This is a genomic window from Streptomyces sp. NPDC088733, from assembly GCF_044751185.1.
GTDB lineage: Bacteria > Actinomycetota > Actinomycetes > Streptomycetales > Streptomycetaceae > Actinacidiphila.
On sequence record NZ_JBIVLH010000002.1, the window covers coordinates 453,861 to 510,452 of the forward strand.

At 73.2% G+C, this 56,592-nt stretch carries 51 protein-coding genes (2 of these 51 running past the window's edge); 33 read left to right on the forward strand and 18 right to left on the reverse strand.

Going from position 1 to position 56,592, the window contains the following annotated elements; translation table 11 throughout:
- Positions 1 to 641, reverse strand: the 5' end (the start) of a protein-coding gene (locus tag ACIP64_RS05385; RefSeq protein WP_401582123.1) for an MFS transporter. 679 nt of this gene lie to the left of the window's left edge; 641 of the gene's 1,320 nt are visible here — the first part of the coding sequence; it begins with the start codon at positions 639 to 641; its stop codon lies off the left edge, out of view.
- A 455-nt stretch (positions 642 to 1,096) separates the two neighbouring features.
- On the opposite strand from ACIP64_RS05385, the gene ACIP64_RS05390 reads away from it, so the two are divergent.
- From ACIP64_RS05390 to lexA, 6 genes are all read left to right on the forward strand, one after another.
- Positions 1,097 to 1,705, forward strand: a complete 609-nt coding sequence (locus ACIP64_RS05390; protein WP_401582124.1) for a DinB family protein — start codon at positions 1,097 to 1,099, stop codon at positions 1,703 to 1,705.
- A gap of 146 nt (positions 1,706 to 1,851) precedes the next feature.
- Positions 1,852 to 6,369, forward strand: a complete 4,518-nt coding sequence (locus ACIP64_RS05395) for a S8 family serine peptidase (protein WP_401582127.1) — start codon at positions 1,852 to 1,854, stop codon at positions 6,367 to 6,369.
- A 359-nt stretch (positions 6,370 to 6,728) separates the two neighbouring features.
- Positions 6,729 to 7,163 carry a DUF2267 domain-containing protein gene (locus ACIP64_RS05400; RefSeq protein ID WP_401582129.1) on the forward strand — a complete coding sequence of 145 codons (435 nt, stop codon included), beginning with the start codon at positions 6,729 to 6,731 and terminating at the stop codon, positions 7,161 to 7,163.
- 51 nt (positions 7,164 to 7,214) lie between these two features.
- Positions 7,215 to 8,444 carry an MFS transporter gene (locus ACIP64_RS05405; RefSeq protein WP_401582131.1) on the forward strand — a complete coding sequence of 410 codons (1,230 nt, stop codon included), beginning with the start codon at positions 7,215 to 7,217 and terminating at the stop codon, positions 8,442 to 8,444.
- Positions 8,445 to 8,492: 48 nt separating this feature from the next.
- A complete protein-coding gene (locus ACIP64_RS05410) occupies positions 8,493 to 9,506 on the forward strand; it encodes a questin oxidase family protein (RefSeq protein WP_401582134.1) in 1,014 nt (337 codons plus the stop codon).
- Between the two features lie 110 nt (positions 9,507 to 9,616).
- Entirely contained in the window at positions 9,617 to 10,300 is a 684-nt protein-coding gene (gene lexA / locus ACIP64_RS05415) for a transcriptional repressor LexA (RefSeq protein WP_401582137.1), read from the forward strand.
- A 13-nt stretch (positions 10,301 to 10,313) separates the two neighbouring features.
- Here lexA and ACIP64_RS05420 read toward each other — a convergent pair whose 3' ends face one another.
- Both ACIP64_RS05420 and ACIP64_RS05425 read right to left on the reverse strand, forming a co-directional pair.
- Complete coding sequence (locus tag ACIP64_RS05420; protein WP_401582139.1) at positions 10,314 to 11,117, reverse strand: DUF427 domain-containing protein; 804 nt, start codon at positions 11,115 to 11,117, stop codon at positions 10,314 to 10,316.
- 110 nt (positions 11,118 to 11,227) lie between these two features.
- Positions 11,228 to 12,496, reverse strand: a complete 1,269-nt coding sequence (locus tag ACIP64_RS05425) for a PP2C family protein-serine/threonine phosphatase (RefSeq protein ID WP_401582397.1) — start codon at positions 12,494 to 12,496, stop codon at positions 11,228 to 11,230.
- 259 nt (positions 12,497 to 12,755) lie between these two features.
- On the opposite strand from ACIP64_RS05425, the gene ACIP64_RS05430 reads away from it, so the two are divergent.
- On the forward strand, positions 12,756 to 14,300 hold the full coding sequence (locus tag ACIP64_RS05430) for a GMC family oxidoreductase (protein WP_401582141.1): 1,545 nt from the start codon (positions 12,756 to 12,758) through the stop codon (positions 14,298 to 14,300).
- Between the two features lie 45 nt (positions 14,301 to 14,345).
- Here the strand turns inward: ACIP64_RS05430 and ACIP64_RS05435 are convergent, their stop codons facing one another.
- On the reverse strand, positions 14,346 to 14,927 hold the full coding sequence (locus tag ACIP64_RS05435; protein ID WP_360903933.1) for a TetR/AcrR family transcriptional regulator: 582 nt from the start codon (positions 14,925 to 14,927) through the stop codon (positions 14,346 to 14,348).
- 79 nt (positions 14,928 to 15,006) lie between these two features.
- Entirely contained in the window at positions 15,007 to 15,477 is a 471-nt protein-coding gene (locus ACIP64_RS05440) for a lipocalin-like domain-containing protein (protein WP_401582143.1), read from the reverse strand.
- A 184-nt stretch (positions 15,478 to 15,661) separates the two neighbouring features.
- Between ACIP64_RS05440 and ACIP64_RS05445 the strand changes: the two genes are divergently transcribed.
- The 4 genes from ACIP64_RS05445 to ACIP64_RS05460 all read left to right on the forward strand — a co-directional run bounded on the left by ACIP64_RS05445 (position 15,662) and on the right by ACIP64_RS05460 (position 19,544).
- A complete protein-coding gene (locus ACIP64_RS05445) occupies positions 15,662 to 16,300 on the forward strand; it encodes an isochorismatase family cysteine hydrolase (RefSeq protein WP_401582145.1) in 639 nt (212 codons plus the stop codon).
- Positions 16,293 to 17,879, forward strand: a complete 1,587-nt coding sequence (locus ACIP64_RS05450; protein ID WP_401582148.1) for an aldehyde dehydrogenase (NADP(+)) — start codon at positions 16,293 to 16,295, stop codon at positions 17,877 to 17,879. The genes ACIP64_RS05445 and ACIP64_RS05450 overlap by 8 nt, the downstream gene beginning before the upstream one ends.
- 86 nt (positions 17,880 to 17,965) lie before the next feature.
- Positions 17,966 to 18,730 carry a MerR family transcriptional regulator gene (locus ACIP64_RS05455; RefSeq protein ID WP_401582151.1) on the forward strand — a complete coding sequence of 255 codons (765 nt, stop codon included), beginning with the start codon at positions 17,966 to 17,968 and terminating at the stop codon, positions 18,728 to 18,730.
- 70 nt (positions 18,731 to 18,800) lie between these two features.
- Complete coding sequence (locus ACIP64_RS05460) at positions 18,801 to 19,544, forward strand: hypothetical protein (RefSeq protein WP_401582153.1); 744 nt, start codon at positions 18,801 to 18,803, stop codon at positions 19,542 to 19,544.
- On the opposite strand, the gene ACIP64_RS05465 is transcribed toward ACIP64_RS05460, so the two are convergent.
- From ACIP64_RS05465 to ACIP64_RS05475, 3 genes are all read right to left on the reverse strand, one after another.
- Positions 19,534 to 20,160: a hypothetical protein gene (locus tag ACIP64_RS05465; RefSeq protein ID WP_401582155.1), complete on the reverse strand. Its 627-nt coding sequence runs from the start codon at positions 20,158 to 20,160 to the stop codon at positions 19,534 to 19,536. The genes ACIP64_RS05460 and ACIP64_RS05465 overlap by 11 nt on opposite strands.
- A gap of 99 nt (positions 20,161 to 20,259) precedes the next feature.
- On the reverse strand, positions 20,260 to 21,054 hold the full coding sequence (locus ACIP64_RS05470) for a HEAT repeat domain-containing protein (RefSeq protein WP_401582398.1): 795 nt from the start codon (positions 21,052 to 21,054) through the stop codon (positions 20,260 to 20,262).
- 91 nt (positions 21,055 to 21,145) lie between these two features.
- On the reverse strand, positions 21,146 to 21,976 hold the full coding sequence (locus ACIP64_RS05475) for a helix-turn-helix transcriptional regulator (protein WP_401582158.1): 831 nt from the start codon (positions 21,974 to 21,976) through the stop codon (positions 21,146 to 21,148).
- Positions 21,977 to 22,264: 288 nt separating this feature from the next.
- Between ACIP64_RS05475 and ACIP64_RS05480 the strand changes: the two genes are divergently transcribed.
- Both ACIP64_RS05480 and ACIP64_RS05485 read left to right on the forward strand, forming a co-directional pair.
- On the forward strand, positions 22,265 to 22,501 hold the full coding sequence (locus ACIP64_RS05480; protein WP_401582161.1) for a hypothetical protein: 237 nt from the start codon (positions 22,265 to 22,267) through the stop codon (positions 22,499 to 22,501).
- Between the two features lie 131 nt (positions 22,502 to 22,632).
- Positions 22,633 to 23,379 (forward strand): SDR family oxidoreductase, encoded by a 747-nt coding sequence (locus tag ACIP64_RS05485; protein ID WP_401582163.1) that lies wholly within the window; start codon positions 22,633 to 22,635, stop codon positions 23,377 to 23,379.
- Between the two features lie 7 nt (positions 23,380 to 23,386).
- Here ACIP64_RS05485 and ACIP64_RS05490 read toward each other — a convergent pair whose 3' ends face one another.
- The gene (locus ACIP64_RS05490; protein WP_401582164.1) at positions 23,387 to 23,995 is read right to left on the reverse strand and encodes an HD domain-containing protein; all 609 of its coding nucleotides are present in this window, start codon (positions 23,993 to 23,995) and stop codon (positions 23,387 to 23,389) included.
- A 215-nt stretch (positions 23,996 to 24,210) separates the two neighbouring features.
- Here ACIP64_RS05490 and ACIP64_RS05495 point away from each other — a divergent pair, with 215 nt between their 5' ends.
- Positions 24,211 to 25,935, forward strand: coding sequence for a SpoIIE family protein phosphatase (locus tag ACIP64_RS05495; RefSeq protein WP_401582166.1), 1,725 nt, complete (start codon positions 24,211 to 24,213; stop codon positions 25,933 to 25,935).
- Between the two features lie 63 nt (positions 25,936 to 25,998).
- Here the strand turns inward: ACIP64_RS05495 and ACIP64_RS05500 are convergent, their stop codons facing one another.
- Positions 25,999 to 27,621: a flavin monoamine oxidase family protein gene (locus tag ACIP64_RS05500; protein ID WP_401582169.1), complete on the reverse strand. Its 1,623-nt coding sequence runs from the start codon at positions 27,619 to 27,621 to the stop codon at positions 25,999 to 26,001.
- 246 nt (positions 27,622 to 27,867) lie between these two features.
- Here ACIP64_RS05500 and ACIP64_RS05505 point away from each other — a divergent pair, with 246 nt between their 5' ends.
- Positions 27,868 to 28,512: a dihydrofolate reductase family protein gene (locus ACIP64_RS05505; protein ID WP_401582171.1), complete on the forward strand. Its 645-nt coding sequence runs from the start codon at positions 27,868 to 27,870 to the stop codon at positions 28,510 to 28,512.
- Between the two features lie 29 nt (positions 28,513 to 28,541).
- Here ACIP64_RS05505 and ACIP64_RS05510 read toward each other — a convergent pair whose 3' ends face one another.
- A complete protein-coding gene (locus ACIP64_RS05510) occupies positions 28,542 to 28,817 on the reverse strand; it encodes a hypothetical protein (protein WP_401582174.1) in 276 nt (91 codons plus the stop codon).
- Between the two features lie 432 nt (positions 28,818 to 29,249).
- Here ACIP64_RS05510 and ACIP64_RS05515 point away from each other — a divergent pair, with 432 nt between their 5' ends.
- The 5 genes from ACIP64_RS05515 (at position 29,250) to ACIP64_RS05535 (ending at position 33,567) form a co-directional block, all read left to right on the forward strand.
- The gene (locus tag ACIP64_RS05515) at positions 29,250 to 30,743 is read left to right on the forward strand and encodes an IMP dehydrogenase (RefSeq protein WP_401582177.1); all 1,494 of its coding nucleotides are present in this window, start codon (positions 29,250 to 29,252) and stop codon (positions 30,741 to 30,743) included.
- A 94-nt stretch (positions 30,744 to 30,837) separates the two neighbouring features.
- Positions 30,838 to 31,518 (forward strand): TetR/AcrR family transcriptional regulator, encoded by a 681-nt coding sequence (locus ACIP64_RS05520; RefSeq protein WP_401582179.1) that lies wholly within the window; start codon positions 30,838 to 30,840, stop codon positions 31,516 to 31,518.
- A gap of 49 nt (positions 31,519 to 31,567) precedes the next feature.
- On the forward strand, positions 31,568 to 32,779 hold the full coding sequence (locus tag ACIP64_RS05525; protein ID WP_401582181.1) for a cytochrome P450: 1,212 nt from the start codon (positions 31,568 to 31,570) through the stop codon (positions 32,777 to 32,779).
- A gap of 44 nt (positions 32,780 to 32,823) precedes the next feature.
- Positions 32,824 to 33,045 (forward strand): ferredoxin, encoded by a 222-nt coding sequence (locus ACIP64_RS05530; RefSeq protein ID WP_401582184.1) that lies wholly within the window; start codon positions 32,824 to 32,826, stop codon positions 33,043 to 33,045.
- Positions 33,046 to 33,111: 66 nt separating this feature from the next.
- Complete coding sequence (locus tag ACIP64_RS05535) at positions 33,112 to 33,567, forward strand: hypothetical protein (protein WP_401582186.1); 456 nt, start codon at positions 33,112 to 33,114, stop codon at positions 33,565 to 33,567.
- 12 nt (positions 33,568 to 33,579) lie between these two features.
- On the opposite strand, the gene ACIP64_RS05540 is transcribed toward ACIP64_RS05535, so the two are convergent.
- From ACIP64_RS05540 to ACIP64_RS05565, 6 genes are all read right to left on the reverse strand, one after another.
- Positions 33,580 to 34,098 carry a hypothetical protein gene (locus ACIP64_RS05540; protein WP_401582189.1) on the reverse strand — a complete coding sequence of 173 codons (519 nt, stop codon included), beginning with the start codon at positions 34,096 to 34,098 and terminating at the stop codon, positions 33,580 to 33,582.
- A gap of 29 nt (positions 34,099 to 34,127) precedes the next feature.
- Positions 34,128 to 34,574: a hypothetical protein gene (locus tag ACIP64_RS05545; RefSeq protein ID WP_401582191.1), complete on the reverse strand. Its 447-nt coding sequence runs from the start codon at positions 34,572 to 34,574 to the stop codon at positions 34,128 to 34,130.
- 195 nt (positions 34,575 to 34,769) lie between these two features.
- The gene (locus ACIP64_RS05550; RefSeq protein ID WP_401582194.1) at positions 34,770 to 35,066 is read right to left on the reverse strand and encodes a hypothetical protein; all 297 of its coding nucleotides are present in this window, start codon (positions 35,064 to 35,066) and stop codon (positions 34,770 to 34,772) included.
- A 136-nt stretch (positions 35,067 to 35,202) separates the two neighbouring features.
- Positions 35,203 to 37,602, reverse strand: a complete 2,400-nt coding sequence (locus tag ACIP64_RS05555; RefSeq protein ID WP_401582196.1) for a SpoIIE family protein phosphatase — start codon at positions 37,600 to 37,602, stop codon at positions 35,203 to 35,205.
- Between the two features lie 37 nt (positions 37,603 to 37,639).
- Positions 37,640 to 41,674 (reverse strand): HAMP domain-containing protein, encoded by a 4,035-nt coding sequence (locus ACIP64_RS05560; RefSeq protein WP_401582199.1) that lies wholly within the window; start codon positions 41,672 to 41,674, stop codon positions 37,640 to 37,642.
- A 264-nt stretch (positions 41,675 to 41,938) separates the two neighbouring features.
- Positions 41,939 to 42,412, reverse strand: coding sequence for an SPW repeat protein (locus ACIP64_RS05565; protein WP_360903859.1), 474 nt, complete (start codon positions 42,410 to 42,412; stop codon positions 41,939 to 41,941).
- A gap of 346 nt (positions 42,413 to 42,758) precedes the next feature.
- Here ACIP64_RS05565 and ACIP64_RS05570 point away from each other — a divergent pair, with 346 nt between their 5' ends.
- The 13 genes from ACIP64_RS05570 (at position 42,759) to ACIP64_RS05630 (ending at position 56,574) form a co-directional block, all read left to right on the forward strand.
- The gene (locus ACIP64_RS05570) at positions 42,759 to 43,331 is read left to right on the forward strand and encodes a type 1 glutamine amidotransferase domain-containing protein (protein WP_401582203.1); all 573 of its coding nucleotides are present in this window, start codon (positions 42,759 to 42,761) and stop codon (positions 43,329 to 43,331) included.
- A 100-nt stretch (positions 43,332 to 43,431) separates the two neighbouring features.
- Complete coding sequence (locus tag ACIP64_RS05575) at positions 43,432 to 44,115, forward strand: 1,4-alpha-glucan branching protein (RefSeq protein ID WP_401582205.1); 684 nt, start codon at positions 43,432 to 43,434, stop codon at positions 44,113 to 44,115.
- Positions 44,116 to 44,243: 128 nt separating this feature from the next.
- Positions 44,244 to 45,410 carry a glycogen synthase gene (gene glgA, locus ACIP64_RS05580; protein WP_401582207.1) on the forward strand — a complete coding sequence of 389 codons (1,167 nt, stop codon included), beginning with the start codon at positions 44,244 to 44,246 and terminating at the stop codon, positions 45,408 to 45,410.
- 49 nt (positions 45,411 to 45,459) lie between these two features.
- The gene (glgC, locus tag ACIP64_RS05585) at positions 45,460 to 46,677 is read left to right on the forward strand and encodes a glucose-1-phosphate adenylyltransferase (RefSeq protein ID WP_401582210.1); all 1,218 of its coding nucleotides are present in this window, start codon (positions 45,460 to 45,462) and stop codon (positions 46,675 to 46,677) included.
- Between the two features lie 117 nt (positions 46,678 to 46,794).
- Positions 46,795 to 47,736: a DMT family transporter gene (locus ACIP64_RS05590; RefSeq protein ID WP_401582212.1), complete on the forward strand. Its 942-nt coding sequence runs from the start codon at positions 46,795 to 46,797 to the stop codon at positions 47,734 to 47,736.
- A 96-nt stretch (positions 47,737 to 47,832) separates the two neighbouring features.
- A complete protein-coding gene (locus ACIP64_RS05595) occupies positions 47,833 to 48,342 on the forward strand; it encodes a hypothetical protein (RefSeq protein ID WP_401582214.1) in 510 nt (169 codons plus the stop codon).
- A 105-nt stretch (positions 48,343 to 48,447) separates the two neighbouring features.
- Positions 48,448 to 48,921 carry an ATP-binding protein gene (locus ACIP64_RS05600; protein WP_401582216.1) on the forward strand — a complete coding sequence of 158 codons (474 nt, stop codon included), beginning with the start codon at positions 48,448 to 48,450 and terminating at the stop codon, positions 48,919 to 48,921.
- A 398-nt stretch (positions 48,922 to 49,319) separates the two neighbouring features.
- Complete coding sequence (locus ACIP64_RS05605; RefSeq protein WP_401582219.1) at positions 49,320 to 51,425, forward strand: SpoIIE family protein phosphatase; 2,106 nt, start codon at positions 49,320 to 49,322, stop codon at positions 51,423 to 51,425.
- A gap of 142 nt (positions 51,426 to 51,567) precedes the next feature.
- Entirely contained in the window at positions 51,568 to 51,933 is a 366-nt protein-coding gene (locus ACIP64_RS05610; RefSeq protein ID WP_401582221.1) for a hypothetical protein, read from the forward strand.
- A 451-nt stretch (positions 51,934 to 52,384) separates the two neighbouring features.
- Positions 52,385 to 52,723 carry an STAS domain-containing protein gene (locus ACIP64_RS05615; protein ID WP_401582223.1) on the forward strand — a complete coding sequence of 113 codons (339 nt, stop codon included), beginning with the start codon at positions 52,385 to 52,387 and terminating at the stop codon, positions 52,721 to 52,723.
- A 310-nt stretch (positions 52,724 to 53,033) separates the two neighbouring features.
- On the forward strand, positions 53,034 to 53,558 hold the full coding sequence (locus tag ACIP64_RS05620; RefSeq protein ID WP_401582225.1) for an HAD-IIIA family hydrolase: 525 nt from the start codon (positions 53,034 to 53,036) through the stop codon (positions 53,556 to 53,558).
- 25 nt (positions 53,559 to 53,583) lie between these two features.
- Positions 53,584 to 54,831: a glycosyltransferase gene (locus ACIP64_RS05625; RefSeq protein WP_401582226.1), complete on the forward strand. Its 1,248-nt coding sequence runs from the start codon at positions 53,584 to 53,586 to the stop codon at positions 54,829 to 54,831.
- A 183-nt stretch (positions 54,832 to 55,014) separates the two neighbouring features.
- Positions 55,015 to 56,574, forward strand: coding sequence for a 4-hydroxyphenylacetate 3-hydroxylase family protein (locus tag ACIP64_RS05630; RefSeq protein WP_401582229.1), 1,560 nt, complete (start codon positions 55,015 to 55,017; stop codon positions 56,572 to 56,574).
- Between the two features lie 10 nt (positions 56,575 to 56,584).
- On the opposite strand, the gene ACIP64_RS05635 is transcribed toward ACIP64_RS05630, so the two are convergent.
- Positions 56,585 to 56,592, reverse strand: partial view of an NAD-dependent epimerase/dehydratase family protein gene (locus ACIP64_RS05635; RefSeq protein ID WP_401582232.1) — the end only. 865 nt of this gene lie beyond the right edge of the window; only the last 8 of its 873 coding nucleotides appear in the window; its start codon lies off the right edge, out of view; its stop codon occupies positions 56,585 to 56,587.

Here is a 56,592-nt window from a genome sequence, read left to right on the forward strand (position 1 = left end):
GCGAAGACCGCGACCAGGACCAGGTAGACCAGGTGCGTGGGCGCCGGGAGGTACTGGACGAGGAAAGCGGAGATCAAGGAACCGCTGGCGGTGCCGAGACCGGGGGCGAAGGAGTTGGCGACGGTCCCCCGCCGCTTGTCGACGTCCAGCATTCCGGCGCCGACGGCGCCCAGCGCGGCACCCGTGGACACACCCTGGACCACTCGGCCGATCATCAGCTCCGGCACGCCGTGAGCGGTCGCGAACACGACCATCGCGGCCGCCTGGGCGGCGAGCGCCACCAGCAGGACCGGGCGCCGGCCGAGGTGGTCCGACAGCCGTCCCAGGGTGAGGAGGGACACGAGCACGGCGATCGCGTACACCCCGAACACCAGGGTGGTCGTGACCGGGCTGAATCCCCATTCCTGCTGGTAGACGGCGTAGAGCGGGGTCGGCGCACTGGATGCCGCAAGGAACGACACGATGATCGAGGCCAGCAGGTAGAGCGCCGCCCCCTGGGGCAGTACCCCCTTCGCGGACCGGTGCCGACCCGCGGAGGGGACGACGGGAGCGCCCGTCCGGCGGGCGTCTTCCACGAGGTCGGCCTCCGCCGTCAGCGTGGCGGTGCCGCCGTGGTCGTGTGAGGTGCGCTGCTCGGGCATGCCACCGTCCTGTGGTGAGTAGATCGGTCTCTCCGTATTGAGTAGACAGGTCTGTCTAACCACGGCGGAACGGGATTCCTTCCCACTACACGAAAAAAGTGGAAGACGATCGTCCGGTGACCGAAGGGCCAATACCTGCTGTCCGGACGGGGAGGGCACGGCGGGCGCCTTGCCACAGCGGGCACGTTGTGCACAGTGGGAGCTGTAGGGCGCCACGGGGAGGCGGATGGGGGAGGGAAGGCGCCATGGCGAGGTACGCACACCTTCATCTGAAGCTGTCCATCCTCTGGTGCTGCGCCGCCATCGGCGCCGCGGCAGTGACCTTCGGCGTGCGCGGGAGCCTCTCGGCACCGGTCAGTTCTTCTACTCGACCCCACGGACACCGACGACCACGTGACCCCGGGCCGCCGTAAAACCCCGGGCGGGGCCGGCGTGCCGGATGGCAGACTCCCCGCATGATCGAACCGAAGCAGAAGTCCGACCTCTGCCGCTACCTGCAATCCGGGCGCAACGCGCTCCTCTGGAAGCTCGACGGACTCTCCGAGTACGACGTGCGCCGCCCGATGACGCCGACCGGCACGAATCTGCTGGGTCTGGTGAAGCACGCCGCCGGCGTCGAGGCCGGGTACTTCGGCGACACGTTCGGGCGCCCCTTCGGTGAGGCGCTGCCGTGGATCGCCGAGGACGCCGAGCCCAACGCGGACCTGTGGGCGACCGCGGACGAGTCGCGCGAGCAGATCGTGGGCCTGTACCAGCGGGTGTGGCGGCACGCGGACGCCACGATCGCCGAGCTGGACCTGGACGCGACGGGTCGTGTGCCCTGGTGGTCCGAGGGACGGCAGGAGGTGATGCTGCATCAGATCCTGGTGCACGTGGCAACGGAGACGCACCGGCACGCCGGGCATGCCGACATCGTCCGTGAACTCATCGACGGTGCCGTCGGGATGAGCGAGGGCAACGACAACCTGCCCGCGGGTGACCGGTCGTGGTGGGAGAGCCACCGGGACCGGCTGGAGCAGGCCGCCCGGGAGGCCGGCCGCCGCACGGACGCCCCGCCCTCCTGAGAAGGGCGTGGCCCCTTGTGGCCACTGTCCGGTATCGGAAACACCAACTCTTGGTCATCGGAGGATCATCCGGCTAGAACTAGTGTGCGCCCGCGCGGCGTTCACTCCGCCGGTACGGCCGGCCATCCCCCGAAGAAGGAGCTTTGGTGGCACTTGCACCTCCGCCAGCCCGCCTCCCGGTGAAGCGGCGATCCGTCGCCGCGGCCGTCGCGGCCGTCGGCCTGCTCTTCCCCCTGGCCGTCGCCGAGTCGCCCGCCGTCGCGGCACCGCTCCCGGCTCCGTCGGCCACCGGCACCCCGCCCACCACAGGTCAACCGCCCGTCGCGGGGCGGTACATCGTCACCCTGCGCGAGCCCGCCGCGGCGACGTACACCGGTGGTGTGGCGGGCAAGGAGCGCACCGCGCCGCGGGCGGGAGAGGGCCTGAAGGCCGACTCCGCACCGGTCCGTGCCTACCGCGACCATCTGCGGCAGGGCCAGCGGGACGCGGCCGCCTCGGTCGGCGCCCGCGTCATCTCCTCGTACTCCGCCGCCCTCAACGGCTTCACGGCCGAACTGGAGCCGGAGCAGGCCGAACGGCTGCGCACCGACCCGACGGTGGTGTCGGTGGTCAAGGACGAGCTGCGCAAGCCGCTGGCCGCCACGACCTCGACCGACTACCTCGGCCTGAGCGGCGACCACGGCGTGTGGGCCGCCAACGGCGGTGTCGGGAAGGCCGGCCAGGGCATCGTGGTCGGCGTCGTCGACACGGGCATCGCCCCCGAGAACCCGTCGTTCGCCGGCGCCCCGCTCGGCACGGAACCGGGTTCCGAGCCCTATCTCGACGGCACCACCGTCAAGTACCGCAAGGCCGACGGCGGCACGTTCAGCGGCACGTGCACGCCGGGCGTGCAGTTCACCGCCGCGGACTGCTCCACCAAACTGGTGTCCGCGCGCTACTTCGTCGACAATTTCGGCGCCGGCAACACAGGCGGCACCGCTATCGGCGAGTACCTCTCGCCGCGCGACGGCGAGGCGCACGGTTCGCACACGGCCAGTACGGCCGCCGGCGCCAACGGCGTGGAGGCAGACCTCGGCGGTGTCGCGCTGGGCAGGATCTCCGGTGTCTCCCCCGCCGCCAAGATCGCGGCCTACAAGGCCTGCTGGAGCGGTCCCGACGCCGCGAGCCCCGAGGACGACGGGTGCGCCACCGGCGACCTGCTCGCCGCGATCGACGCGGCCGTGGCCGACAACGTCGACGTGATCAACTACTCGATCGGCTCGGCGGGCGGTGCCCAGAGCACCGACTCGGTCGTCGACGAGGCGTTCCGCAACGCCGCCGCGAGCGGCATCTTCGTCGCCACGGCGGGCGGCAACGCGGGCCCCGACGCCAGTACCGTCGACAACGCGTCGCCGTGGATCACCACCGCCGCGGCGAGCACCATCCCGACCCGTGAGGCCACGGCCGAGCTGGGCGACGGCGTGAACCTGCTCGGTGCCTCGGTCTCGGTGCCCGCGGGCGGCCGCGGTGTCAGCGGTCCGCTGGTGGCGGCGTCCGCCGCCGGGGCCGACGGGGCCGGCCAGCCGCAGCTCTGCGGCCCGCAGACCCTGGACCCGGCCAAGGTGACCGGCAGGATCGTGCTGTGCGAGCGGGGAACGGTCGACCGGCTGGCCAAGTCGGCCGAGGTCAAGCGCGCGGGCGGCACCGGGATGATCCTGGTGAACCCGACGCCCGACTCGGTGGACCTGGACGCGCACTCCGTGCCGACCCTCCACATCGACGCGGACGGCTACGACACCCTCGTCGCGTACGCCGGCACCGCGAACCCGACGGTCACGCTGGTCGACGGCAACCCGCACCACCTCGCGTCGGCCGCCGCCCCGCAGATCGCCGGATTCTCCTCGCGCGGACCGCTGACGGCCGACGGCGGCGACCTCATCAAGCCCGACCTCGCGGCCCCCGGCGTGGGCATCCTGGCCGACGGAGCGAACCCCGCGGGCGGACGTCCCGGGTTCACCTTCATGTCGGGCACCTCGATGGCGTCGCCGCACGTGGCCGGTCTCGCCGCGCTGTACCTCGGAGTCCATCCGCAGGCGACTCCCGCCGAGATCAAGTCCGCGCTGATGACGACCACTTCCCCGACCGTCGGCGGCGACGGGAAGCCGTCCGCGGACGTGTTCGCGCAGGGCAACGGCCAGGTCGACCCGACCCGCTACCTGAACCCCGGGCTGCTCTACCTCAACGGCCCGGCCGACTGGGCGCGGTACGTCGCGGCCCTCGGCGGCGACCCCTCCGCACCCGCCCCGTCCGACCTCAACCTCGCCTCGATCGGTGTCGGTTCGCTCGCCGGACAGCAGACCGTGACGCGTACGGTGACCTCGACCGCGGCCGGGACCTTCACCGCGGACGCGGTGCGGATCCCCGGTGTGGAGACCAAGGTCGAGCCGTCGGTCCTGAGCTTCACGGCACCGGGCCAGTCCAAGAGCTTCCGGGTGACCTTCACCCGGACCACGGCCCCGCTGGACGAGTACGCGACCGGCTACCTGACCTGGCGGAACGGTTCCCAGAGCGTGCGCAGCGCCCTCGCGGTGCGCCCGGTGGCCCTGGTCGCGCCGGCGGCACTCGCGGCCGCGGGCAGTACCGGCCGCGCCACCGCGGCCCTGCGCGGCGGCGACGCCCGCGACGTGCCGGTGACGGTGACCGGCCTGGCCCGGGGCCAGCGGGTCCAGGGCTCCGGGACCGTCGGCAGCCCGGCGCAGAACCACATCGTGCAGATCCCGGCCGGGACGACGCACGCGCGGTTCGACCTCGACGCCGCCGACAACACCGCCGACCTCGACCTGTCGGTCTACCGACTGAACGCCTACGGCGACAAGTCGCTTTTCGCCCGGGCGGCCACCGACTCCGCCGACGAGCGGATCGACCTGGACGACGTCCCCGCCGGCCTCTACCAGGTCGAGGTCGACTTCTTCGCCGGGACCGGACCCTTGGCGTTCACCGTGACCACCTTCGCCCTGAACGACAAGGGCGCAGAAGGCACGTTCACGGCCCGGCCCGCCACGGCGCACCTGACGATCGGCGGCTCGACCCCGGTCACCCTGGCCTGGAACGGCCTGCGCAGCGGCGGGGTCTACCTCGGCCGCGTCGGGTACGGCGACACCGGCCGCAGCACCTACGTGACGGTCACGAGCGATCCGCGCACCGGCCCGCCGACCGGCACCCCCGGCGCCCGGCCGACGGTCACCGTCACACCCGACTACGCGGTGCCCGGCCGGCCCGTGATCGTGGTCGCGACCGGCCTGACCCCTGCCGTGGACTTCCAGATCCGCCTCAAGGGCTCGGGGAAGGTGCTCGCGAGCGGACGCACCAGCGACGACGGCGGCGCGGCCCGCTCGGTCACCCTGCCGACCGGACTCACCGCCGGGAAGCAGACCATGGAGGTCCGCTACGCCGGCCGCACCGCGGCCGACTCCTTCACCGTCAGCCCGCTGGTCCTGCGCGACCTCGACCACGTCGACCAGCAGGCCTTCGACGGCAACCCCTTGGTCGCGCTGACCGGCGGGGTCCAGGGCAAGGGCAAGGTCAAGGTCACCATCCGGAGCGTCTGGCACACCTACCTGAACCGGACCGTCCCGGTCGACTCCACCGGCTGGCCCTGGCTCAGCTGGAAGTCGGACCTGGTCGAGACCAGGGCCGAGAAGCTCACGGCGACCCTCACGGTGGTCCAGGCCGACGGCCGTGCCGGACAGAGCAAGTCGGTGAGCTGGACACCGGTCGCGTCGACCCCGAGCTCGGCGTCGCTCGTCAAGGACGCGAAGGCGGCGCACGCCGCGAAGCTGAGCTACACCAACAGGACCGACCGCACCGCCTTCCCGACGCTGCGCTACAAGCTGACCGGCGGGGACGTGGTCTTCACGACCCTGATGATCGACCCCGGCGTCACCTTCACCCGTTCCTACGACACGACCGGCGTGGACCACCTGGACCTGGTCCTCGACGGGGTGGCCGTCGCGACCTACCGCAACGGGCAGCAGAGCGGGCTCAGCGGCCGGCCGGCCATGGCGGAGCCCTTCTACGCGACGTTCCACCGCGGTACGTCCCGGCGCGCGGGTGACCCCGTGTCGATGACCCTCACCAACCGCCCGGCGGCCTACAGCGCCGAGTTCATCCTCACGGCCGGTGAGGGCACCGAGGTCTACGCGGGGACGAGCTACTTCCACAACGAGAAGATCCCCACCCCCCGCAGCACGCAGGAGGGCGCACCGGTCTCCCGCACCCTCTCCGTGCCGTCCGGCCGGCCGCTGTGGGCGACGGCGGGCTTCGAGGTCCACGGCCCGATCGTCTCCTACGTCGCGGACCGGTACCTGCTCATGACGCCGATGACCGCGGACGACCTCCAGCCGGTGCGCGCGTCGCACTCCGGCACGCCGTTCGTGGTCGACGTGTCGCCCCGGCAGTCGCCCGGGGGGACGACCGTGTCGGTGACGGCGGCCGGACTGGCCGCGCACGAGGCGTGGACCGTACGCATCGGCGGCCGGGTCGCCGTGACCGGCCGGGCCGGGGCGACGGGCTTCGTGCACGCCTTCGTGCGGGTGCCGGCCGCGCACGGACGGACCACGTCGGTCCGGGTGACGGGCAGCCGGTCCGACCGCTTCGGCGAAGCCGTCCTGGAGACACGCCAGTAGCCGGTTCGCCGACCGCCCCGGGACCGCCGGCCGACCTCGCGTCGGCCGGCGGTCCCGTGTCGTCCGGGGCCCCGAACGCGGCGTCCCGCCGGTGTCGCCATCGTCCGTTCGGGTGAATCGTCACGGCGCGGGCAGCCGCCTCTGCCCTCGGTGTCCGCTGACATCCCGCCGTTCGACACCGGCTTGTAACGCGGCGTTACCCGCCCGTGCCACACGCGGGGAACGATGGGGGTGACGAGGCCGTCGCGTGACGTTTTTCCACCGAATGCGGCAAGGCCGTCATACTCGCCGGAATCGGGGGTAGACGCGCGCCGGACGGCCGGACACCGGCCCACGAACGACCGCCGCGGAGGTTCCTGATGTTCCCCCAGCCTCAAACGGGACGGCCCGCTGTGGCCATGACGTTCCACCAGATGCTGGAAAGGGTGCGGTACGACGGCGCCCACCCCACGCTGGAGCGGGCCGAGGAGGCGGTGCGCAGCGTGCTCGCCGGGCTCGGCCGGCAGGTGACCGGTGACGAACGCGTCGACCTGGCCGCCTGCCTGCCCGTCGAGGCCGCGCTGGTCCTCACCGCCGAGATCCCCGCCACCGTGCCGCTTCCCGGGGACGCCTTCGTCCGCGAGCTGGCGGTCCGCACCGGCGGCACGCCCGCCACGGCGCGCTGGAACGCCTGCACCGTCCTCGCGGTCGTCGCCCGGCTGGCCGGGACCGCCCTGGTCACCCGGATCCTCGAACAGCTCCCCGAGGGCTACGCCCTGCTCTTCGGCCGGACCGAACTGGCGCCCGCCGCCTGACCGCGGCCCCGCCGCACCGTGCTCCGCCGGAACACGCCCTAGATTGGGTGCGTGATCGCTCAAGCCGGCGGGGCACGCCGCGGGCGGGCCTCGTACATCGCCGCCGCGGGGGTGTTCGCGGTCGGTATGGCGGGCACCACGCTGCCCACGCCGCTCTACGGGCTCTACCGCGAACGGATCGGGTTCTCCGAACTGGTCGTCACGGTGGTCTTCGCGGTGTACGCGATCGGAGTGATCGCCGCCCTGCTGATCGCCGGCGACTTCTCGGACGTCCTGGGGCGGCGGCCGGTGCTGGTGGCCGCACTCGTGCTGTCGCTGCTGAGCGCGGTGTGCTTCCTCTTCCAGAACGGGCTGCCGCTGCTGTTCACCGGCCGGCTGCTCTCCGGGTTCTCCGCCGGGCTGTTCAGTGGCGCCGCCACCGCCGCCGTCCTCGAACTGGCGCCTCCCGGGCGGGAGGCGCGGGCGGCGTTCGCGGCCACCGCCGCCAACATGGGCGGCCTGGGGTGCGGACCGCTGCTGTCGGGAATCCTGGCCCAGTACGCGCCGTGGCCGCTGCGCCTGCCCTTCCTCGTGCACATCGCCCTGCTCCTGGCGGCCCTCGCCGTCACGTTCGCGCTGCCCGAGACGGTGGCACGCCGCACGCCCCGGCCCCCGCTGCGCCCGCAGGGCATGGTCGTGCCGCCGCAGACCCGGGCGGCGTTCGTCCCGGCCGGGCTGGCGGCGTTCGCCGGCTTCTCCCTGCTCGGACTCTTCACCGCGGTGGCACCGAGCTTCCTCGAGGAGACACTGGGCGAGGACAACCTGGCCGTCATCGCCGCGGTCGTCTTCTCCGTGTTCGGCTCCTCCACCGCCGGCCAGCTGCTGACGGGACGCGTGGGCCCGCGGCGCGCGCTGCCCGCCGGATGCCTGCTGATGACCGCGGGGATGGCCGTGGTGGCGACATCGCTGCTCGTGGAGTCCCTGGCCGTGCTGGTGGTGGGCGCCATGATCGGCGGCCTCGGCCAGGGCATGTCGTTCCGTGCGGGCCTCACCGGGGTGAGTGCGGCGGCTCCGGAAGAGCACCGGGGCGCGACGATCTCGGCCTTCTTCGTCGTGGCCTATGTCGGCATCTCCGTGCCGGTGGTCGGAGTCGGCGCCCTCGCCCTCGCGCTCGACCTGCGGGACGCGGGAATGCTGTTCGCCGTCTACGTGGTCCTGATGTCGGCCGCCGTGGGCGTACACCTCCTCCGCAGGCCGCCCTCTCCTCGCTCGGGACTCCCCCGGCGGGGTCCTCGGACCTAGGACCTGCGCCGGTTACACGGGGCGGGCGCGCGCCCTAACGTCCGCTGCATGGACGGAACAGGGGTACTCGACGAGGCACTCGAACGGCTGCACCGGACCGGGCCGGAGCGCCTGGGCCGGCTCAGCAACCACGCGCCGATGGCGGTCGAGGCACTGGCCGCACACGGGCTCGCGGGGGATGTGCACCGCTGGCTCGACCGGTACGCCCCGAAGCTGGAGGAGTTCCCCTCGGGCACCGCGCCCGTGGCGGCCGCCGACTGGCGGGAGGCGCTGGGCGACCCGCGCCGGCTGGCCGACTGGATCGCCTTCTTCGGGCGGGAGGTCGCCGAACGCCCGTGGCGGGACGTGCTCGGCCAGTGGTGGCCGCGGCTGCTGCCGGGCATGTACGGCGGGTCGACGCATCCGGTGATCAGGGTCGGCCACGCGGTACGCACGCTGCTCGCCGGGGAGGAGACCCGGCCGCGGCTCGGCGAACTCGCCCAGGGCATGGGCTACTGGGCCGCACGCCACCGGCCCGTCACGGGGCTCGGCGTGCTGCGAGCGGGGGCGGACAGCGCCGGCGCGGCCCTCGACGCCGTGCCGCCCCTGGCCGAGCGCACCGGGGGCTTCGCCGACCGGCTGGCCCGCGTGACGGCCGTCCCCGCATGGGCCGACGGCGCCGGCGACCCTCAGAGCGCACGGCGGCGGCTCGCCGAACTCGTCCGGGCGGCGACCCACCGGTACGCGACCCACGGGCACGGCGAGGAGACGATGCTCGTCCACGCGGCCACCGCGCCCAACGCCGTGCTGCGCACCCTGCCCGCGCTGCCCGAGGCCCTGTGGCTGCCGAGCCTGCGTGCCGCGTGGGTGGCCTCGGCGGCGGTGACCGCGATGTACGCGCCCGCCGCGCCCGTCGCCTGGTCCCCGCCCGGCCGGATCGCGCCAGGGGAGATCCTGGCACTGGCCCTGGCCCATGGGGACGAACACGTCATCAAGTTCGCCGACACCGCTCTCGACGTCGGCGACGAGCGGGCCCTGGCCGCCGCCCTGCGCTGCATCGAACTGAGCGAACCACTGCCGTAGCCGTCCTGTGCCGCCGCTCGGGGGCAAATCCCCGCACCCCGTTCCGTCCCGGCAGGTCAGCGGGGTACGGTGGCACAACGGTCAAGATCGGCACACGTGGAGGAACCGGCATGGACGCGACCAGCGGAGCGGGACCTGGCCGCCCGCCCGGCGACAGAGTGCGCCCGGACGGCCTGACCACCCGCCAGGCCCGCATCGTCGAGGCCGTTCTACAGTCGGTGGCCCAGCGCGGCTACCCGCCGTCGATGCGGGAGATCGGCCAGGCCGTGGGGCTCGCCAGCACCTCGTCCGTCGCCCACCAGGTCGGCGCGCTGCAGCGCAAGGGCGTGCTGGAGCAGGACCCGCACCGCCCGCGGGCGTACCGGGTGCGGTCCGCGTCGCCGGAGGGGCGCGCCGCGGCGGAGACCGCGGAGCTGCCCGAGCCCGCCTACGTGCCGGTGGTCGGGCGGATCGCGGCGGGCGCGCCGATCCTGGCGGAGGAGGTCGTCGAGGACGTGTTCGCCCTGCCGCGGGAAGTGGTCGGCGAGGGCGAGCTGTTCGCGCTGGAGGTGGCCGGCGACTCCATGATCGGCGCCGCGATCTGCGACGGCGACTGGGTGACGGTGCGGCGGCAGCCGACGGCGGAGAACGGCGACATCGTCGCCGCCATGCTCGACGGCGAGGCGACCGTGAAGCGCCTCAAGCAGGAGGGCGGCCACGTGTGGCTGCTCCCGGAGAATCCGGCGTACGCGCCGATCGCGGGCGAGAACGCGACGGTTCTCGGCAAGGTCGTCGCGGTGCTCCGCACCTTGTGAGGCGCGCGGCCGGTCAGCGCTCGTGCGCCCGCTGCCAGGCGTCGCGCGAGACGGGAACGGGCCGCGGCACGAAGGCGCCGTCGACCGAGAGGTCGACCTGCTCGTTGTAGAAGGCGACCATGCCGGCGATCGACGCCACCTGCGGGGTGGGAAAGTCGTAGGACCAGGCGATGTCGGCGTGCGTGGCGGTCCGCGAGGTGAACGACCAGTACCCGGTGGTCGTCCCCTTGTACGGGCAGGCCGTCACCGTGTCCGCGGGCTCGAGCACGGTCCAGTCGACGTAGGGCCGTTCCACGTAGTAGCGGGTGGGCAGGCCCGTCTCGAACAGGAGCACCGCGTGCGGCGCGTCCGCCAGGACCACGCCGTCCACCTCCACGCGGACACCGCTGGAGGACCGCAGGGCGTCGACGCGGGTGTAGGGGCTGCGCGGGTGCACGAAGACCTGCTCGTCCTCCTCGTACCAGGCGTCGATCGCGTCCCACCGGAAGCGGGCCGTACCGAGCAGCCGCTCGGGGGCGCCCTCCTCCCACACCCAGGCGGCGGCTTCGCGGACCTGTGACCCGGCGTGGAGCGCGTGCCGCCGCGCGGGACCCGGGCTGAGCTTTCCGGTGCGGCCCTCGTCGGTGAGGGCGCCCTCGGCGACGTCCCGCAGGGGAATGCTGTACTGCGGATAGCCGGGCCACTCCCACACGTACAGCGCGTTTCTGGTGTCGAGCACCGTCCGGCCGTCGACCGTGCCCCGGATGCGCCGCGGGACCGGCTCCACGTGCCCGACCGGGACAATGAGTCCCGGGTGGTTCACTCGCGCCTCCGACATGGACGTCCTCCTCGGCAAGTCTTCCGTGTTCCGTGTTGTCGCGTTGCCTCTCCTTCCAGCATGGTCCGCCGGAAGTGCCCCTGCCCGGCGGCCGCACCGTACGGGGCGCGTCAGCGGTCCATGGACGGCAGGGACCGCGCGGCCCGTGTGCCACCGGGGACCGGCATGCCGGCCTCGGCGGCGGCGCGGTCCTGCCGGTCCGCGGACGAGCCGAGCCATTCGCAGAACAACACCGTTGCGTCGTCGCGCAGTTCGCCGTCGTGGCGGTCCACGACCGCGTGCATGAAGCGGCAGAGCGTCTCGGGAACGGAGAGGCGGTCGGCGTGGCTCCGGATGAGGAAGTCCACGAGTCCGGCCGGCCCGAGTTCGTCGCCCGTGACCGATCGGGTCTCCGTGATGCCGTCGGTGTACAGCACGATCCGGTCGCCCGGCTCCAGTTGGGCCCGGCACACCTCGGGCGCCACACCCAGACCCGTGCCCATGGGATCACCGGGAGCGCACGCGAGCTCCCGGACCCAGCGGCGGCCCCTGATGAGCACCGGCGGATGGTGGCCGCGGTTGACCCACTCCAGGACCCCGGTGCGGGTGTCCAGCCGCGCCACGACGCCGGTGGCGTAGCGCACGCCGCCGAACTGCTCCACGAGCGCCTTCTCGATCTCCTCGGCCGTCCCGGCCGGATCCGCCTGCCGGCGGCGGGCGTTGCGGCCGGCGGCCATCGCGAGTCCCGCCGTCACGCCCGCCGCGGTGTCGTGCCCCATCGCGTCGAAGATCGACAGATGGACGAGGGGGCCGTCGAGGGCGTAGTCCAAGGCGTCCCCGCCCACCCGGTAGGCCGGCTCCAGCGCCGCGGCGATGACGACCCGCCCGTCGGCGTACGAGCGCGGGGGCAGTAGGCGCCACTGCATCTCGGCCGCCACGTTCATCGTGTCCGTGCGCACCCTGCGGGCGTGGGCGTCGCTGGAGTCGCGTTTGGCGACGACGATGAGCCCGACCGCGTCGGCGAGCATCCGCAGGTCCTCGCGGGTCCGGGCATCGTCGGTGTACGTGGTGGCGCGCAGCACGCCCAGCCGCTCCGTGCCGCCGAGCAGCGGCACCCACCACCGGAATCCGCCGGGGCACGGGGAGGCGGCGGGCAGGAGCCGGCCGTACTGGTAGGCGCGTCCGGCGACGGTGCCCGCGATCCGCAGTTCGGCGCTGTGGGTGCGGACCCCGGCGCAGGTCCAGTCGGCGTCGCCGAGGTTGCGGAGCACATGGCGCTGGAGATCGGCGAGAAAGACCGCCACGTGGGCGAGACCCGCGGCGGCCGCGTACTCGGCCGTCCTGGCGGGCAGTTGCTCGAGGGGCATCAGACGGCTGTCGGCCGGCAGACCCGCCACCATCAGGCGGGCGCACTGGTCCCTGTTCTGGAGCCGGACCCTGTCCTGGACTGTCACCCCTGCTCCTCACCGGCCGCCCCCGCCGCTCGGTGCCGCGGCCGTTCTGCCCGCTTTTCTCATGCTACGCGCGGCCGCGCGGCACAACCGCATGCCGCGTCAAGGGCACCCAGGGCGATGAAAACCTGGCGGACGGACACACACGAGCGATGAGTGGGCTTTCGTCCCTGTTACGGCGCATATACGGTGACGTGGGAGGTCTGCGATGACGGAATACGACCACATCGTCGTCGGCGGGGGAACCGCCGGATGCGTCCTGGCGGCCCGTTTGTCCGAGGACCCCCACGCGCAGGTGCTGCTCCTGGAGGCGGGGCCTGCCCGCGGTTCCGACGCCGTCGCGGAACCCTCGCGGTGGACGGGCCTCATCGGCGGCGACATGGACTGGGGACGCTCCACCACCATCGCGGAGCACGACGGCCGGCGGACCGTGGTCCCCTACCCCCTCGGGCGGACGCTCGGCGGGTCGAGCAGCATCAACGGAATGATCCATCTGCGCGGGCACCCGGCAGGCTACGACGCCTGGGAGGCGGCGGGCGCCACCGGCTGGAACTACCGGAGCCTGCTGCCGTACCTGCGGCGCAGCGAAAGCACCGAGGGCCGCGACCCCGAGTACCGCGGCACCCGCGGCCCCATGCGCGTGGCCCCGGCACCCGTCGCGCACCCGGTCTCCGCCGCCTGCCTCGGCGCCCTGCAGGCCGCGGGCCACCGGCTCACGACCGACATCAACGGCCGGCATCACCTGGGCGGCGGATGGCTGGACCTCAATGTCGTGGACGGCGTACGGCAGAGCGCCGCCGACGGCTATCTGCGGCCGGTGCTGGACCGGCCCAACCTGACCGTGCACGCCGACACGCTCGTCCGGCGCCTCCTGCTCGACCGCGGACGCTGCACCGGTGTCGCGTACGAACGCGAGGGCCGCACCGAGCGGGCGACGGCCGGTGAGGTGGTGCTCGCCGCGGGGGCTGTCGGCTCCCCCCACCTGCTCATGCTGTCCGGCATCGGACCGGCCGACGACCTGCGGCGGGCGGGCGTCGACGTCGCGGTGGACTCCCCCGGCGTCGGGGCCGACCTGCACGACCACCCCATCTGCGTCGTCAACTTCCGTGCGGCACGGCCCTTGCCCGCCCCCACCGGCCCCGCGTTCGACGCGGCCGCCACGCTGTGCAGCGACCGCTCGGGGACCGTGCCCGATCTGCAGATCCTCTTCTTCACCATGTCGTACGCGCCGCCCCCGCTGACCGCCGTGGACGGCGGTTTCAGCTTCGTCGTGGGCCTCATGGCGCCCCACAGCCGCGGATCGGTGCGGCTCTCGGGTCCCGGCCCCCACGACGCCCCCGTCGTCGACCTCGGTTTCCTGACCGAGCGGTCGGACGTCGACCGGCTGGCCGAGGGCATCGAGCTCGCGCGGGAGGTCGGGCGGCAGCACACCCTGGACGCCTGGCGCGCGGAGGAGGTGCTGCCCGGCGGCGACGTGCGCGACGTGGCCGGGCGGCGGGCGTACGTGCAGCACGGCGTCGGCAGCTACTACCACCCCGTGGGCACCTGCCGCATGGGCTCCGACGACGGCGCCGTGGTCGACCCGCGGTTGCGGGTCCGCGGCGTCGACGGCCTGCGGGTCGCCGACGCCTCCATCATGCCGTCCATCGTGTCGGCCAACACCAATGCGACCGTGCTGGCCGTCGCGGAACGGGCGGCGAACCTGATCAGGAGCCGGCGGCAGGACGACGAGGGCGAGGCCGCCGGGGCCTGAGCGCCGCCGCGCCGGCGGATCGGATCCTGTGCGCGGTCGCGGCGGTCAGACCGCCGCGGCCGGGTGCTTCAGCCGCTCGGCGACCGTCTTCAGCAGTTCGTCGGACAACTGCGGGTCGGCGACCGCCCGCGCCATCAGGATCGCGCCGACCATGGCGCTCAGGGTGAGCATGGCGTCGGCCCGCGTCTCCTCGGGGTCGTCGCCCTGTGCGGCCTCGCCGATGAGCTCCAGGTAGCCGAGCACCTGCTTCTCGTACGCCTCTTTCATCTCGACGACACCGCGGCCGGCCGCCGCGCCGAGCGTCACCAGGGCGCAGCCCGTTCCGGGGGCGTCGCGGTGGCGCGTGCTGAGGTAGGCGTCGATCAGGCCCGTACGCGGCTCCTCGGGGTCGCGGCGGGCGGCATCGGCCATCTTGGCCTCGCCGTCCTCGAGGGCCAGGGTCGCGGCCTGGACCATCAGTTCGTCGCGGGACGCGAAGTGCTTGTAGAACCCGCCGTGGGTGAGGCCCGCCTCTTTCATCAGGTCCGCGACACCCGGGGCGGTCATGCCTTCCTCGCGGATACGGCGGGCGGCGATCCGCAGGACCCGCTCACGGGATTCCGCCTTGGCTGCCTGGGAGTGACCCATCTGAAGACCTCCCCGATGTCGGTCAGGCTGCACCGGTCAAGTGTGGATGACGGGCATCATACACCTTGGGTCGCCGCGTTCACGCGGGCGCGGCGCCGACGGCCGGCAGGCGCTCCCAGACGAGGACGCCGTCACGCAGCGCGCCCCAGATGAGGGCGGGCTCGCGCAGCGCCAGGCGGAGCCTCGGCCCCTCCCAGCCGACCGCCCTCACCTGGGGGACACCCACCCAGTTGGGAAACAGGCTCAGCTCCACGTGGTGGACCACGAGATCGTCCTCGGGCACCTCGTAGGTCCCCCCGTAGGCCAGGTAGCCGACGGCCGCGGCCACCAGCTCCTCGGGCAGGCCCTTCTCCAGGCGCCCCTCGCGGAAGACGGGACGGCCGGGACGCATGATCTGGGCCGACATGCGGCCGTCGGGGGTGTAGACGATCAGCCCCTGGGGTCGCGGCCCGAAGGGCTCGACGACGTCACCGCCCTCGACCGCGGTGGCCCGGTACGACACCAGGCGCCACGCGCCGGGCAGCGCCTTGCGCAGCTCTTCGGGATTCATGTCCTGCCTCCTCGATCTCGTGACCCGCTTCGCCCGCCGGGCGCCCCGGATGCATTCTGGATGATGGCAATCATACAGATTCCCGTCGCGCACACCCCTCGCCTTGACGATCTGGATGACGCGAGTAATCCTGAATGCGGATGACAGGATGATATGCATCCTCCACATTTTTGGAGTCACACCGATGACCATCCCGTACGACCCCACCCGCACCGCCGTCCTCCTGGTCGACCCCTACAACGACTTCCTCTCCGACGGCGGCAAGGTCTGGCCCCTCCTCGAACCCGTGGCCGCCGACGTCGGCCTGCTGGACAACCTGCGCGCCGTCGTCGCCGCCGGCCGCCGCGCGAACCTGCCGGTCTTCTTCGTCCCGCACCGCCGCTGGCAGGAGGGCGACTACGAGGGCTGGGAACACCCCAACCCGACCCAGCGCATCGTCCAGGAGCGCCGCACCTTCGCCCTGGGCACCTGGGGCGGGGAGTTCCACCCGGACTTCCGGCCCGCCGAAGGCGACGTGGTCGTCCAGGAGCACTGGGCGCAGAGCGGTTTCGCCAACACCGATCTGGACTTCCGGCTCCGGCAGCGCGGCATCACCCACGTCATCGTGATCGGCCTGCTCGCCAACACCTGCATCGAGTCCACGGGCCGCTACGCCATGGAGCTCGGCTACCACGTCACCCTCGTCCGCGACGCCACGGCGGCCTTCCTGCCGGAGATGATGCACGCCGCCCACGAGCTGAACGGACCCACGTACGCCCACGCCATCACCCGCACCCAGGACCTGGTCCTGGCCCTCCAGGACGGAGCCCACCGCCATGGCTGACATCGCACTGACCGGAGACATGCTGATCGGCTCGGTGTCCGTACCGGCGGCCGGCGCCACGATGCGGGCGCTGAACCCCGCGACCGGCCACGAGATCGAGCCCCCCTTCGCGCTCGGCGGCGCGGCCGAGGTGGACCGTGCCGCGCGCCTCGCCGACGAGGCCTTCGACAGCTACCACCGCACCGGCCTGGACGAGCGCGCCGCCTTCCTCGAGCTGATCGCCGACCGGCTGGACGCCGTCAACGGCGAACTGGCCGAACGGACGGCACTGGAGACCGGCCTGCCCGCCGCCCAGCTCTCGGCGGAAGTGACCAAGTCCGCCGGCCAGTTCCGGCAGTTCGCGGAGGTAGTGCGGGAGGGCCGCTTCCGGCACGCCACCATCGACCCGGCGCAGCCCGGACGGCAGCCGCGGCCCCGCGCGGACCACCGCATGCAGAAGATCGCGATCGGCCCGGTCGCCGTCTTCGGCGCGAGCAACTTCCCCGTCTCGTACTCCGTCGCCGGCGGTGACACCGCCTCCGCGCTGGCGGCGGGCGCCCCGGTGATCCTCAAGGCCCACAACGCGCACCCGGGCTCCTCGGAGCTGCAGGCGCGCGCCATCCGCAGCGCCGTCGCCGACAGCGGGCTGCACGAAGGCGTCTTCTCCATGGTCCGCGGCGCGGGCAACGGGATCGGCGAGGCCCTGGTGGACCACCCGCTGATCAAGGCGGTCACCTTCACCGGCTCCGAGGCCGGCGGCATGGCGCTCTACCGGCGGGCCCAGGCGCGCCCCGAACCGATCCCGGTCTTCGCCGAGATGACCAGCGTCAACCCGACCTTCGTCCTGCCCGCGGCCCTCGCCGCCCGCGGCGCGGAGATCGGCGACGGCTTCGCGGAGCGCATGCTCGTCAACGTCGGCCAGGCGTGCCTGAAGCCGGCCCTCCTGCTCGCGATCGACGGCCCCGGCTACACCGCCCTGCGCGACGCCGCCGCCGCCCGCGTGGGCGCCATGCACGCGCGCACCATGCTGACCCCGGGCATCCACGACGCCTACGAGCGGGGCGTCCGGCGGCTGCGCGACGCGGGGGCCGCCACGCTGGTGGAGGGCCCCGGGCCGCAGGGACCGGGTGAGGGCCGTGCCCTGCTCCTGGAGGTCGACGGCGACCGCTTCCTCGCCGAACCCGCGCTGTCCGGCGAGGTCTTCGGGCCGACCGCGATCGTGGTCCGGCTGACCGGCATGGACCAGCTGATGGAGGTGGCCCGGAGCCTGCGCGGCCAGCTCTCGGCGGCGATGCACCTCGACGAGCCCGACCACGCTGCCGCCGCGCGCCTGCTGCCGGTCCTGGAGCGGCGCACCGGCCGGATCGTCGTGAACGCCTTCGCCCACCCGCAGGAGGTCGGGCACGCCACCGTCCACGGCGGCCCGTTCCCGGCCACGACCGACAGCCGCTTCACCTCGGTCGGCATGAGCGCGATCGACCGCTTCCTGCGGCCCGTCACCTACCAGGGCTTCCCCGACGCGCTGCTGCCCGAGGCGCTGTCCGCCGGCAACCCCCTGGGCCTGTGGCGGCTGACCGACGGGCAGCTGTCCCGCGACTGACACCGGGGCCGTACCGCGGGGCCCTCCTTCCGGGAGGGCCCCGCGGGCTTGATCCTCCCGTGACGGGAGGTCGTAGCGTTGCGGACGTGATCGGGAACGACACCACCGGACCCCGGTGGACCATCGGCGAGCTGGCCAGGGCCAGCGGCGTCACCGTACGGACGCTGTACCACTACGACGAGATCGGCCTCGTGTGCGCGAGCGAGCGCACCGGCTCGGGGCACCGCCGCTATACCGGGCGCGACCTGCACCGCCTGTACCGCGTACGGGCGCTGCGCACCCTGGGGCTGTCCCTGGAGGAGATCGGCGACGTGGTGGACGGCGCCCCCGACGACCTCCCGGCGATGCGCGCGGTCCTGGGCGCCCAGCTGGAGGAGCTCCAGCGGCAGGGCGAGCGGATCGGGCGGATCGCCCAGCAGGTCCGCGGGCTCCTGCGGCAGTTCGACGGGGAGGCGGCGCCCGATCCGGACCAGTTCATGACGACCTTGGAGATGATCTCTGTGCTGGACAGCTACTTCACCCAGGAGCAGCAGGACCAACTGGCCCGGCGCCGGGCCGAGCTCGGACCGGCGGCCGTCGAGACGGCGCGGACGCGGTGGGCCGGCCTCGTCGGGGAACTCCTCGCGCACGTCGACGCCGGCACCGCGGTGGACGACCCCGGGGTGCGGGAACTCGTGCGGGAGTGGGACGCGCTCGGGTCCGCGTTCCACAGCGGCGACCGGCAGACCGAGGACGCCGCGCGGCGGATGTGGCAGGACCACGGCGACGACCTCAGCCGGGGACTGCCCTGGCCCGCGGAGCGGATGGCCGCCCTGGTCGGCTACCTGGAGCGGGCCCGGCAGGCGCGCTGACGGACCGTCACCCCGGCCGTCGCCGGTGTCCGCTGCGGCGATTCGCCGCCGCGGGCGCCACACTGGCCCGGTGAACGATGAGTTGAGGGCCGTGCACAACCGGCTGGCGCGGATCGAGGAACTGCTCACCACCTCCCCGGAGGGGGCCGCGGCGGAGCCGGCCTGGCGCCGCCGCACGCGGGTGGAGGGGCGGGGGGCGGTGTCGGTGGCGGTACTGGTCGCCATCGTCCTGCAGTTGGTGCTGCCGGACCGCCTGGCCATTCATCCGCGGTGGCTCCTGCCGGGGCTGGAGCTCCTGCTGCTGGTCGCGCTGCTGCCCGCCACCCCCTCCCGTGCCCGCCGGATGGGTCCGCTCCTGCGTGCCGGGGGGCTGGCGCTGGCCGCGGCGGTCAGCGTGGCCAACGGCTGGTCGGCGGTCCGGCTGATCCAGCACCTGGTGCGCGGGACCGAGCAGAGCGACGCGCAGGCGCTGTTGCTGGGCGCGGCGTCCATCTGGGTCACCAACATCATCGTCTTCGCCCTGTGGTACTGGGAGTGGGACCGCGGCGGACCGGTCGCCCGCGCCGCGGGGACGCGGGACACCCCGGACTTCCTCTTCCCGCAGATGCAGAGCCCGGACCCGGTCCACCAGGAGTGGGAACCGGCGTTCGCCGACTACCTGTACGTGTCGTTCACCGACGCGACCGCCTTCAGCCCCACCGACACGATGCCGATGTCCCGTTGGGCCAAACTGCTGATGACCTTCCAGGCCATGGTCTCGCTGCTGACCCTGGCCCTGGTGGTGGCCCGGTCGGTGAACATCCTCAAGGCGTGAACCGCAGGCGTACGGCCTCGCACCACGACCCCGTCCCGCGCACCGCGACGTCCCCGGAACGGGCGGCGGGGGCGAGGCCCTTGAGGACGGCCGCCGCGACCACCGCGTACGCCACGTGCGGGACGAGGTCGGCGGCCCAGTCCGACGCGGACCAGGTACGGGGATCCGTCACGCGCAGGACGGTCATCGGCCCGTTGGTGCCGATCAGGGCCAGGGCACCCGCCGTCGCGGTAAGGGTGGCGTTGCCCGGCCGCCAGCCGGCCGCGGTGAGCAGTCCCAGCGTCGCGCCCATGCCCACGCCCGCGGCGATGCCGGTGAGCGGACCCAGTCCGGCGACGCGGTTCGCGCGGACACCGGGCGAGCCCGGTACCGGCACGTGCACGGCCTGCGACAGCCGTTCGGCCGTCACGTCCGGGGTGGTGCTGGCGCCGCGCCCCCGCACGACCATGTCCAGGTAGCCGACCGTGTCCAGGGCCGTGCACCCGGCGGCCCCCGCGGCCGCTCCCCGCAGCATGCCGCGCAGGAGCCGGCCCGCGGTGGGGGCCGTGGCCGCGCCCTGCCGCCCGCACGGTCCGTACGTGCGGCGGACGAGGAACAAGGGACAGGTGACACGCATGGGATCCAGTAAGGCACCGAACGATGCCCCACGCCACCGGACCCGGGAAGCCCCCTCCGCCGGTCCCCGCACGGCACGCCGCCGGGGACACTCCGGGGCTCAGGCGTCGCCGCGGACCGCCTCCACGGCCTCCCGGACGTCCGGATGCGGGTCGTCCGCGAGGGCGTCCAGCAACGCGGCGACCCCGGGGGTGGCCCACCCGGCGACCGCCCACACCAGGTCCTCCCGAACGCCCGGGTCCGGGTGGACGGCCAGCGGGCCCAGGTGCCCGAGGGGCCCGCGCCGGCGCATCCCGAACCAGTGCAGCGCCTCCCGCAGGACGACGGGGTCACCGGGGTCACCCGCCGCCGCGATCCTGGCCAGCAGGACCGGGACCGGCGGCGGGGGACCGTCCAGCGGGTGCGGCATCCGCTCGCGCAGGCGCCGCGACCCGTATTCGCCCCGCACCCGGCAACCGGCGCAGGTGCAGGGCCGCGTCCCGTGCGCGTCCGGCCAGTAGCGCCAGCCCGTCACCTGGGGTGCGGTGCGCGTGCGGTGCACTTCGTGCGGGCGGATCGCCCGGGGGACGAACACCTCCCACCCCCGCGGGTCGGGCAGCGCGGCGATCCCGCGCACCGCCTCGGCCGCACTGACGGCGGCCTCGACGCCCCGCGCCCGGTCCGCGTAGTGGCCGGCCCGTACCGGCTCGTCGTCGGCCAGGCGGATGTGCACGGCCACCAGTCCTCCCCTGGTGCCGGACCGGGCCAGTTCCCGCAGCCATTGATGGGTGAGGGTGTAGGAGGTCAGGACCGGGAAGCAGTACACCCCGCGTGCGCCGCCCGGTCCGCGTCCCGCGCGTATCCCGGACCGCCGGATGCGGGGCGCGTACGCCGCCGACGTCAGGTGCACGAACATCGCCACGCCGCAAAGGGTAGTCGGCGACGTGCGACGAGCAGGGTGCGGGGCGCCGCCGGGAACCGGTCGTCCGACGTGGCTGTGGCACCGGTCAGTCGGCGCCGGTCATGGAGGCGAGGTACGTGAGGGCCTGCGCGCTGCGGCTGCCGGGTTCGGGGCTGCCCACCAGGAGTTGCTGGCCCGGGGCGTCACGGACGTCGAAGGTCTGGTAGGTGAGTTCCACGCGGCCCGCGTCGGGATGGACGAAGACCTTGTAGGCGCGGGTGAGGCCGGCGGCCATCTGGTCGTTCCACAGTGCCGCGAACTCCTCGGAGCGGACGAGGAGTTCCGAGACGAGGTCGCCGATGTCGGCGTCGTGCGGGAAGCGGGCGGCGTTGAGGCGCAACGCGTGCACCGTGGCACTGGTGACCAGCGGCCATTCCACGAACACCGTACGGGCCGCGGGGTGGGTGAACAGGATCCTGGGCATGTTGGTCTCCGCCCCGAAGGGCGCCAGGAGCGCGCGGGCGAGCGTGTTCGCGGCCAGGACGTCGAAGGCGGGGCCCAGCACGTAGGCGGCGGCCGAGGGGAAGGAGTCGAGCAGGCGCAGCAGGTCGGGGTGGACGTGGTGCCGGGTGCGGTCGGCGGGATGGCCGGGAACGAGCCCGGCGAGAAGGAAGAGGTGGCCGCGCGCGTCGACGTTCAGCCGCAGGGCACGCCCGAGGGCCTCGATCACCTGGGCGGAGGGGCGGCGTTCACGGCCCTGTTCCAGACGCGTGTAGTAGTCCGCGCTCACTCCCGTCAGGACGGCGACCTCCTCCCGGCGCAGTCCGGCGACCCGGCGGCGTCCCCCGCCGGCCGGCAGGCCCACGTCGGACGGCTCCAGACGGGACCGCGCGGCGCGCAGGAAGGCGCCCAGGTCGTTGTCGGACGGATCGGGCATACGGCTCATGCTACTGCCGTCCCGGTCACCGGCCGGTGGACGGGCCGGGGCGTACGGGTTCATGGCTCTCCTCGGCGGAACGGCGCGGCAGGGGTGCTCGCGAGGTCCCAGCCTGCCGGGGCGGCGGCGTCCGGTGCAGGCCGCGGTGGTCCTGGGTGTGCCGCACCCAGGTACCCCGCACCGGGCCCGGCACGGCCTTCCCGCGTCGCTCCGGCGGGTCGAGGCTGACGGGGCGGCGGCGTTGTCCGGGCCGCCGCGCCCGCCCCCTTCCCGGAGAGGACCTCCGCATTGGACCACGCACGGGAGATCACGACCCTCGCCCCGGCGCCGGGCCGCACGGCCGCCGACTTCGTCGCCGGCAACCAGGACGGCACCGTCGTCGACATCGTGGCCCGGGACACCCCCGAACAGGCGATGGGCGCCGTCCGCGGGATCACCACGGAGACGGGCGGCTCCCCCGTCCACGCCACCATCGGCCGGCGGACCGTCGACCGGCAGGTGGCCCGCATGGCCCACACGGCCTGATCGCCGGCCGCTCGGCCGGCGCGACCCCGGCAGGCCGTCCCCGGCCCCTTTCCGGTTCTTGTCTCTCGCATCCTCTCGTTCCTCCCGTTCCTCCCGTTCCTCCCGTTCCTTCCATTCGTTCGGAGATCGTCGTGCAGCACCCCACCCCTTCCCCCCGCCGCAAGACCGTCCTGGTGACCGGCGCGTCCAGCGGCATCGGCGAGGCCACCGCCCGCCATCTGGCCGCCGCCGGCCACCACGTCGTCCTCGGTGCCCGGCGCGTGGACCGCCTGGCCGGGCTGGTCGCCGAGCTGACCGCCGCAGGCCACAGCGCCGAGTACGCGGAACTGGACGTCACCGACGCGGGCAGCGTCAACGCCTTCGTCACCGGCGCGCTCGCCCGTCACGGACGCGTGGACGTCCTCGTGAACAACGCGGGCGTGATGGCCCTCTCCCCCGTGGCGTCCCTGCGCGTCGACGAGTGGGACCGGATGATCGACGTGAACCTGCGCGGTGTGCTGCACGGCATCGCCGCCGTCCTGCCCTCCATGCGCGAGGCCCGGTCGGGGCACATCGTCACCGTCGCCTCGACCGCGGCGCTCCGCGTCGACGCGACCGCCGCCGTGTACTGCGCGACCAAGTACGCGGTGCGGGCCCTGTCGGAGGGGCTCCGGCAGGAGAACTCCGACATCCGCGTCACGGTCGTCAGCCCGGGCTTCACCCGTTCCGAACTCACCCTCGCCGGTGGCGATCCCGAGGTGCAGGGCGCGGCCCGGGCCGCCACGGACATGATCGGCCTCCCCGCGTCCGCCGTCGCGGAGGCCGTCGGTTACGCGATCGCCCAGCCGGACGGGGTCGACGTCAACGAGATCGTCGTACGCCCCACCGTCCAGAACTGATGGAGCATCAGCTCCGCTCCGTCAACGCGTGCCCGTGGGCCGCCGCGAGCGGGACGAGTTCGGGTTCGCCGAACTCGGCCCGCAGGGCGTGGAACCCGGCGACCTTCTCCTCGCCGAACCGGCGGAGCCGTTCGGTGTACGCGGGGAAGGAGAGGAAGCGCGGCGGCGTCGACTTGCTGTGGAACTTGTCCGCGTACATCACCAGCCGCTCCTCGCGGGTCACCGGTACGTAGTCCGCCGGGGGCAGGGGCAGCCCCTGTGCCAGCACGTCGGCCGCGGTGAGGCCCACCCCCGTGTGGCGGGAGCAGAACCGGCACAGCGCTTCGGGAAGGCCCTCGGCCGCGAGGAGGTCGTGGCCGAGAAGGCCGTGGCGCACGTACCCGCCGTGGTCGAGGCGGCCGGCGTCGTCGAAGAGCCGGTAGACGCCGATGTCGTGGAGCAGGCATCCCGCGCGCACCAGTTCCGCGTCGACGTCGTCCCGGCCCGAGGCGGTCAGCAGCTGCTCGGCGATGCGCCACACGATCTCGCAGTGCGTGAACACGAGGTCGAAGGCCTCGGCGGTGGGCGCGTGCTTCTCGTGCAGGGCACGGATCCGTGCGGGGCTGGGGATCGGCATCCCCGGAGCCTAGTGGGCACGGCAGGGCCGTGACCCCGGCGGCCCCCGGCGGGCGGGCGAACGGGGGCCGCGCCGCGCGGAGTCGGTCCGGGCGGCGGAGTCGCCGATCCGTTCATGGGGCGGGAAACCGTCGTTCGCGGTGGATCCGCCGCGCGGACGCGTGTGATGCTGGTGGGGCAGATTCACCCCAGGTCTCCGACCGGATCGAGGAGGGTATGGAAGCCGCCGCGTCACCGGCCGATTTCCCGCCCGCGCCCGTACCCCGTACGCTGGACGGTCCCCCGGCCCTCGACCTGGAGAGCGTCCGGGCATCGGCCCTCGTCGTCGACAACGAGGGACGGATCGTCGCGGCCAACGCCGGGGCCCGGCAGCTGTTCCGGAAGTCCGCCGGCGAACTCGCCGGGCAGGACGCCCACGACCTGCTGCACCGCGACAGCCACGGGCACCCCCTGCCCCGCTCCCGCTGCCCGATGCGCGACGCGCTCCTCACCGAGACCACCACGCAGGGCGACCTCGGCTGGTTCGCCTGCGGTGACGGCACGCTGCTCGGGCTGTCCTGGCTCATCACGCCCTACACGCTGGCACCGGGGACGACGGGGGCGCTGGTCCTGCTGCACGAGGTGCGGCAGGGCGAAGGGGCGACGCGCGGCGCCGGCACCGCACCCCCGCCGCTGTCCGAACTCGACCGCCTCGCGCTGCTGGCGGAGACCACGACCGGGCTCACCTCGACCCTCGACGTGGACGAGGCCCTGCGGCGGCTGGCGGCCCTGACCGTGCCCCGGCTCGCGGACTGGGCGGTCGTGGACCTGCTGACCGAGGGCGACGAGGTTCGGCGGGCCCTGGTCGTGCACCACGACAACGGCGTCCTGATCGAGCGCACGGACCTCCAGGGCCCCATGCCGCCCCTGCCGCAGGAATCCCCGATGCCGCTGTCGCGCGCGCTGCGCGGCGCCGCGTCCGCCCTGGCCGGCCCCTCGACCTACCAGGGGCCGCCCGACTCGGGCATCGCGGTCGAGCAGCACCGGCTGTTCGCCGCGACCGGCATGCACTCGGCGGCCATCGCGCCCGTCCGCGGGCTCCGGGACGTGCTCGGCGCGCTGACGCTGGGGCGCTCGCAGCGCCCGGACGCCTTCACCGCGGCGGACCTCCCGCTGCTGGAGGACCTGACCCGCCGGGCCGGACTGGCCCTGGACAACGCGCGCCTGTACCAGCGGCAGCGCAAGGTCGCCGAGACGATGCAGCGCCATCTGCTGCCGCAGATGCCGATCGTCCCGGGCCTGGAGATGAAGGCGCGGTATGTGCCCGCCCCGGACGCCTCGCAGGTCGGCGGGGACTGGTACGACGCCTTCCCGCTCGCCGACGGGGCGACGGCCCTGGCCATCGGCGATGTCGTCGGGCACGACCTGGAGGCGGCCGGCGGCATGGCGCAGCTCCGCAACATGCTGCGCGCCTTCGCCTGGTCGCAGCCGGAGAGCCCCAGCACCGTCGTCACCCAGCTCGACCGGGCCGTCATGCACATCGCGGAGGTCCCCATGGCCACGATGCTGCTCGCCCGGCTGACCTGCGACGACGGACTGTGGCAACTGCAGTGGACGAACGCGGGCCACCCGCCGCCCCTGCTCATCACCCACGACGGCCGGGCCCGCTACCTCACCGACGCGCACGGCATCCTGCTCGGCACCGGCAGCACCAAGCCGCGCCGTGACGCCGTCGTCAGCCTGCCGCCCCGGTCGACGCTGATGCTCTACACCGACGGACTGATCGAGTCCCCCAGCCACTCGCTCGACCACGGCCTCGACCTGCTCAGCAAACACGCCGCCTCCCTCGCCCGCCGCGCCCTGGACTCCTTCAGCGACACGCTCCTGGAGCAGGTGCGTCCCGCGGACAACGACGACGACGTGGCCTTCCTCGCGGTGCGCACGCCCGACGCGGCAGGATGAGCCGGCGGGCCGCGGGGGGCGGCGGGCACGCCGCCCGCACCGCGGCCACCGTCCGTCGGCCCGTCAGGCCTTGAGGGCCCGGCTGTGCAGAGCCGTGACGGCCTTGCGGGCCGACAGGATCGCCCCGTGCTGCCAGGCGTCCATGTAGGACAGCCAGTCCCCGGCGAAGAGCACCCGCCCGGCCGGCTCGTTGAGCGGCTTGTACACGGCGGCGTCGGGGCCGCCGGGGATGCTGTGCCAGGCACCCTCGAGATGGCGTACGCGCTTCCAGGCGATGGAGAAGGAGTGGGCCAGTTCGGTCCGGTACTTCTCGCCGTGGATCTTCACGCCCTGGAGGACAGCGCGGGCCTCGCGCTCGGCGGGGGTGAGGGCCGCGTAGGCGTCGGCGTTGGCCCCGGTGTTGTAGTAGCCGACGACGACGCCGCGTTCGCCGTGGTGGCCGTAGGACGGGTACCAGATGTGGGAGAGGTCGAGGTCGGTCTCGGTGATGCCGCCGTAGATCCGGTGGTCGGTCTCCCACCAGCGGCTGCGGTACTCCAGCCCGATCTTGCCGGCCGACGAGGGCCGGATCGTGGTGAGCGCGGTCTGCACGTCGGGGCCGAGGTTGTGCGTCAGCTTGGCGAGCAGGTGCGGCGGCATGGCCGCGACGCAGTAATCGGCCTCCAACAGCCGCTGCCGGCCGTGCGGGTCGGTGTAGCCGACGGTCACCCCCCGCGCCGACTGGACGAGCGAGGTCGCCTGGCACCCGTACCGGAACCGGTGGGATCCGATGGCCCGGGCGAAGGCCTTCGGTATCCGGTCCATGCCGCCGACCGGCTGGAACATCAGCATCGCCTGGTCGAACTCGAACTCGAAGGCGAAGTGCCGACCCACGCCGGAGGCGAAGACCTCCGAGGCACTGGGCAGACCCCCGAGCAGCGTCCCAGGAGTGCCGGCGGCACCGGGCCAGGTGGTGTAGCCGCGGTTGGCGCCCCCTGTGTACGTCCAGGCCTCGTTCCGGCCACCGATCTCGCCGAAGCCCTCCAGGAAGGACAGCAGCCGCTCCTTGTCGTCGGCGGTCAGCTCCTTGTCGAGCGCGCCCTGGTCGGTCGCCTTGGCGAGCAGTTCGCTGACGTACCCGTAGGTGTCGGCCTTGGCCGTGCGGTAGCGCATCGGGTTGCCGGGCCGCATGCCCGCCGACTCGTGGTAGATGTACGCGTCGGCATTGGCATTGGTGAAGACCTCGATGGGCACACCGAGTTCGCGGCAGTAGTCGAGGGTGACCATCCACTGGGCCAGCCGCGCCGGTCCGGCGTTGAGGTACTGCCCCTCGGAGAACCGGGCCTTCTGCGTGCGGCCGTCGAGGTCGGTGTGGGAGTCCCCGCCGCGGACCGTGTAGTTGCGGCCGCCGGGCCGGTCGCGCGGCTCGAGGATCGTGCAGTCGTAGCCTGCCTTGCCCAGTTCGTACGCCGTCGTCAGGCCGGCGATGCCCCCGCCCAGGACGACGACCTTGCCCGCGGCCCGTCCGGTGAGGTGGAAGTCGGCGGCGCTCGGCGCCCGGAAGTCGCTGTCGCGGCCCGCCGCCTCGGCGGTGGGCGCCAGCCCCATCGCGCCCATCGTGGCGAACATCGCGCCCGCACCGCCGGTGATGCCGACGGCGCGCAGAAATCCCCTGCGGTCGAGTCCTGTTGGCTGCCCCTGCGTCATGAGTCGCCCTCTCTCGATCTGCCGGTGTGCACGCCGATCTTCGAGGGGGGCTGTTACGGGCGGCGTGGCCGGGGCGTCACGGGCTGATGTCGGGGCCCGCGCGCGTGTGAACGGCGGGAAAACGCGACCCAGGGCTGACGGTCCGTCACGACGGCTGGCGGAACAGGGCGCCGCGGCGGCGATGAGTCCTGCGTCGCCTATGGGTCTACCTGCCGAACGGGACAACCGACGGACCAGGAGCACCCCATGGGCCTCATCCACATCGAGCTGTTCGCGACCCTCGACCTCGTCGGGCAGGCACCCGGCGGCCCCGACGAGGACCCGGTGGGGTTCCCGTTCGGCGGCTGGCAGGCGCCCTTGATGGACGAGGTCGCCGGGGCGCAGATCGCCGCCGCCTACGAGGGCACGGACGCCCTCCTGCTCGGCCGCCGGACGTACGACATCTTCGCCGCCTACTGGCCGCACCAGAAGGGCGGCGAGGACGGCGACATCGCCACGCTGTTCAACGGCGTCCCGAAGTACGTCGCCTCCCGCGGCAGGCCCGACCTCTCGTGGGCCGGGTCCACGCACCTCGGCCCCGATCTCGCCACCGCGGTGCACGCGGTCCGCGACCGGCACCGGAACGTGAAGGTCGTCGGCAGCCTGAACCTGGTGCAGACCCTCCTGCGCGAGCGGCTCTTCGACCGTCTCGACCTCTGGGTGCACCCGATCGTGCTCGGCGTCGGCAAGAAGGTCTTCGACGGCGGCGCGGTCCCCACCAACCTCACCCTCCTGGACCCCCCGGCGACCAGCCCGAAGGGCACCGTCCACCTCCGCTACGGGCTCGCGGACGGCACCCCCGCGACGGGCGACATGACCGCGCCCCACCGCGGCACAGGGCTCGACGCCTGAGCCGCCGGCGCAGTGCCCGGTGAGGTTGTTCAGGTGCTCGTGCTCACGTGGCTCCACAGGATTCCACTGCTCAGCAGCACATTGTGAGCGAAGCGGAAGCCCCACAGGACCATGAGGGATCCGATGACGAGAGCGCCCGCTCGCTTCAGCCGGTGGCGCCTGCCGTCCACCACCGGGACGACGACGAACGCCTCGTTGAGAAAGCGTGTCGTGCGGCCGGGTATCACCACCAGGCACAAGCCAAGGCCCAGGAGCGTCAGGGCAGCCAGAACGGCCACCAGCGTCGCGCCCGCGAATCCGCGCATCAGGCATCCTCCGTCTCGCCGAACAGCGCCACGGTAGGGGGTCCCGGCGGTTCCTCCGCGTCTGTTGACGCCGCTCTGACGGCCGGGTGATCGGTCTTCTCGCGCCTCTGTCGGACAGACGCCGGCCTCGCACCGAAGACCCGGCCGCCGTCGCGGGGCCGCAGCGGTCAAGGACTGACGGGGCGTGCGGTACCGTGCCGTATGGCGTGATGGAAGTCAGCGCCTGTGCAGCACCGTGCGGATGCGATCTGCCGTGCCCTCGCTGCCGATTCGGCCGCGCGTGCGAGCACCGCTGCGCCGGGTGTGCCCGCTCTCAGGATCTCCGGAGCGCGTTCTTCCGACAGTGCGCCACCGGCCGGCATCGATCCGCACTGCCCGCACGAGCCCCGCCGGTCCGCACGCGGTCGCCGGGGGCTCTCCCTTGGAGACGACATGAGAATCCTCCCCGAGATCTCGCGCACCCTGAGCGAGTTCCTCCTGATTCCGGGCCTGACCACGGAAGACTGCACGCCGGACAATGTCGATCTCGGGGCGCCCCTGGTGCGTCACCGGGTCGGCGAGGAGGCGGGGATCCGCCTCGCCACCCCCATGGTGAGCGCCATCATGCAGGCGGTCTCGTCACCGACGCTGGCGGTGGCGCTGGCGCAGGCCGGCGGGCTGTCGTTCATCCACCAGAACCAGCGGATCGAGGACCAGGCCGCCGACGTGCTGACGGTCAAACGGCACAAGGCCGGCTTCCGGACCGGCGACGTCACCGTCGCCCCGGAGACACCGCTCGGTGAGGTCGCGCGGCTCCTGGCCGGCACCGAACAGGGCGTTGCCGTGGTCACGCGGAGCGGTGAACCGGACGGCGCGTTCCTCGGGGTGATCAGCCTCGACGACTTCCACCTGGAGCGGCACGGCGCCTCCGGCACCGCCCGCGACCGGATGCGCGGCCGTGACCGCCTGGTCACGGCGCCGGCCTCGGTGTCGCTGTCGGAGGCGAACGAGCTGATCTGGCATCACCACGTGGACGTGCTGCCGGTACTCGAGGACGACCGGGCCGTCTCCCTGGTCCTCAAGAGGGACTACCAGGCGCACAAGACGTATCACCGTGCCACCGTCGACGGCGGCAAGCGCCTGCGGGTGGGCGCCGGTCTCAACTCCCGTGACTTCAAGGACCGGATTCCCGCTCTGGTGGAGGCCGGTGCGGATGTCCTGTGCCTGGACTCCCCCGACGGCTATTCCGTGTACCAGGCGCGGACTCTCGAATTCGCCCGGGAGGCCTACGGCGACGACGTCTTCGTCGGCGCGGGGAATGTCGTCGACGGCCGGGCATTCCGCCATCTGGCCGATGCGGGCGCGGCGTTCGTGAAGGTCGGGATCGGGGGCGGGGCCATCTGCACCACCCGGGCGCAGAAGGGCATCGGCCGCGGGCAGGCCTCCGCGCTGCTCGACGTGGTCGAGGCCCGGGACCGCTACGCGCAGGAGACCGGGGTGTACGTGCCGCTGTGCTGCGACGGCGGCCTGCTCAACGACTCGCACATGGCGATGGCCCTGGCCATGGGGGCGGACTTCATCATGCTCGGCCGCTACTTCGCCCGGCTCGACGAGAGCCCGTCGCGGAAGCTCCAGATCGGCGGCCAGTGGTACAAGGAGTACTGGGGTGAGGGCTCGCGGCGGGCGCAGAACGCGGCGCGCTACGGTCAGCGCGGCGAGATGGTCTTCGAGGAGGGCGTCGACGGCTACGTGCCGTACGCGGGGAGCCTGTACGACAACGTGGAGCGGACCCGCGCGAAGCTCACCGCGACGATGATCAGCTGCGGGTCGACGAACCTGCGGGACTTCCACCGCGACGCGGTCCTCGTTCCGGTGTCCGCGGAGTCGTTCAAGCAGTCCGGGGCCGAGGTGCAGCTGCGGCGGCCCGCCATCGACCCCGGGGAGTGACCCGGCCGGAGCGGGCCGACGGCGCTCCCGTCCCCGCTCCCCGATCGGCGCTGCACAATATGTCAAGATTTGCTGCATTTTGTACGCTGGTCCCATGGAGCGTCGCAAGCAGGCCGCCGACCGTTCCGCGACCGCCCTGGACGCACCGCGTCCGGCCGGTCGCGGTCCGCGGGTGAGCCTGCGCGAGCAGCAGCGGGACCTGACCCGCAACCGGGTGCTGGACGGGGCGGTCACCGTCTTCACCACGACGTCGTTCGTGCACGCCACGATGGAGGACATCGCGGCGGCGAGCGGTGTCACCAGGGCCACGGTGTACGCGCACTTCGGCGGCAAGGCGGCGATCATCGCGGCGCTGTCCGACCGGGTGTACGCGGTCGCCGACAGCCTGTACGCGGATCTCGCCGCCGTCCCCGAGTGGACGCGCGCCACCGTCCGCGCGTGGCTGGACCGCGCGGCGGCGGACTGGCGCGCGCTGGCGCCCACGATCCGGGTGCTCTTCGCCGCCACACCGGCGGCGGCCGGTGACGACCAGAGCGTCCGCGAACGCTACGTGGCCGCGCACGAACGGTACGTGGACCTGCTGACCCACGACACCGCGCGGTGGCGGGGCGTGTCCCGCGAGGAGGCCCGGCAGCGGGCGCTGATGGCCGCGCTCCAGACGGGTTCGTTCCTGACCACATGGATCGCGGGCGGTCTGCCGGTGGGCACCGCCGACCCGCTGGACCTGCTCGCGGACGACCTCTGCCATCTGCTCGGCCCCGCGCTGCCGCCGTGAGGGCTCCCGCAGCGTCCGCATCCTCCACCCCCTGAGCGCAGGAGTTGCCATGGCCGTCACCGAACCGAGGACCTATCCCTTCACCGCGGCCGACCGGCTGACCGTGGACCCGGTGTTCGCCGAGCTGCGCGACAACGAGCCGATGTGCCGGGTCCGCTTCCCGTACGGCGAGCCCGCCTGGCTCGTCACCCGGTACGAGGACGTCAAGACGGTCCTGAGTGACCCTCGGTTCAGCCGGGCCGAGGCCGCCCGCCGCGACGAACCCCGAATGCGGCCCGGCCGGGGCCTGCCCGGCAACATCCTGGAACTCGACCCGCCCGAGCACACCAGGGTGCGCCGGGTCGTGGCGAAGGCGTTCACCGCGCGGCACGTCGAGCGGCTGCGGCCCCGCACCGAGCAGATCGCCGCCGGCCTGCTCGACGCGATGGTCGCCAAGGGCGCACCGGCCGACCTCGTGGAGGACTTCGCGCTGCCGCTGCCGGTCACCGTCATCTGCGAGCTGCTGGGTGTGCCGTACGAGGACCGCGCCGCATTCCGCGAGTGGTCGGACGCCCTGCTGTCCACCACGAAGTTCACCCCCGAGCAGGTCGAGGAGCGCACCCGCCGGCTCATGGAGTACATGGCCGGCCTGATCGCCCGGCGGCGGGACGGCTCCGCGCCCGGGGACGACCTGCTCAGCTCGCTCGTCGCCGCCCGGGACGAGGAGGAGCGGCTCTCGGAGCAGGAACTGGTGGTCCTGGCCATCGCGCTGCTCGTCGCGGGCCACGAGACGACGGCCACTCAGATCCCCAACTTCGTCTACACCCTCCTCACCCACCCCCGGCAACTGGAGGCGCTGCGCGCCGATCCCGGCCTGGTACCGCAGGCGGTCGAGGAGCTGATGCGCTTCGTCCCGCTGGGCAACGGCGCCGGGATGCCGCGCTATGCCACGGAGGACGTCGAGTTGAGCTGCGGCACGGTGCGGGCCGGGGATGCGGTCGTGGTCGCCGCCGTGTCCGCCAACCGCGACGCGTCGGTGTACTCCGATCCGGACCGGCTCGACCTGCGGCGCGAGGAGGCCACGCACGTCGGCTTCGGGCACGGACCGCACCACTGCCTCGGCGCCCAACTGGCCCGCATGGAGCTCCAGGTGGCCCTCGGCTCCCTGCTGGAGCGGCTGCCCGGTCTGCGGTTCGCGGACCGGGAGGAGTCCGTCGTGTGGAAGTCCGGCGTGGCACTGCGCGGCCCGGAGTACCTGCCCGTCACGTGGGATCGCCCCTGATCCCCCAACCCCACCCGCACCAACCGGCGACCGAGGACACGACCATGACCTGGCACATCACCGTGGACGAGCGCACCTGCATGGGCACCGGCTCCTGCGCCGGCATCGCCCCCGAGCACTTCGAGGTCCGGGACGGGGTCTCGCACCCCCGGCACCCGCAGACCGAACCGGCGGACGTCCTCGTCGACGCGGCCGAGTCCTGCCCCGTCGAGGCGATCATGATCCGGGACGCGGGCACGGGCGAGGTCGTCGCACCCGAGGAGTAGCGTTCCGTCCCGGCCGACGCGCGCACCGCCGGGGGCGGTGTCCGTGCGACCCCCTACCCTGCGCTCATGACCGCCACCCTCGGGGACCACCTCTCCCTGATCGATGAGCTGCTCGCAGGTCTGTTCCCGGAGACGGAGGCCGACGACGCGAATGGCTACGGCGGCCCGCACCACCGGGTGTGCGTTCTGTGGAACAGCCGGGACTTCTGGGACGACGACGGGCAGGCGTGGCGGGAGGCCGAAGCGGATGGGCGGGCCCGCCTGGACGCGCTGATCGCCGCGCTCGCGCCGCGTTGGGGCGCTCCGGTGCAGATCGACCTGTGGCCGTATCTCAAGGCCAGTATCGACGGCGAGGAAGTGCCCGAGCCGCTGTTCTCCCTCAGCCAGCAGTTCGTCAGCCTGCAAGCAGCGTGGCCGGTCCGGGATCGTGACCGCTGGCTCGCGCTCGCCGTGGGCCAGGCGGACAAGGAGCTGCCGTTCGAACTGCTGGCCGCGGTCGGGCGGGGGCCTGTGCCGGCCTGAGGTGGGCGGTGGTCACGTGGGAGGCGGGAGCTCTCCCGCCAGCCATGCTCGCAGCACCGCGAAGTCCCGTTCCGTCAGGCCCCGTCGAGGGTCGACGCGGTGCAGCAGGGCGTGCGCGCCCTGGGCGGCGACCCAGTCGCGGTCGGCGCCGGTGATCTCGTCGTCGGCCCACGCGAAGGGCCGTCCGGCCGCCCGGCACAGCAGAGTGCGGGTCTTCCAGTGCAGCCCCGCCCGTTCGTCGCGCACCTCCTCGGCGGACGGCTCCGGCCAGGTCACCGACGGCAGGGCCGGCAGGCCGAGCCGGGGTGCCACGGAGGTGTTGGCGTCCTCGGCCGTCCAGGAGGTCGCCCAGACCGGTTCGCAGGGCAGTGCCAGCAGTTTCGGACCGAGGGCGGGATCGATCCGGTCCAGCAGCGGGTTCGCGTCCTCCCCCGGGAACGCGGGAACCGCGGGGAACACGGGGTGGCCGGTCGGGGAGCCGAAGGGGATCAACGGCCCGTCGATGTCGAGGAAGAGCAGCGGGCGGGACATCCGGGCAGGCTAGCGGCTGCCCGCACCCGTCAGCCCGTGCAGCCGGTCCCGAGCGGGCTGACGGTGAGCCGGTCGCCCCTGTCGGTGCGGGTGGCGGTGTCGTAGGTGGCGGCGTCGACGCGGTACCAGACATCGTCGAGGCGTACGCACCACCGCTCGGTGTGCACGACGCGGCGGTATGCCTCGGTGCCGCGCGGGACCTTGTGGCAGTCGCGCTCGTGCTCGGTGGTGTACCAGGTCCGGGTTGTGCGGCGCTTGCCGGAGCCGCTGGACGAGGTGTGCCGCACCGGGCGCGTGCGGTCGGTGCACGCGTCGACCATGCGGGTCCGCGTGGCGGGGACCGTCTTCCGGGGGTCGTGCCGGTAGGTGTCGAGCACGCCGGTGACGGTGTCGTCCGGGGCCGCCTGTGCCGTGCCGGAGCCCGAAGGGGAACCGGCGCACGCGCTCAGGAGGGCGGCCAGGATGACGGCTGCCACAGCGGTGGCGTCCGGTCGGAGACGTCTGTGCACAGGTGTCGTGTGTCCTCTGTGTGACGGGGCCGCCCGGCTCGCGCGGCGCCGCCCTTTGTACACCCTGCGCCGATCATGACCGGCACCGGCCGGGCGGCTGTTCCGGGGACCCCGGTGCCATCAGGCCGGTGACGGTACGTCAACTACTGCTACCGAGGCCGGTCAGTGGTCGTCCCAGTGCCCCTCGTGGGCCGCGTGGCGGTGGCCGTCGTGCACGAAGTCCGTGTGGTCGCCGTGCCGCACCGCGACGTGGCCGCAGTCCTCGCCGTGCTGGTGGGCGTGCTCCCCGTGGGTGACGTGGGCGTTCTTGTCGCACTCGTCGACGTGGTCCTCGTGGGAGCGGTGCACGTGCCCGTCGTGGGCGTAGTCGGTGTGGTCGTCGTGCCGGAAGCCGACGTGGCCGCAGTTCTCGCCGTGGACGTGCTCGTGGTGGTCGTGGGGGTGGTGCGGGCTGGCCATCATGGACTCCTGGTTCCTCGGTGGCGTCCGCCGGCCGGGCGGCGGACCGCGATTCGGCGGCGACCTTAACTCGTCCGCGTTCATGCCGTTATGTCCGACACGGCATCCCGGTCGGCGGTGCCCGCCGGACGGTGCGTCAGATCACACGGATGCCGATGACGCAGGTGTCGTCGTCGGTGTCGGAGCGGCTGCCGGCGAGGAGCCGGTCGAGGCGCTGCTCCAGCGAGGATGCGGCGGCGTCGCGGGCGGTCGCCAGCAGGTGGGCCACCGAGTCGGTCACGGAGCTGTCCCGGCGCTCGACCAGGCCGTCGGTGTACATCAGCAGCGTGTCCCCGGGGCGCAGGCGCGTCTCCTGCTCCTCGTACGCGGTCTCCGGAACGGCGCCGAGCAGGATGCCCTGCCCCGGCGGCAGGGTCGTCGCCTCCTCCCCCCGCAGCAGGGCAGGGGGGAGGTGGCCGGCCCTCGCCCAGCGCAGCGAGCGCGTGGCGGGGATGTACAGGCCGCAGACGACGGTGGCCGTGACGCGGTCCGTCAGGTGGTACGCCACGACGTTGAGCCAGGACAGCAGTTGCCCGGGGCCGGCGCCGGTGACGGCGAGTCCGCGCAGGGCGTTGCGCAGGACGACCATGCTCGTCGCGGCCTCGATCCCGTGCCCCGCCACGTCGCCGACGCACAGCAGGACGTGCCCCGACGGCAGCACGACCGCGTCGTACCAGTCCCCTCCGACCAGGGACTCCGTCTCCGCGGGCCGGTACCGCACGGCGACCTCCAGGCCGGGGGCGTCCAGCGGTCCGCGGGTGGGCGGCATGATGGCGTGCTGCAACTGCAGGGCGAGCCGGTCGCTTTCCGCTGCCTGCTCCTCGGAGTGGGCGAGCCGGTCCTGTGTCGCGGCGAGTGCCACCTCCGTCCAGTGCTGGGAGGAGACGTCCTGGTAGGCCCCGCGCACGGCGAGCAGCCGGCCGTCGGTGTCCAGCACCGGTTCGGCGACGACGCGGATGTGCCGGGTGACGCCGTCGGGGCGCCGCAGCCGGAAAGCGACGGAGGCGGCGCGGTGGTGGCGCGAGACCGTGCGCAGGAAACGGCCGATCGCCGCGGAGTCGTCGGCGTGGGCGTGCAGGCGCAGGTCCTCCAGCGGCACCGGGGCGGAGTGCTCGTTCTTGCCGTACAGCGCGAACAGTTCGCTGTTCCAGGTGATCTCGCCGGTACGCACGTTCTCCTCGAAGCCGCTCAGGCCGCCGAGGCGCTGGGCGTGCTGCAGGAGGTCGTCCAGCCGGGCGGTCTCGTCCTCGGGGCGCCAGATCAGCAGCAGGTGCGCGCCGTGCCGGCTGATGCCGACCTCGGCGACGACGGTCAGCTCGACGTGCTCGATGAGCGAGGTGAGCACCATGTGCCGGGCACGGAAGGGTTCGCCGGTGGCCAGGACGCGCACGGCCGCGTCGAAGACATGGCCGTCGCCCGCCCCCGAGGGGTAGGCCTCCAGGAGGGTGGCTCCGCTGACGGCGCCGCGGGGGCGTCCGGCGGGGTCCACGAAGCTCGCGTTGGTGTGGCTGATGCGGAAGTCCGTCACGTTTCCGTCGCTGCCGGTGAGCGGTGTCAGCACCACCGCGGGGTCGTGGAGTGCGTCGCAGATGTCGATCAGCTCGTCGACCGGCAGCGGACCCGGCACCCCGGGGACGGGGACCAGGGTGTGCGCGCACAGTCCGGCCATCGCGTCGATCTGCCGCAGGACCGCCGGGGACAACGGGGGCGGCTCCTCCGGCCAGCAGATCTCCAGGACGACGTCGACACGCCCGCCCGCGCCCGCGGGCACCGCGATACGACCGCCCGCGCCGCACTCCGGCCGCATCGAGGGGACGTCCTCCCGCGGGGCCGGAGCAGCGCGGAAGGAGAGCGCCGCGCGCGCCTCCAGGGCCCGGCGGGCGACGGTCGCCACGGCGGGCGGCACGTACCGCCAGCGCCGTGCCTCGGGTTCGGTGTACCCGGCGTGACCGGCCAGGGTGAGGGAGCCGTCCGGTCCCGCCGCCCAGATCGCGACGGCGCAGGCGCCCAGCGGGGCCAGCGCGTGCTCCAGCAGTGACGACGCGACGGTCTGCGTGTCCGTGGCGGCCAGTGCGCCGCTCTCCGCGGTGCGCAGGCGCACCCCGGGAGGGGGGCCACCGGCGTCCGCCGGATCCGCCGCGGGCCCGTGCGCCGCGACCTCGCCGACGGCGTCGGCGGCGTCGCCGATGCGGTCGTGCGCCGCGTCGTTGACCACGTCCGCCGCCAGTTCCAGGCGGGGGACGCCCGCGGCGGCGGCGAGCCGGGTCAGTTGCCGGTCGGCCTCGGCGGGGCCGCAGCCCAGCCGTGCGACCAGTACCCCCTTGGCCAGTTCGATGAGGGCGCGGCCGTCCGCCACGGCCTGGGCCTCCTGGAGTTGCCGCCGCAGGCTCTCCACCGTGGCGGCGAGCCGTCCGGCAGCGGCCGCGGACGGCGTCACGTCCGGGCGGGCGGGTTCCGGATCCGGCCGGGCCGGTCCCGGGCGGTCGGAGGCGGTCACGTCGGCGGCTGTTCCCCGGCGGTCGGTGCGGGTCGTTTCATGGGGCCAGCCAGTAGCGCACGCGGGAGAGCAGGTCGTCGGCGTCGAAGGGCTTGGTGACGTAGTCGCTCGCGCCGGCGGCCAGGTTCTTCTCGCGGTCGCCGGGCATCGCCTTGGCGGTGACCGCGATGATGGGCAGTCCGGCGTACTCGGGCATCCCGCGGATCTCCGCGGTCGCGGCGTAGCCGTCCATCTCCGGCATCATCACGTCCATCAGGACGAGGTCGACCTCGGGGTGGGCGATCAGTGTCTCGATGCCGCTGCGGCCGTTGTCCGCGCGCAGCACGCGGATGCCCCGCAGTTCCAGGATGCCGGTGATGGCGAACATGTTGCGGGCGTCGTCGTCCACGACCAGCACGGTGCGCCCGGCCAGGGACGGCGCCGCGGGCTCGTCGTCGGCGGCGGGCCGCGGGGCCGGCCGGGGCGGCGCGGGTGGTGCGTCCGCGGGCCGGCGGGGCGACAGGTGCGCGGCGATGCGTGCGCGCAGTTCGTCGAGACCGGTGAGGAGTTCCACGCGTTGTGCACCGGCCTGCGCCCGCAGGACCGCGTCCGGCTCGGTGTCGCCGGAGCCGCCGCGGTACGCCAGGACGGGGACGGACGCCAGCGCGGGGTCCTGCCGCATGTCCCGGACGATACGTGCGGCCTCGCCCTGCGGCAGTCCGAGGTCGAGCACCACGCACTCGACGCGCCCTGCGGGTACGCCGGGTTCGGCGGGTTCGGCGGGTTCGGCGGAAAGCACCGCGGCCGCCTCGGGCGCGCCCACGGCGGTGACGATGTCGACGGTCTCCTCCGGTGGCGGCGCGCCGGGACCGGTCACCAGGTCGGCGAGGGCGCTCTCGGCGACCAGGGACAGCAGCCCGCGGGGCCGCGGTTCGACCACCAGCAGGCGGCGTTCGCGTCGTGGCGCCGCCTCCGGGGCCGTGCCGCCCGCCGCGTCAGATGCCGTGGTCGCGTCGGTGGTCGCGCCGTCGCCGCCGCAGGGCTCCATCGCGGCGGCGCGGCCGAGGGCCGGCTCCGGCGCCGGTTCCTGTGCGGCGCGCGGCACGCGGGCGAACGGCAGGTAGAGGGTGAAGGTGCTGCCGCTGCCGAGAGTGCTCCGGGCCGTGACCGCGCCGCCCAGCAGGTGGGCGATCTCCCGGCTGATGGACAGACCGAGGCCGGTGCCGCCGTACTTGCGGCTGGTCGTGCCGTCGGCCTGCTGGAAGGCACCGAAGATCGTCTCCAGTTGCCGCTCGGCGATGCCGATCCCGGTGTCGGTGACCCGGAACGCGATCGCGCCGTCCTCCGCCTCGACGTCGGGGGGCAGTTCACCGGCCGCGACCGCTTCGACGCTCAGCCCCACCTGTCCCTCCTCGGTGAACTTCACCGCGTTGGACAGCAGGTTGCGCAGCACCTGCCGGAGCCGGGCCTCGTCGGTGCGGAGCGCGTCCGGGACGCCGGGCCCGGCGGCCACGTCGAACGCGAGTCCCTTCTCCGTGGTCATCGGCCGGAACGTCGCCTCGATGTACTCCACGATCCGCCGCAGCGGGATCGGTTCGACGTTGACGTCCATCTTCCCGGCCTCGATCTTGGACAGGTCGAGGATGTCGTTGATCAGCTCCAGCAGGTCAGAACCGGCCGAGTGGATGATGCCGGCGTACTCGACCTGCTTGGGCGTGAGGTTCCGGGTCGCGTTCTGCGCCAGCAACTGGGCGAGCACGAGCAGGCTGTTGAGCGGTGTGCGCAGTTCATGGCTCATGTTGGCCAGGAACTCCGACTTGTAGGTCGAGGCGAGGTCCAGTTCGCGGGCCCGGGCCTCCAGTTCCTGGCGGGCCTGCTCGATCTCCAGGTTCTTGATCTCGATGTCGCGGTTCTGCGCGGCCAGGAGCGTGGCCTTCTCCTCCAGTTCGGCGTTGGACCGCTGCAACTCGTCCTGCTGCACCTGGAGTTCCTCGGAGCGGGCCCGCAGCTCCCCGGCCAGGCGCTGGGACTCCTGCAGCAGTTCGTCGGTGCGGGCGTTGGCCAGGATGGTGCTGACGTTGACGCCGATGGTCTCCCTCAGCTGCTCCAGGAAGTCGCGGTGCACGGCGGTGAAGGCCGCGAAGGAGGCCAGTTCGATGACGCCCAGCACCTGGTCCTCGACCACGACCGGCAGCACGATGAGGCCGGCGGGGGCCGCCGACCCCAGCCCGGAGGAGATGACGTAGCCCGCGGGCACCTCGTCGACGGCGATCGTCCGGCGACTGCGCGCGACCTGGCCGACCAGGGACTCGCCGAGCGCGAAACGCTCCCCCGCCCGGGTCCCGGAGGGCCGGCCGTAGGAGCCGACCATCCTCAGGACGGTGCTGTCGCCGCTCTCCTCGGCCAGGTAGAAGGCTCCGTACTGGGCGTCGACAAGGGGGGTCAGCTCGTCCATGACGAGCTCCGCCACCACGTCCAGCTCGCGGTGGCCCTGGAGCAGGCCGGAGATGCGCGCCAGGTTCGTCTTGAGCCAGTCCTGCTCGCGGTTGGCGCGGGTGCTCTCGCGCAGGGAACCCACCATGGCATTGATGTTGTCCTTGAGCTCGGCGACCTCACCGGAGGCGTCCACGGTGATCGAGCGGGTGAGGTCGCCCTCGGCGACCGCGCTGGCGACCTCGGCGATCGCCCGGACCTGCCGGGTCAGATTGCCCGCGAGCTCGTTGACGTTCTCCGTCAGGCGCTTCCAGGTGCCGGACACGCCCTCCACCTCGGCCTGGCCGCCGAGCCGCCCCTCGCTGCCGACCTCACGGGCGACCCGGGTGACCTCGGCGGCGAAGGCGGAGAGCTGGTCGACCATCGTGTTGATGGTGGTCTTCAGCTCCAGGATCTCGCCCCGGGCGTCGACGTCGATCTTCCGTGAGAGGTCGCCCCTGGCGACCGCGGTGGTGACCTGCGCGATGTTCCTGACCTGACCGGTCAGGTTGTTGGCCATGGAGTTGACGTTGTCGGTCAGGTCCTTCCAGGTGCCGGCCACCGCGGGAACGCGGGCCTGGCCGCCGAGCCGCCCCTCGGTCCCGACCTCGCGGGCCACCCGGGTCACCTCGTCGGCGAACGCCGAGAGAGTGTCGACCATGGTGTTGATGACCCCGGCCAGGGCGGCCACCTCGCCCTTCGCCTCGACCGTGATCTTCTGCGAGAGGTCGCCGCGGGCCACCGCGGTGGCGACCTGGGCGATGGAGCGGACCTGCCCGGTGAGGTTGGAGGCCATCACGTTGACGTTGTCGGTGAGGTCCTTCCACGTCCCGGACACGCCGCGCACGGTGGCCTGGCCGCCGAGGTTGCCCTCGGTGCCGACCTCGCGGGCCACCCGCGTCACCTCGTCGGCGAAGGCGGAGAGCTGGTCGACCATCGTGTTGACGGTCTCCTTCAGCTCCAGGATCTCTCCCCGCGCGTCCACCCTGATCTTCTGGGACAGGTCGCCCCCGGCGACCGCCGTGGCGACCTGCGCGATGTTCCTGACCTGACCAGTCAGGTTCCCCGCCATGAAGTTCACGGAGTCCGTCAGGTCCCGCCACGTGCCCGAGACGCCCTGGACGTCGGCCTGCCCGCCGAGATTGCCCTCGGTCCCGACCTCGCGGGCCACCCGCGTCACCTCGTCGGCGAACGAGGAGAGCTGGTCGACCATCGTGTTGACGGTCTCCTTCAGCTCCAGGATCTCCCCCCGCGCGTCGACGTCGATCTTCTGGGAGAGGTCGCCCCTGGCGACGGCGGTGGTGACCTGCGCGATGTTCCTGACCTGGGCGGTCAGATTGCCCGCCATCGCGTTGACGGAGTCCGTCAGGTCCGCCCACGTCCCGGAGACGGCGGGCACGTCCGCCTGGCCGCCGAGCACGCCCTCGGTGCCGACCTCGCGGGCCACCCGCGTCACCTCGGAGGTGAAGAGCGACAGCTGGTCGACCATGCCGTTGAACACGGTGGCGATCTCGGCCAGCAGACCGTCCCCGCCGTCGGGCAGACGGGTGCCGAAGTCGCCGTCGCGCACTGCCGTCAGGCCCGCGAGCAGTTGCCGCAGTTCCGGCTCCTCCACCGACATGCCGCCTCGTTCCCGTCGCCTGCTGGGTGCGTATGGCACATATGGCACATGAGTGGCGCATGGGGTCGCCGCCCCCGCCCGGTCGGTGCGGGGCGGACGATCGGCAAGGCCATCTCCCAGTAGACCGCCGGGAGGACGCGCGTGCCAGGCCAGTCCCGGGGACGGGGATCGGCGGAGGGCGCCACCGGCATGCGGTGCCGCCCTCCGCCGATCCCCGTCCGGCGGTCCAGGTGACCGCCCGGCAGGGTTCCCGCGGGATGCCGCTCAGATGCGCCGGCCGCCGCCCGGCGTGGGGTCGGGCACCTCGCGGCGCATGCGCTTCGTGCCGGGACGCATCGTCGCCGCCGCCAGCGCGAGGACGAGCATGATCACGCCGACGACCACGTTGTTGGTGATCGTGCGGGTGGTGGCGACGCTTCCCGCGATGCACCACGGCGAGATGATCGTCCACAGACCGATGATCGCCGCGGCCCACGCCATGGAGTGCGTGCGCTCGAACCCCCGCCCGATACCGCCCATCAGCAGGGCGTACGCGACGCCGGCGATCAGGTTGGCGACCGCTATCGTCGACAGGCCGTTGAAGCCGACGATCCATGGAGACGCGGCCAGGTAGGTGCCTGTGACCAGGCCCATGGCCTCGATCGCCTGCCCCCGGTTGGTCGCTGTCGTCCGCTCGTACTCGGCGCGGAGCTCAAGAAGGTCCGGGTGCTCCTCGATGCTCGGTCGCGTGTAGGCCATCGAAACCATCTCCGCTCATTTCGGGCTTTTCGACCATCAAATACCCCTGTTGGGGCAATTGAGTCGTCCGAATCGACATGGATTGGCGTGGGCACGGCGGTACGGGGTGAAGTAACGGCCAACGATCACGGGAGGCTCGGCGGGCATCACGTACGGTGATCGGTTTCGGTGCGGAGAGCCCGGCAGGGAGCGGCCTTCGACCGCCGGTCCCGAGCCGGTTGGGCATATGCCAATATTCCGCATCTACGAGATAAAGGTTTCATTACGTACGTTTTCGTCACAGAGGGTCGGGCAGACGCCGTTCGTCCAGGCAGCCGCATCCGCGGCACTCAGGAAAGGCACCACCATGGCCGATCATCCCCTCAGCGGTCACCGTGTCCTGGCGATCGCCACCAACTACGGCGTGGAGCAGGACGAACTCGTCGTCCCCACCGAGCACGTACGCGACGAAGGCGCCGAGGTGACCATCGCCGCCGCCCTGGACGAGCCCATCGTGACCCTCGTCGGTGACAAGGACCCGGGCAGGACCGTGCGGCCGACCACCACCTTCGACAAGGTGGACCCGGCCGACTTCGACCTGCTCCTCATCCCGGGCGGCACCATCAACGCAGACGCGCTCCGCCAGAGCGAGGAAGCGATCGGCATCGTCCGGTCGTTCGTCTCCTCCGGCCGGCCCGTCGCCGCGATCTGCCACGGCCCCTGGGCGCTGGTGGAGGCCGATGCCGTGCGGGGCAAGACCCTCACCTCGTACGCGTCGCTGCGGACCGACATCGGCAACGCCGGCGCCGCGTCCTGGGTGGACGAGCCCGTGGTGAGCGACAGGACCGGCGGCTGGACCCTCGTGACCTCCCGTACGCCGGACGATCTCGACGCCTTCGTCGCGGAGGTCGACAAGGCGCTGACCGGCACCGGCCGCTGAACCGGCACCTTCCCTTCCAGGTCCCTCCCCGGCCCGTGGGGCGGATGGCACGATGAGGGACTGCGCGGACTGCGCTCGCCGAGGGGAAGGCTTCACGGGAATGTCCTTGATCCACCGCACCACACTGTCGCCCACCAAACTGGAACTGCTCACCCAGTGGCTCCCCGGACAGCCGTGGTACGCGGGCACGGACCGGCTGCCCGAACTGACCAGGTCGGGGGGCTTCCGCCTGGACGACCCCCGGGGCGAGGTCGGCCTGGAGTTCATGGTGGTCACCGACGCCGGCGGGGACGGTGACGGGGCGGCGTACCACGTGCCGCTCAGCTACCGCGGGGCCCCGCTGGCGGGGGCCGAGCACGCACTGATCGGCACCACGGAGCACGGCGTGCTGGGCACGCGCTGGGTGTACGACGGCACCCATGACCCGGTGCTCGTCGGCCAGTTGGCGGCCTTCGTGCGCGGCGAGGCCGAGGCGCAGGCGCAGAGCGTGAGCGACACCCCCGATCCCACCGTGGGCCGCTCCTGGTCAGGGCCCGCGAGCGTCCCGGCTCCCGGTCCCGGCACGGTGGCGGACGGGCCCGACGGCACCACGGACGTGCTCCTGGACGGCGGCGCGGACGGGCGGCTGGTGCTGCGGGTGGCCCGCGCGCTGCGCCCGGTCGCGGACCCCGGGGCGGCGGGCAGCGGCGGCCTCGGGCATGTCGACGCCCGCTGGCGGTTGCCCGGCGGCGGCGAGGCCCGCGCCGTCTTCGTCACCGTCCACGACGGGACGCCCTCCGAGTAGGCCGCGGTTGCGGGTCGGAGAACGCCCGGCCCTCTCCACAGATCCACGGCGGCGGCGCACAATGCGGGTCGAACGACGTTCCGCGGGGCAGGGATGTCCCGACACGGCGACGCAATCTGGAGGCGCCCGTGAAGGTGGCCCTGCTCACTCGCGAATACCCACCGGACGTGTACGGCGGCGCCGGCGTCCATGTCGAGTTCCTCGCCCGCGAGTTGCGGGCCCTGACGGACCTTCAGGTGCACTGCTGGGCCGGGTCGGGGGCGGACGACCCGGCAGGGGTGCTCCGGCACGCCGCGGACGCCGGCCTCGCCGGGGCCAACGAGGCGCTGCGGAGCCTGTCCGTGGACCTGTCAATGGCCGCCGCCCTGGCCGGGCGCGACCTGGTGCACTCGCACACCTGGTACGCCAACCTCGGCGGTCATCTCGGCAAGTTGCTGCACGGCATCCCGCATGTGATGACCGCCCACTCGCTCGAACCCCTGCGTCCCTGGAAGGCCGAGCAACTCGGCGGCGGGTACGCCCTGTCCGGCTGGGCGGAGCGCACCGCGATCGAGGCGGCCGACGCGGTCGTCGCCGTCTCGCACGGCATGCGCGCGGACATCCTGGAGTCCTATCCGGCCCTGGACCCGTCCCGCGTGCACGTGGTGCACAACGGCATCGACACGCGGCTGTACCGGCCCGACCCCGACGAGTCCGTCCTGCACGCCCACGGTATCGACCCGACCCGCCCGTACGTCCTGTTCGTCGGGCGCATCACCCGGCAGAAGGGCGTCCCCCATCTGCTGCGCGCCGCCCGCCGCCTCGATCCGGACATCCAGCTCGTGCTGGCCGCCGGAGCCCCCGACACACCGGCCGTCGACGCCGAGTTCCGCGATCTGGTGGAGCAACTGGGCCAGTCCCGCAGGGGGGTGGTCTGGATCCCGGGCATGCTGCCGCGCCCGGAAGTGGTGCAACTGCTCACCCACGCCGCGGTGTTCGTGTGCCCGTCGGTGTACGAGCCGCTGGGCATCGTCAATCTGGAGGCGATGGCCTGCGGGACCGCGGTCGTCGCCTCGGCCGTCGGCGGCATCCCGGAGGTGGTGCGGGACGGCGTGACCGGGGTGCTCGTGCCGTACGAGGAGAAGGACCCGGCCGGCTTCGAGGAGGGCCTGGCGGCCGCCGTCAACGCCGTCGCCGGCGACCCCGCCGCAGCGGCCCGGATGGGTGCGGCGGGCCGGGAGCGCGCGGTGGCCGAGTTCGGCTGGGACGCGGTGGCCCGCCGCACGGTGGACGTGTACGAGCGGACCCTCGGGTGAGCGGGCAGGGAACGTGCGAACAGCAACGGACCAGGGGTAGGGGGAAGCGATGCGCGGCGGACCTTCAGTGCTCGGAATCGTTCTCGCGGGCGGGGAGGGAAAGCGGCTCATGCCGCTGACCGCCGACCGCGCCAAACCGGCCGTGCCCTTCGGCGGCGCCTACCGGCTGGTGGACTTCGTCCTGTCCAACCTCGTCAACGGGGACATCATGCGCATCTGCGTGCTGACGCAGTACAAGTCGCACTCCCTGGACCGGCACATCACCACCACCTGGCGGATGTCCAATCTGCTGGGCAACTACGTCACCCCGGTCCCGGCGCAGCAGCGGCTGGGCCCGCGGTGGTTCCTCGGCAGCGCGGACGCCATCTTCCAGTCCTTGAACCTCGTGTACGACGAGCAACCGGACTACATCGTCGTCTTCGGCGCCGACCACGTGTACCGGATGGACCCCCGTCAGATGCTGCGCCAGCACATCGAGAACGGCGCGGGCGCCACGGTCGCCGGGATACGCGTCCCGCGCGACCAGGCGTCGTCCTTCGGCATCATCACCCCGGCGGCCGGCGGCATCCGCGTCGAGGAGTTCCTGGAGAAGCCGGCCGACCCGCCCGGCCTGCCGGGCGACCCCGACCACGTCTACGCCTCCATGGGCAACTACATCTTCACCACCAAGGTCCTGCTGGACGCCCTCCACCAGGACGCCGAGGACGACGACTCGGTGCACGACATGGGCGGCAGCATCATCCCCCTGCTCACCGACAAGGGGCAGGTGCAGGTCTACGACTTCGACGACAACCACGTCCCCGGCGAGACCGCCCGCGACCACGGCTACTGGCGGGACGTGGGCACCCTGGACGCCTACTACGACTCCCACCTGGACCTGATCTCGATCAACCCGGTCTTCAACCTCTACAACAACCAGTGGCCGCTCTACACCCACTCCCTGCGGCTGCCGCCCGCGAAGTTCGTCGCCGGGGGCATCGCGAGCGAGTCCATGGTCAGCCCGGGCTGCATCATCTCCGGCCAGGTCACCCAGTCCGTGCTGTCACCCGGCGTCGTGGTCGAGGAGGGAGCCGTCGTCCAGGGGTCGGTCCTCCACGACAACGTGCGCATCGGCCGCGGGGCGGTGGTCCGCCGGGCCATCCTCGACAAGAACATCACCGTGCCGGCGGGCGCCACGATCGGCGTCAACCCCGACCGCGACCGCGAGCTGTACCACGCCTCGGCCAACGGCATCATCGCCCTCGGCAAGGGCCAGCGCGTGCTGTGATCCGCTCCGGGCGGGCCCGGATCCGCGCGCGCCGGCCGACGCGTCGCGCGCGTGCCGGACGGATGCCAGCGATTACTTTGGGATCGGTGTGGGAGGTGAGGCAAAGGAGATCCCCGGGTGCAGACCGTCCTTGCCGTGCTGTTCGCGCTCCTCGCGGCTCTCAGCAACGCGCTGGCCACCGTACTGCAGCGCTACGCCGCCCGCACGGTGCCGCTCACGACGGGGCTGCGGCTCGCCCTCATCGGGGAACTGCTGCGCAAGCCCGTGTGGCTGGTCGGCTTCGGCGCGGTGATCGCCGCGGCCGCGTTCCAGGCCCTGGCCCTGCTCAACGGGGAGCTGACCCTCGTCCAGCCGCTCTTCGTCCTGGAGCTGCCGTTCGCGATGTTCCTCGCGGGAATCGTGCTGCGCCGGCGGCTGCCGCCGCGCGGCTGGGCCGCCGTCGCCTGCATGGTCGTCGGGCTGGGCGTCGGCCTGTGGGCGGCGTCGCCCAGCGGCGGGGTGAACCAGCCGCGTCCCGAACTGTGGGCGGCGGCCCTGCCGGCCTGCTGCGCCGCCGTCCTGCTCCTCGTCGCGGTCGCCGCCCGCCGCCCGGAGGGGCGGGTGCGTGCCACGTGCTTCGGAGCGAGCGCGGCCATCTGCTACGCGCTGACCGCGGGGCTGCTGAAGGACGCCACGCAGGTCTGGAACGACGAGGGCCCCGGGGCCTTCTTCACCGCGTGGCAGACCTACGGCTTCGCCCTCGTCGGGGTCGCCGCCGTCTTCCTCCTGGAGAACGCCATGCAGTCGGGGCCCCTCGTCGCCTCGCAGCCCGCGCTCACCCTCGGGGACGCCACGGTGAGCCTCGCGCTGGGCGTCACCGTCTTCGAGGAGCGGCTGCGGGGCGGCTGGTACGTCCTGCCGATGCTGCTCGGCGCGTTCCTGGTGATCTGCGGCGCGCTGATCCTCGTCCGCGTCCCGCTCATCCACACCCTCGTCGGACCGGGCGCGTCGGACGGTGAGAAGGACGGCCGGAAGGACGGCGGGAACGGCCAGGACGGGCAGGCCGCGGGCGCGCGCTGACAGCCGACAGGCCGTTCCGGTCGCGGTGCACGAAAATGGAACGGACATCCACACCCCCGCCGGTCGCCCACCGGGCGACGCGCAGGAGGGAGCACCATGTCCGTGGCGAACCGTCCCCCCGTCCGGCCCCTGATGGAGCCGCATTACGACGCCTCGATCGTCGACATCCGCGACTCGCTGCTCACCGTGCCCGTCCTGCTGATCGGCGGATGGCTCTTCGTGGCGGGCTGGCCGCTGGCCTACCCCAACACGCCCATCGCCAACGGCGCGCGCATGGTGGACCTGGTCTTCGCCACCGTCCTCATCCTGAACGGGTTCTCGCGTGTGTCGAGAACCCGCGGCGCGGGCAGCGACATCCTGACCGTCTTCTGCGGCGCGTGCCTGGTGGCGGCACCCTTCGCGTTCGGCTACTTCGGCGAGGACTCGGGGGCGGGGCTGGCGTACCTGAGCCAGATCGTGACCGGCGCCGCCCTGATCGTCCTGGGGCTGGCGAGCCTGGCCCTGTTCCGGCGCGGCCAGGCGGTGGCCCGGCGCGCCGCGGCGGACGCGGCGCGGGCCGGCGACCGGAGCGCCGACCGGCCCCGTACCCGGACCCGCAGCCACTGACCTGCCCGCGCCCCGGAACGTCGCCGGAAAACGCCAGGTGTGATCGTGCCCCCTCGGGGGCACACGCATCGGAGCAGGTGTGGAAGCGGCACGGAGGCGGACGGGATGCACGAGGCTGTACACGGCGGTGACCGGACGTTTCCGGACACGCGACCGATCGCGGTGACCGCCGCCTACGAGGGCAGTGAGCAGATCGCGGAGGCCCGCGACCTCGCACGCGACTTCCTCACCGATGTGCAGGCGGTGCACGGACTGCCGGTCTCGGACCGGGTGATGGTGACGGTCCAGCTCGTGGTCAGCGAGCTGGTGACCAACGCCCGCAAGTACGCCCCGGGGCCGTGCCTGCTGACCCTGCAGATCAGCGAGGGCACGGTCGAGGTGACCGTGTGGGACAGCGACACGACGCTCCCGGTGGCCCGCGCCGCCGACGCCGACCGGGTCGGCCAGCACGGCCTGGAGATCATCATGGCCGTCTGCCAGAGCTTCGAGGTCCACCGGCAGCCCGTGGGCAAGCGCATCACCGCCCGCGTCGTGCTGGCCGACGCCCCGGACGGGGACATCGCGGGCCGCCACCCCTGACCGCCCGTACCGCCGCCGAGGCCGGACAGCCGGAACGCTTCGGACAGGAACCGCAGGCCGATCTGGACCGCCGCTCCGGCACCGGGACGACCGATGGTGTCGGCCGGCAGCGCGGCCGCGCCGAGGGCGAGCAGCAGGACGCCGAACGTCCTGTCCCCGTCCTGTTCGGAAGGCCGGGGGACGGAGACCTCGAAGGGGTTCTCGGGGCACCGCGGACCGCCTCCGCCGCGTAAATGACTCAGCCGGACGGCCCGCGGGTAGGCGAGCCGGAGAACGTCATCGGCACGCACGCGGTCGCGCGCCTCCGAGCAGGCGCGCAGTGACGGGCGGCCGCCGCACGGCACGGCCGGACTCCGGCCCGCGGCCGCCGCTCGGGTGGGGCGAAAGGAGAGCCCACGATGAGCGAAGTGGATCGCCGGCCACTCGACGTGGGCCATCGCGAGGCCGCGGCGCTGGGCCCCAGCGGGCTCATGGACATCCTCGGCGTCGCGGCGGTCCTGCTGGACGACGACGGCCGCATCGACATGTGGAGCCCCCAGGCCGAGGAGCTGTTCGGTTACCCGGCGAACGAGGCCGTGGGGCAGTACGCCGCGCTGCTGCTCGTGGACCCCCGGGACCAGGACGCCGCGGTCCGGCTGTTCGCGGAAGTGATGGAGACCGGCCGCAGCTGGGCCGGGGCGTTCCCGATCCGCTGCAAGGACGGCAGCACGCGGCTGGTGGAGTTCCGCAACGTACGGCTGTCGGACAGCGCCGGCGGCTGCCACGCGCTGGGGCTGGCCACCGACCGGTCGCGGCTGCAGACGATGGAGCGGGGCCTCGCCCTGGCCTACCAGCTGGTCGAGCAGTCGCCGATCGGCCTGGCGGTCATGGACACGGGCCTGCGGTACCTGTCGGTCAACCCCGCGCTGGCCCGGATGCACGGCCTCACCGAGGACGACCACATGGGCCGCGCCTTCCGGGAGGTGCTGCCGAGGGCCGAGTTCGGCCAGGCCGAGCGGACGCTGTGGGAGGTCCTGGACACCGGCGTCCCCGTCGTCGACCGGTACGTCGTCGGCCGCACCGCCGCGGACCTTGACCACGACCACGCCTGGGCCGTCTCGTTCTACCGGCTGGAGGACCAGAACGGACTCGTGCTGGGTGTCGCGTGCTCCGTGGTCGACGTCACCGACCGGCACAGCGCCACATTGGAGGCCGACCGTGCCCGCCGCCGCCTCGCCCTGATCGCGGACGGCTCGGCCCGGCTCGGCACCACCTTGGAGGTGGTGCAGACCGCGCGGGAGCTGGCGGACGTGGTCGTGCCGGAACCGGCCGACATGGCCGCGGTGGACGTGCTCGACGCCGTTCTCGAAGAGCAGGACGCCGAGCCCGCGGAGGACGCCCCGGTCTTCCGGACCCTGGCCTCCAAGACCACGCACTCCACGCGGGTGGCGCGTCTGCGCGCGGAACCGGAGACCGTCGTGACGTACCCGCCCGCCCATCTGGCGGCGCTCTGCGTGCGCACCGGCCGTCCGCAGTTGATCACGCACGTGGGCGACGGGGACCTGCTGCGCATCAGCCGCGACGAGGACGAGGCGGCCGACCTGGCCGAGGCGGGCGTGCACACGGCCATGGCGGTGCCGCTCATCGCCCGCGGCCGCGTCCTCGGAGTGCTCGGGCTGGGGCGTGCGCGCGATCCGCAGCCCTTCGACGAGGACGACGTGACCGTCGCCTGGGAACTGGCCTCCCGCGCCGCCGTGTGCATCGACAACGCCCGTCTGCACCAGCGCCTGCGCAGCACCGCGGAGACCTTGCAGCGCAGCCTCCTTCCGCAGCTGCGCCCCTGCCACCCCTGTCTGGAAGTCGCCGCCCGCTACCGTCCGGCGCAGGCCAGCAGCGAGGTCGGCGGCGACTGGTACGACGTCATCGCCCTGGAGGACGGCAAGGCCGTTCTTGTCGTCGGCGACGTCATGGGCAGCGGGGTCCCCGCGGCCACGACCATGGGCCGGCTCCGCACCGCCGCCTCGACCCTCGCCGTCCTCAACCTCGAACCGGCGCAGATCCTGGGCGAGTTGGACAAGAGCATCCAGGGGCGGGAGCACGCCGACCACTCCATCGCCACCTGCGTGCTGGCGGTCTTCGACCCGGAGCGCGGCGAATGCCGGGTCGCCAACGCCGGCCACCTCCCGCCGATCGTCGTGCGCGACGGGGAACGGCCCGAACTGCTCGACCTGCCGACGGGCACTCCGCTCGGGGTGGGCGGTGTGCCGTTCCAGAACACCGTGGTGCGCCTGGGTCCCGGCGACGCACTCGTCCTCTACACCGACGGGCTCGTCGAGACACGCGACCAGCCCATCGACGAACGCCTCTCGGTGCTGGTCGACCTCCTGCACCGCGAGGACCGCTCGGTGGAGGAGACCTGCGACCGGCTCCTCGCCGAACTGCGCCGGCCCGGATGCCGCGACGACGTCGCCCTGCTGATCGCGCGCTCCCGGCCCCGCCCGCCGGCCACGACGACGCCGTGCTGAGGACGAACGGCCGCACGCCCGGCCGCGGGCGGCACAATCCGGTCAATCGCGCCGTGGGCCCGCTCAGGGGGCGGTCCGGGGGTAGAAGTGAGCCGGGTGGCCGGACGGCCCGGACCCCGTGGCACCCGCCGTGGAGGCGTCGATGCGGGAGGACTGCGCGCTCAGCGTCGAGGAAGTCCGTGCGCTGAACGGGATCGAGGGCCTGCTGCGGCGCGACCGCGAACTCGCCCGGTGCCTGCGGACGATGCGGCCGCACACCCGCCGGCGGGACGCGGCGGCGCGCGTCGCCCGCCGGCCGCGCGCGCTTCTGGTGACCTTCCTGGGCGGGGCGAGCCTCGCCCTGCTGCCGGCGGCCGCGACGACCAAGGACGGTCCCCTGCTGTGGGCGTTCGGGGCCGCGTGGGTGGCCACCCTGCTCGCGGCGACCTGGCCGGCCACCGCCTGGTGGCGCCGGCGGGCGCGCCGCACGCGGGTACCGCGTCCGCGGCGCGGCACGCGCGGCGCCTGACGGCCGCGGACCGGGGCCCTGCCCGGCGGGCCTCCGGCGACGTGGCCCGCACCGCGGGCCGTGTTCCGGCCCGGCGGCGCCGAATTGCGGCGGGTGCGTGAACAGGGCGTGCGGGAAGTGTACGGATGGTCCGGAGGGAACGCGACGCCCCGCGTACCCCCGGCCCCGGTGAACCCGCAGGCGGGGGGCGGGGGTTAGGGTCCGTCCCCACGTGCGACCGGCGCTTTTCCGCGGATCGGGGCCCTGGCCCGCCCGGTGCCGCGGTGGGAGGGTGAGGGGACATCAGCCTGGTTTGGTACTCGTTCCGCGCCGTCCTCCCGGCCGCTTCACGGCCGGCGGAAAGGTACGGGCCACTTACTGGACTCCGCGTGCGCCGGTATGCACGCGGATGGCGGCAGTCGACCCCGACAGATGCCGCGATGGGCTCCGGCTCCCCGAAGGAGCAGGAACCATGACCACCGCCCTGACCGTGGAACCCGAGCGTCACGCCGATCGCCTCACCCTCAACCTGACCGGCGAGATGGACATCGACAGCTGCTCGCGTGTCAGCGACGCGCTCGATCTGGACGGCTGCACCTCCGTCGTCCTGGATCTGGCCGGACTGACCTTCATGGACTCGTCCGGGGTGAACCTCGTCCTCCGGCTGCGGCAGCGGCTCGCCCCCGAGGGCGTCCATCTCGCCCTCCACGGGGTGCAGGGCCAGCCCCGCCGCCTCGTGACGCTCGTCGGCCTGGAGACCGTCGTCGAGGTCGAGCCCGCGACCCGGACCGCACAGGCCTGGGCGCAGTAGCGGGCCCGGCGCCCGCGCCGCCGGCGTTCACCCGATCGGCGTAGGCGAAGGTGCCTCCGGGCGGGCGGGACCGGATGGTGTTGAGAGGCTTCCGCCACGTGTGACCGGTATCCGCCCCGACGGGAGGAGATCGAATGGCACGCCCTTCCCCGTTCCCCGGAAACCACACTCCCGCCCCCGGCCGCACCCCTCGCCGTCCGCGAGCGGTCCGGCCGTGACCAGCCGCTTCGGCACCTGGAACACCCACGGCCCCCCGCTTCCCTCCCCCGGGCCGTGGCTGTTCCCGGGAGCCGTACCCGCGGAGCCCCCCATGGGGTTCCCGCAGGCGGTGCTCTTCGACCGCGACGGGACCCTCGTCGTGGACGTGCCCTACAACGGCGACCCGGCGCGCGTCGTCCCCATGCCGACCGCCCGCGAGGCCGTGGCGGCCGTACGGGCGCAGGGGATCCCGGTGGGTGTGGTGAGCGACCAGTCGGGGGTGGGACGCGGGGTGCTGACATGGCGTCAGGTCGTCGCGGTGCAGCGGCGCGTGGAGGACCTGCTCGGGCCGTTCGCGCTGTGGGCGGTCTGCCCGCACTGGGACGAGGTCTGCGACTGCCGCAAACCCGCGCCCGGCCTGGTGCTCGCGGCCTGCGACTGGCTCGGCATACCCCCCGCGCAGGCCGCCGTCATCGGGGACATCGGCGCCGACACGGCCGCCGCCCGGGCCGCGGGCGCGCGCGGGGTGCTCGTCCCCACCCCGGTCACCCTGCCCGAGGAGGTCCGGGAGGCCGAGGTACTCGCCTCCGACCTGCTCCAGGCCGTACGGCTGGTGCTGCCGGAGCCCGCACGGTGAGCACGACGGGATGGGAGGTGCGCCCATGAACAGCCGCAGCACCGCCGACTCCATGGCGATCGCGCTCGTCTCCGAGCACGCGAGCCCCCTGGCCGTGCCGGGCGGACCGGACGGCGACGGGCCCCACGCCCATGTCGTGCGGCTGGCCGCCGCCCTCGCCGGGCGGGGCCACCGGGTGACCGTGCACGTCCGGCGTGACGCGCCGGGCCTGCCGGACGTGGTGCCGCTGTGCGAGGGCGTCGAGGTCCACCACGTCCCCGCCGGGCCGCCGCGGCCGCTGACCGAGCACGAACTGCTGCCCCACATGGCGGAGTTCGGGCGCGCCCTGACCCGGCTCTGGCGCCTGCGGCAACCGGACATCGTGCACACGCACTTCTGGATGTCGGGCCTGGCCTCGCTGCGGGCGGCCGGTCAGCTGGGCATTCCGCTGGTGCACACCTTCCACGCCCTCGGCACGGTCACGCGGCGGTACGAGGCGGCGCCCGGCGGCGCCCGGCCGGCCGACCTCGTCGTCCGCGAGACCGAACTCGGCCTGGCCTGCGACCGGGTGATCGCCGTCTGCCGTGAGGAGGTCGGGGAACTGGTGCGGATGGGCATTCCGGTGCACAGGATCAGCGTCGTCCCCCGGGGCGTCGACACCGACCGGTTCACCCCGATCGGCCTCGCCGCCCAGCGCGGCCCCGCACACCACCGGCTGCTCCAAGTGGGCCCGCTGACCGCACGCAGGGGCATCGCGGTCTCCGTCGCCGCGCTGACCCGGCTGCCCGGGACCGAGCTCGTCGTCGTCGGCGGTCCGGCCGCGGACCGCCTCAGCGGCGACCCCGAGGTGCGCCGGCTGCTCGACCTGGCACGGGACATGGGGGTCGGCGACCGGGTCCGGTTCACCGGCGGCGTGCCCGGCACCGCGGTGGCGCCGCTGATCCGCAGCGCGGACGTCGTGGTCTGCCCCGCGGACTACGCGCCGTTCGGCAGCGTGCCGTTGGAGGCCATGGCCTGCGGCAGGCCCGTGGTGGCCAGCGCGGTGGGCGGCCACCTGGACACCGTGGCCGACCCGGGCACGGGGCGCCTGGTGGCGCCGCACTCCCACGCCGCCCTGGCACAGGCGGTCGGCGGGCTGCTCGCCTCCCCCGGCACCCGCAGGGTGTGCGGGGCGAACGGGCGCCGACGTGCCCTGACCCGGTTCGCCTGGCCCCGGGTGGCGGCGATGACCGAGCGGGTCTACCAGGGCGTCCTCGTCCCCGACGAGGTGGCCTGGGCCGTAACGCCCGCCTGACCGCCCCTGCGTACGCCCTCCCTTGACAGAGCCGCCACTGGGCGGTTTTGTGGGTTTTTACGTAATAAGCGGCTTGCGTCCGTCCTGCGGGTGCGGCCTTCGGGCGGCGGGCACGCGACGAAAGGGGCAGCCGATGGGTGTCGGCGCGACGGCACACCCCGCGGCGACCGACGGGGCCTCCGCATGACCGCTCCGGACGGCGACCCGGCCGCAGTCCGCGTCACGCGCCCGCTGACCGGGGAGGAGTACGTGGAGAGTCTCCGCGACGGCCGGGAGATCTACCTGTACGGGGAGCGCGTCCGGGACGTGACCACGCACCCGGCGTTCCGGAACACCGTCCGCATGGCGGCCCGCCTGTACGACGCGCTGCACGACCCGGCCGCAGGGCCCGTGCTCACCTGCCCCACCGACACCGGCAGCGACGGGCGCACCATGCGTTACTTCCGCGCGGCCCGCAGCGCGGCGGACCTGGTCGGCGACCGGGACGCCATCGCCGCGTGGGCCCGGCTCACGTACGGCTGGATGGGCCGCAGCCCCGACTACAAGGCGGCGTTCCTCGGCACGCTCGGCGCGAACGCGGACTTCTACGCCCCCTACCAGGACAACGCCCGCCGCTGGTACCGCGAGTCGCAGGAGAAGGTCCTGTACTGGAACCACGCGATCATCCATCCGCCCGTCGACCGCGACCGGCCTCCCGACGAGGTGGCCGACGTGTTCGTGCACGTCGAGAAGGAGACGGACAACGGACTGGTCGTCAGCGGCGCCAAGGTCGTGGCCACCGGATCGGCGACCACGCACATGAGCTTCGTCGCGCACTCCGGCCTGCCCCTCAAGAAGCGCGCGTACGCGCTGGTCTGCGCGATCCCGCTGAACGCACCGGGGACGAAGCTCATCTGCCGCCCCTCGTACGCGATGAACGCCGCGGTGACCGGCAGCCCCTTCGACCACCCGCTGTCCAGCCGCCTGGACGAGAACGACACCGTCCTCGTGCTCGACAAGGTCCTCGTGCCCTGGGAGAACGTGTTCGTCCACGGCGACCCGGAGAAGGCGGACGCCTTCCTGCCCGCGTCGGGCTTCCTGCCGCGCTTCGCCTTCCAGGGATGCGTCCGGCTGGCGGTCAAGATCGAGTTCCTGGCCGGGCTGCTCCTCAAGGCCCTGGACATCACCGGGACCTCGGACTTCCGCGGGGTGCGGACCCGGGTCGGCGAGGTGCTCGCCTGGCGGAACCTGATGTGGGCGCTCACCGACTCCATGGCGCACAACCCCGACCCGTGGGTGGGCGGCAGCGTGCTGCCCAACCTCGACGCGGGCCTGTCCTACCGCTGGTTCATGACCCAGGGGTATCCCCGGATCAGGGAGATCGTCGAACAGGACCTCGGCAGCGGGCTGATCTACCTCACCTCGCACGCCGCCGACTTCAAGAACCCTGACGTCCGCACCTACCTCGACCGCTACATGCGCGGCTCGAACGGCTACGACGCCGTGCACCGCGCCAAGGTCATGAAGCTCCTGTGGGACGCCGTCGGCACGGAGTTCGGCGGCCGGCACGAGTTGTACGAGCGCAGCTACAGCGGCAACCACGAGGCGGTCCGGCTGGACATCCTCACCGCGCAGGACGCGACGGGCCTCACCGAGGCCTACCGCGGCTTCGCCGACACCTGCCTCGCCGAGTACGACCTCGACGGCTGGCTCTCCCCCGACCTGATCGACCCCGACGACGTGAGCGTCATCGGCGGCTCCTGAACCCCGGGGATCAGGCGC

Bases quoted from the DNA above. Each gene is read 5' to 3' on its own strand.
- ACIP64_RS05390 (WP_401582124.1), top strand. From the start codon at position 1,097: ATGATCGAACCGAAGCAGAAGTCCGACCTCTGCCGCTACCTGCAATCC.
- ACIP64_RS05400 (WP_401582129.1), top strand. From the start codon at position 6,729: ATGTTCCCCCAGCCTCAAACGGGACGGCCCGCTGTGGCCATGACGTTC.
- ACIP64_RS05410 (WP_401582134.1), top strand. From the start codon at position 8,493: ATGGACGGAACAGGGGTACTCGACGAGGCACTCGAACGGCTGCACCGG.
- lexA (WP_401582137.1), top strand. From the start codon at position 9,617: ATGGACGCGACCAGCGGAGCGGGACCTGGCCGCCCGCCCGGCGACAGA.
- ACIP64_RS05420 (WP_401582139.1), bottom strand. From the start codon at position 11,117: ATGTCGGAGGCGCGAGTGAACCACCCGGGACTCATTGTCCCGGTCGGG.
- ACIP64_RS05425 (WP_401582397.1), bottom strand. From the start codon at position 12,496: ATGGTGGCGGGTCTGCCGGCCGACAGCCGTCTGATGCCCCTCGAGCAA.
- ACIP64_RS05430 (WP_401582141.1), top strand. From the start codon at position 12,756: ATGACGGAATACGACCACATCGTCGTCGGCGGGGGAACCGCCGGATGC.
- ACIP64_RS05435 (WP_360903933.1), bottom strand. From the start codon at position 14,927: ATGGGTCACTCCCAGGCAGCCAAGGCGGAATCCCGTGAGCGGGTCCTG.
- ACIP64_RS05440 (WP_401582143.1), bottom strand. From the start codon at position 15,477: ATGAATCCCGAAGAGCTGCGCAAGGCGCTGCCCGGCGCGTGGCGCCTG.
- ACIP64_RS05445 (WP_401582145.1), top strand. From the start codon at position 15,662: ATGACCATCCCGTACGACCCCACCCGCACCGCCGTCCTCCTGGTCGAC.
- ACIP64_RS05450 (WP_401582148.1), top strand. From the start codon at position 16,293: ATGGCTGACATCGCACTGACCGGAGACATGCTGATCGGCTCGGTGTCC.
- ACIP64_RS05465 (WP_401582155.1), bottom strand. From the start codon at position 20,160: ATGCGTGTCACCTGTCCCTTGTTCCTCGTCCGCCGCACGTACGGACCG.
- ACIP64_RS05470 (WP_401582398.1), bottom strand. From the start codon at position 21,054: ATGTTCGTGCACCTGACGTCGGCGGCGTACGCGCCCCGCATCCGGCGG.
- ACIP64_RS05475 (WP_401582158.1), bottom strand. From the start codon at position 21,976: ATGCCCGATCCGTCCGACAACGACCTGGGCGCCTTCCTGCGCGCCGCG.
- ACIP64_RS05490 (WP_401582164.1), bottom strand. From the start codon at position 23,995: ATGCCGATCCCCAGCCCCGCACGGATCCGTGCCCTGCACGAGAAGCAC.
- ACIP64_RS05495 (WP_401582166.1), top strand. From the start codon at position 24,211: ATGGAAGCCGCCGCGTCACCGGCCGATTTCCCGCCCGCGCCCGTACCC.
- ACIP64_RS05500 (WP_401582169.1), bottom strand. From the start codon at position 27,621: ATGACGCAGGGGCAGCCAACAGGACTCGACCGCAGGGGATTTCTGCGC.
- ACIP64_RS05505 (WP_401582171.1), top strand. From the start codon at position 27,868: ATGGGCCTCATCCACATCGAGCTGTTCGCGACCCTCGACCTCGTCGGG.
- ACIP64_RS05510 (WP_401582174.1), bottom strand. From the start codon at position 28,817: ATGCGCGGATTCGCGGGCGCGACGCTGGTGGCCGTTCTGGCTGCCCTG.
- ACIP64_RS05515 (WP_401582177.1), top strand. From the start codon at position 29,250: ATGAGAATCCTCCCCGAGATCTCGCGCACCCTGAGCGAGTTCCTCCTG.
- ACIP64_RS05520 (WP_401582179.1), top strand. From the start codon at position 30,838: ATGGAGCGTCGCAAGCAGGCCGCCGACCGTTCCGCGACCGCCCTGGAC.
- ACIP64_RS05525 (WP_401582181.1), top strand. From the start codon at position 31,568: ATGGCCGTCACCGAACCGAGGACCTATCCCTTCACCGCGGCCGACCGG.
- ACIP64_RS05530 (WP_401582184.1), top strand. From the start codon at position 32,824: ATGACCTGGCACATCACCGTGGACGAGCGCACCTGCATGGGCACCGGC.
- ACIP64_RS05535 (WP_401582186.1), top strand. From the start codon at position 33,112: ATGACCGCCACCCTCGGGGACCACCTCTCCCTGATCGATGAGCTGCTC.
- ACIP64_RS05540 (WP_401582189.1), bottom strand. From the start codon at position 34,098: ATGTCCCGCCCGCTGCTCTTCCTCGACATCGACGGGCCGTTGATCCCC.
- ACIP64_RS05550 (WP_401582194.1), bottom strand. From the start codon at position 35,066: ATGGCCAGCCCGCACCACCCCCACGACCACCACGAGCACGTCCACGGC.
- ACIP64_RS05560 (WP_401582199.1), bottom strand. From the start codon at position 41,674: ATGTCGGTGGAGGAGCCGGAACTGCGGCAACTGCTCGCGGGCCTGACG.
- ACIP64_RS05565 (WP_360903859.1), bottom strand. From the start codon at position 42,412: ATGGCCTACACGCGACCGAGCATCGAGGAGCACCCGGACCTTCTTGAG.
- ACIP64_RS05570 (WP_401582203.1), top strand. From the start codon at position 42,759: ATGGCCGATCATCCCCTCAGCGGTCACCGTGTCCTGGCGATCGCCACC.
- ACIP64_RS05575 (WP_401582205.1), top strand. From the start codon at position 43,432: ATGTCCTTGATCCACCGCACCACACTGTCGCCCACCAAACTGGAACTG.
- glgC (WP_401582210.1), top strand. From the start codon at position 45,460: ATGCGCGGCGGACCTTCAGTGCTCGGAATCGTTCTCGCGGGCGGGGAG.
- ACIP64_RS05595 (WP_401582214.1), top strand. From the start codon at position 47,833: ATGTCCGTGGCGAACCGTCCCCCCGTCCGGCCCCTGATGGAGCCGCAT.
- ACIP64_RS05600 (WP_401582216.1), top strand. From the start codon at position 48,448: ATGCACGAGGCTGTACACGGCGGTGACCGGACGTTTCCGGACACGCGA.
- ACIP64_RS05605 (WP_401582219.1), top strand. From the start codon at position 49,320: ATGAGCGAAGTGGATCGCCGGCCACTCGACGTGGGCCATCGCGAGGCC.
- ACIP64_RS05610 (WP_401582221.1), top strand. From the start codon at position 51,568: ATGCGGGAGGACTGCGCGCTCAGCGTCGAGGAAGTCCGTGCGCTGAAC.
- ACIP64_RS05615 (WP_401582223.1), top strand. From the start codon at position 52,385: ATGACCACCGCCCTGACCGTGGAACCCGAGCGTCACGCCGATCGCCTC.
- ACIP64_RS05620 (WP_401582225.1), top strand. From the start codon at position 53,034: ATGGGGTTCCCGCAGGCGGTGCTCTTCGACCGCGACGGGACCCTCGTC.
- ACIP64_RS05625 (WP_401582226.1), top strand. From the start codon at position 53,584: ATGAACAGCCGCAGCACCGCCGACTCCATGGCGATCGCGCTCGTCTCC.
- ACIP64_RS05630 (WP_401582229.1), top strand. From the start codon at position 55,015: ATGACCGCTCCGGACGGCGACCCGGCCGCAGTCCGCGTCACGCGCCCG.